Annotated in this window: 43 protein-coding genes; 10 read left to right on the top strand and 33 right to left on the bottom strand. The window is 61.1% G+C overall.

Going from position 1 to position 42690, the window contains the following annotated elements; genetic code table 11:
- Positions 1 to 46: 46 nt before the first annotated feature.
- The 18 genes from ATN37_RS02010 to ATN37_RS01925 all read right to left on the bottom strand — a co-directional run bounded on the left by ATN37_RS02010 (position 47) and on the right by ATN37_RS01925 (position 14980).
- Positions 47 to 598, bottom strand: a complete 552-nt coding sequence (locus ATN37_RS02010; protein ID WP_218694656.1) for a hypothetical protein — start codon at positions 596 to 598, stop codon at positions 47 to 49.
- A gap of 267 nt (positions 599 to 865) precedes the next feature.
- Complete coding sequence (locus tag ATN37_RS02005) at positions 866 to 1717, bottom strand: hypothetical protein (protein WP_256933101.1); 852 nt, start codon at positions 1715 to 1717, stop codon at positions 866 to 868.
- Positions 1718 to 1756: 39 nt separating this feature from the next.
- Positions 1757 to 2107 (bottom strand): hypothetical protein, encoded by a 351-nt coding sequence (locus ATN37_RS02000; protein ID WP_064445003.1) that lies wholly within the window; start codon positions 2105 to 2107, stop codon positions 1757 to 1759.
- Positions 2108 to 2196: 89 nt separating this feature from the next.
- A complete protein-coding gene (locus ATN37_RS01995) occupies positions 2197 to 2997 on the bottom strand; it encodes a hypothetical protein (RefSeq protein WP_241199268.1) in 801 nt (266 codons plus the stop codon).
- A 149-nt stretch (positions 2998 to 3146) separates the two neighbouring features.
- Positions 3147 to 3773 (bottom strand): hypothetical protein, encoded by a 627-nt coding sequence (locus ATN37_RS01990; protein WP_064445002.1) that lies wholly within the window; start codon positions 3771 to 3773, stop codon positions 3147 to 3149.
- An 11-nt stretch (positions 3774 to 3784) separates the two neighbouring features.
- On the bottom strand, positions 3785 to 4351 hold the full coding sequence (locus tag ATN37_RS01985; protein WP_064445001.1) for a hypothetical protein: 567 nt from the start codon (positions 4349 to 4351) through the stop codon (positions 3785 to 3787).
- Positions 4348 to 7539 carry a LysM peptidoglycan-binding domain-containing protein gene (locus tag ATN37_RS01980; protein ID WP_125053246.1) on the bottom strand — a complete coding sequence of 1064 codons (3192 nt, stop codon included), beginning with the start codon at positions 7537 to 7539 and terminating at the stop codon, positions 4348 to 4350. Before ATN37_RS01980 ends, ATN37_RS01985 begins: the two co-directional genes overlap by 4 nt.
- Positions 7536 to 7991 (bottom strand): TadE/TadG family type IV pilus assembly protein, encoded by a 456-nt coding sequence (locus ATN37_RS01975; protein ID WP_125053248.1) that lies wholly within the window; start codon positions 7989 to 7991, stop codon positions 7536 to 7538. Before ATN37_RS01975 ends, ATN37_RS01980 begins: the two co-directional genes overlap by 4 nt.
- Positions 7988 to 8389, bottom strand: coding sequence for a pilus assembly protein TadG-related protein (locus ATN37_RS01970; protein WP_241199219.1), 402 nt, complete (start codon positions 8387 to 8389; stop codon positions 7988 to 7990). Before ATN37_RS01970 ends, ATN37_RS01975 begins: the two co-directional genes overlap by 4 nt.
- Before the next feature lie 47 nt (positions 8390 to 8436).
- The gene (locus tag ATN37_RS01965) at positions 8437 to 8850 is read right to left on the bottom strand and encodes a hypothetical protein (protein ID WP_125053252.1); all 414 of its coding nucleotides are present in this window, start codon (positions 8848 to 8850) and stop codon (positions 8437 to 8439) included.
- A gap of 39 nt (positions 8851 to 8889) precedes the next feature.
- Positions 8890 to 9204: a hypothetical protein gene (locus ATN37_RS01960; protein WP_125053254.1), complete on the bottom strand. Its 315-nt coding sequence runs from the start codon at positions 9202 to 9204 to the stop codon at positions 8890 to 8892.
- Between the two features lie 67 nt (positions 9205 to 9271).
- Complete coding sequence (locus ATN37_RS01955) at positions 9272 to 9529, bottom strand: hypothetical protein (protein WP_241199220.1); 258 nt, start codon at positions 9527 to 9529, stop codon at positions 9272 to 9274.
- 154 nt (positions 9530 to 9683) lie between these two features.
- Positions 9684 to 9938 (bottom strand): hypothetical protein, encoded by a 255-nt coding sequence (locus ATN37_RS01950; protein WP_125053257.1) that lies wholly within the window; start codon positions 9936 to 9938, stop codon positions 9684 to 9686.
- A gap of 116 nt (positions 9939 to 10054) precedes the next feature.
- Positions 10055 to 10954, bottom strand: a complete 900-nt coding sequence (locus ATN37_RS01945) for a type II secretion system F family protein (RefSeq protein WP_218694655.1) — start codon at positions 10952 to 10954, stop codon at positions 10055 to 10057.
- Positions 10951 to 11832, bottom strand: a complete 882-nt coding sequence (locus ATN37_RS01940) for a type II secretion system F family protein (protein WP_225320446.1) — start codon at positions 11830 to 11832, stop codon at positions 10951 to 10953. Before ATN37_RS01940 ends, ATN37_RS01945 begins: the two co-directional genes overlap by 4 nt.
- Positions 11829 to 13475, bottom strand: a complete 1647-nt coding sequence (locus ATN37_RS01935) for an ATPase, T2SS/T4P/T4SS family (RefSeq protein WP_125053261.1) — start codon at positions 13473 to 13475, stop codon at positions 11829 to 11831. The genes ATN37_RS01940 and ATN37_RS01935 overlap by 4 nt, the downstream gene beginning before the upstream one ends.
- Complete coding sequence (locus ATN37_RS01930; RefSeq protein ID WP_011331693.1) at positions 13472 to 14269, bottom strand: hypothetical protein; 798 nt, start codon at positions 14267 to 14269, stop codon at positions 13472 to 13474. The genes ATN37_RS01935 and ATN37_RS01930 overlap by 4 nt, the downstream gene beginning before the upstream one ends.
- A 6-nt stretch (positions 14270 to 14275) precedes the next feature.
- Positions 14276 to 14980, bottom strand: coding sequence for an SAF domain-containing protein (locus ATN37_RS01925; protein ID WP_125053263.1), 705 nt, complete (start codon positions 14978 to 14980; stop codon positions 14276 to 14278).
- A gap of 206 nt (positions 14981 to 15186) precedes the next feature.
- Between ATN37_RS01925 and ATN37_RS01920 the strand changes: the two genes are divergently transcribed.
- Both ATN37_RS01920 and ATN37_RS32315 read left to right on the top strand, forming a co-directional pair.
- A complete protein-coding gene (locus ATN37_RS01920) occupies positions 15187 to 15663 on the top strand; it encodes a helix-turn-helix transcriptional regulator (protein WP_125053265.1) in 477 nt (158 codons plus the stop codon).
- 587 nt (positions 15664 to 16250) lie between these two features.
- On the top strand, positions 16251 to 16712 hold the full coding sequence (locus tag ATN37_RS32315) for a hypothetical protein (protein WP_256933099.1): 462 nt from the start codon (positions 16251 to 16253) through the stop codon (positions 16710 to 16712).
- 12 nt (positions 16713 to 16724) lie between these two features.
- Here the strand turns inward: ATN37_RS32315 and ATN37_RS01910 are convergent, their stop codons facing one another.
- From ATN37_RS01910 to ATN37_RS01895, 4 genes are all read right to left on the bottom strand, one after another.
- The gene (locus ATN37_RS01910) at positions 16725 to 17528 is read right to left on the bottom strand and encodes an alpha/beta fold hydrolase (protein WP_125053269.1); all 804 of its coding nucleotides are present in this window, start codon (positions 17526 to 17528) and stop codon (positions 16725 to 16727) included.
- Between the two features lie 139 nt (positions 17529 to 17667).
- Positions 17668 to 18336 carry a TetR/AcrR family transcriptional regulator gene (locus ATN37_RS01905; protein WP_256933098.1) on the bottom strand — a complete coding sequence of 223 codons (669 nt, stop codon included), beginning with the start codon at positions 18334 to 18336 and terminating at the stop codon, positions 17668 to 17670.
- Positions 18329 to 18967: a hypothetical protein gene (locus tag ATN37_RS01900; protein WP_182262187.1), complete on the bottom strand. Its 639-nt coding sequence runs from the start codon at positions 18965 to 18967 to the stop codon at positions 18329 to 18331. The genes ATN37_RS01905 and ATN37_RS01900 overlap by 8 nt, the downstream gene beginning before the upstream one ends.
- 131 nt (positions 18968 to 19098) lie before the next feature.
- Complete coding sequence (locus ATN37_RS01895) at positions 19099 to 20640, bottom strand: hypothetical protein (RefSeq protein WP_182262166.1); 1542 nt, start codon at positions 20638 to 20640, stop codon at positions 19099 to 19101.
- A gap of 200 nt (positions 20641 to 20840) precedes the next feature.
- Between ATN37_RS01895 and ATN37_RS01890 the strand changes: the two genes are divergently transcribed.
- A complete protein-coding gene (locus tag ATN37_RS01890) occupies positions 20841 to 21293 on the top strand; it encodes a helix-turn-helix transcriptional regulator (RefSeq protein ID WP_041814230.1) in 453 nt (150 codons plus the stop codon).
- Positions 21294 to 21319: 26 nt separating this feature from the next.
- Here ATN37_RS01890 and ATN37_RS01885 read toward each other — a convergent pair whose 3' ends face one another.
- Positions 21320 to 21685: a hypothetical protein gene (locus tag ATN37_RS01885; protein WP_218694654.1), complete on the bottom strand. Its 366-nt coding sequence runs from the start codon at positions 21683 to 21685 to the stop codon at positions 21320 to 21322.
- Positions 21686 to 21907: 222 nt separating this feature from the next.
- Between ATN37_RS01885 and ATN37_RS01880 the strand changes: the two genes are divergently transcribed.
- Both ATN37_RS01880 and ATN37_RS01875 read left to right on the top strand, forming a co-directional pair.
- Entirely contained in the window at positions 21908 to 22705 is a 798-nt protein-coding gene (locus ATN37_RS01880) for a type IV toxin-antitoxin system AbiEi family antitoxin domain-containing protein (RefSeq protein WP_125053277.1), read from the top strand.
- On the top strand, positions 22705 to 23619 hold the full coding sequence (locus ATN37_RS01875; RefSeq protein WP_182262168.1) for a nucleotidyl transferase AbiEii/AbiGii toxin family protein: 915 nt from the start codon (positions 22705 to 22707) through the stop codon (positions 23617 to 23619). The genes ATN37_RS01880 and ATN37_RS01875 overlap by 1 nt, the downstream gene beginning before the upstream one ends.
- A 2-nt stretch (positions 23620 to 23621) precedes the next feature.
- Here ATN37_RS01875 and ATN37_RS01870 read toward each other — a convergent pair whose 3' ends face one another.
- Entirely contained in the window at positions 23622 to 25979 is a 2358-nt protein-coding gene (locus ATN37_RS01870; protein ID WP_225320448.1) for an FtsK/SpoIIIE domain-containing protein, read from the bottom strand.
- Positions 25980 to 26769: 790 nt separating this feature from the next.
- Positions 26770 to 27228 carry a hypothetical protein gene (locus tag ATN37_RS01865; protein ID WP_182262170.1) on the bottom strand — a complete coding sequence of 153 codons (459 nt, stop codon included), beginning with the start codon at positions 27226 to 27228 and terminating at the stop codon, positions 26770 to 26772.
- Positions 27229 to 27715: 487 nt separating this feature from the next.
- On the opposite strand from ATN37_RS01865, the gene ATN37_RS01860 reads away from it, so the two are divergent.
- Positions 27716 to 28135 (top strand): SMI1/KNR4 family protein, encoded by a 420-nt coding sequence (locus ATN37_RS01860; RefSeq protein ID WP_218694653.1) that lies wholly within the window; start codon positions 27716 to 27718, stop codon positions 28133 to 28135.
- 176 nt (positions 28136 to 28311) lie between these two features.
- On the opposite strand, the gene ATN37_RS01855 is transcribed toward ATN37_RS01860, so the two are convergent.
- From ATN37_RS01855 to ATN37_RS01820, 8 genes are all read right to left on the bottom strand, one after another.
- Positions 28312 to 28992, bottom strand: coding sequence for a hypothetical protein (locus tag ATN37_RS01855; protein ID WP_182262172.1), 681 nt, complete (start codon positions 28990 to 28992; stop codon positions 28312 to 28314).
- Positions 28993 to 29003: 11 nt separating this feature from the next.
- Positions 29004 to 30722 (bottom strand): peptidoglycan DD-metalloendopeptidase family protein, encoded by a 1719-nt coding sequence (locus ATN37_RS01850; protein ID WP_182262173.1) that lies wholly within the window; start codon positions 30720 to 30722, stop codon positions 29004 to 29006.
- On the bottom strand, positions 30722 to 33070 hold the full coding sequence (locus tag ATN37_RS01845; RefSeq protein ID WP_218694652.1) for a hypothetical protein: 2349 nt from the start codon (positions 33068 to 33070) through the stop codon (positions 30722 to 30724). Before ATN37_RS01845 ends, ATN37_RS01850 begins: the two co-directional genes overlap by 1 nt.
- On the bottom strand, positions 33067 to 35562 hold the full coding sequence (locus ATN37_RS01840; RefSeq protein ID WP_256933097.1) for an ATP-binding protein: 2496 nt from the start codon (positions 35560 to 35562) through the stop codon (positions 33067 to 33069). The genes ATN37_RS01845 and ATN37_RS01840 overlap by 4 nt, the downstream gene beginning before the upstream one ends.
- Before the next feature lie 37 nt (positions 35563 to 35599).
- Entirely contained in the window at positions 35600 to 36205 is a 606-nt protein-coding gene (locus ATN37_RS01835) for a hypothetical protein (protein WP_182262176.1), read from the bottom strand.
- Between the two features lie 139 nt (positions 36206 to 36344).
- Entirely contained in the window at positions 36345 to 36665 is a 321-nt protein-coding gene (locus ATN37_RS01830; RefSeq protein WP_011331713.1) for a hypothetical protein, read from the bottom strand.
- 26 nt (positions 36666 to 36691) lie between these two features.
- On the bottom strand, positions 36692 to 37885 hold the full coding sequence (locus ATN37_RS01825) for a conjugal transfer protein (RefSeq protein WP_182262177.1): 1194 nt from the start codon (positions 37883 to 37885) through the stop codon (positions 36692 to 36694).
- The gene (locus ATN37_RS01820) at positions 37882 to 38136 is read right to left on the bottom strand and encodes a hypothetical protein (protein ID WP_182262178.1); all 255 of its coding nucleotides are present in this window, start codon (positions 38134 to 38136) and stop codon (positions 37882 to 37884) included. The genes ATN37_RS01825 and ATN37_RS01820 overlap by 4 nt, the downstream gene beginning before the upstream one ends.
- 340 nt (positions 38137 to 38476) lie before the next feature.
- Here ATN37_RS01820 and ATN37_RS01815 point away from each other — a divergent pair, with 340 nt between their 5' ends.
- From ATN37_RS01815 to ATN37_RS01800, 4 genes are all read left to right on the top strand, one after another.
- A complete protein-coding gene (locus ATN37_RS01815) occupies positions 38477 to 39316 on the top strand; it encodes a sigma-70 family RNA polymerase sigma factor (RefSeq protein WP_182262179.1) in 840 nt (279 codons plus the stop codon).
- Entirely contained in the window at positions 39316 to 39573 is a 258-nt protein-coding gene (locus ATN37_RS01810; protein ID WP_182262180.1) for a hypothetical protein, read from the top strand. The genes ATN37_RS01815 and ATN37_RS01810 overlap by 1 nt, the downstream gene beginning before the upstream one ends.
- Positions 39574 to 39596: 23 nt before the next feature.
- The gene (locus ATN37_RS01805; protein ID WP_209922987.1) at positions 39597 to 41597 is read left to right on the top strand and encodes a cutinase family protein; all 2001 of its coding nucleotides are present in this window, start codon (positions 39597 to 39599) and stop codon (positions 41595 to 41597) included.
- A gap of 143 nt (positions 41598 to 41740) precedes the next feature.
- Entirely contained in the window at positions 41741 to 42406 is a 666-nt protein-coding gene (locus ATN37_RS01800; protein WP_182262182.1) for a hypothetical protein, read from the top strand.
- The last annotated feature ends 284 nt before the right edge of the window (positions 42407 to 42690 follow it).

Below are 42690 nucleotides of genomic sequence, written 5' to 3'. Positions count from 1 at the left end.
ATGGTCACTGCGGCGACATCCCGCCAGCAGAGTACGAGAAGACGTTCTACGCTACTGAGCAGGGTGAGCAGGCCTTGGTTGAAATCAAATAGCCAGAGCCTCCATCAGACCCAGGGCGATTCAAAATGCCGATCACCACGATGAGGTTGATCCGGAATCGCAGACCTACCAATGCCGCTAGCCCGGCAAAGAAGACCTCTTCCATCAACCCCGCCAGCAGGACCGGCTTCACGACGTCCCAGGAGAACCAACCACCCTCGACCGAGGGACTGCCAGTTGAGCCCTCACCGACAAATGCCCGAAACGCAATTGCCAGAGCCTGACCGACCGCCCAAATTCCTGCAGCTCCGAGGAACCGCCGACGACGGCCCACACCTGCGAGCCACGGCGCAGATCGATCGACCGGGCCCCAGAATCTGCGAACTACCAAGAACGTGAACCACCCGCACGCCACCGCCACGCTAGTAGCGATAACGTCCTCCGCAATCCCAGGATCGGGCGAAACATCCACTGCCGCCCCGGAAGTCGGATTGAGATACTGGTCGATCGACGTCCAAATTACGTTGGACCAGAACAACAGCAGGATTGGCGGGGACACCGATCAGCAGAACCAAATGCATCCGCTCGCTCCACCACGCCCACCAACGGCCCGTCCCCCCATCTGAAGCGCTCTCCTCCTGAATCGAAGTCGGCAGCTGCCTCATCCAAACTCCCCCACCCGCTCGAATTTCACAATATTGACACCCACAACTCAACCAGACTGACGCTCCACAGTTCTACACCGCCACAAGGTAATCCAACACGCAACACAAGCACGCAACTGCAAGCAACGCGAGACTGCGATGGCCGCCCGGGAGAAGACCAATCAGGGCGGACTGTAGTCAACTACCCAAGCGCCCTCGGTCCGGCGGAGAGGCACCAGCCATCGGTGGCGATGATCTCGCACGACCACCTCAGCCCCCAAGAACCCCAACACCAGCGAAGTCGAAAATACAGCCGACAACGGAACCAACTCAGCCAACAAAATCCCCTCACCGTCCCTCGCGAAATCCGAAGCAACATCGAGGTCGGTCGTAAACGACGACAGAGGCTGCGCGCTGTAATCATGAGGTACCCGGCGCGCCGCCAGTTCAGGCCAAACCTCAGGCCGCGGGCTTACCCCGAACTTCCCCAGCCCCCGCCACAACAAAACATAGCGACCCCGAACACCGATCTCGGCGAATTCGCTACGCACCACCATCGGGATCGCAACTGCCAAAGCTGCAGCCAATCGCGTCTCTCCACGATCGACCCCCGACAGGCTGTCCAAGGCCAGATACCTGCTTGTGCTGTCAACGGCCTGGTGCATCAACATCGGCCACGGAAGGTCGACTCTCGCATTCCAGTGCACGGCCAGTTGGTTAATCTCAGCACCAACCGAATCCCCGAATTCAGATCTGAGTGCATCCTCAAAGGGGTTGGGGTCGGGAGATTCTGCGTATGGGTTCAACGTCGCCGACAAGTCCGAAATCAGCTCCGGATCAACCGCATTCACACAGGCTCGCAATGCCGAGACGCGGACAGCAACATCAGTCGCCTGCCTGTAGTCCTCAACCCTAGCTGCATTGCGGGATGCCTCACGAATATGAACCGACCACGCACCCAGATACGAGAGCTTTTGTCTCGCAGTCAGAAATGACGATTGCACTATGGCCCTCCGGATTTCACCCAATGACAACGATGTTTCCTCGCTCGGATCCCCGGTCAGCACGTGTAGTTACATCCCCTCGACAATGATGTTCGGACAAGCGGCGTCTGCTTTGCCTGGCGAGCTGGCCGGTACCAGGTGAGGAAGTTCAGGTTCGTCATCAAGGGACACCGGGCCGTCCCACGGAGCTACCAGTGACGAGTCGTATTCCCAACCGTCACAGGACAGGTCGTCCACCCAGATCACCGTCAGGGAACAGTCGAAATACTTCTCCGCGAATGCCATGATGGCCGGGAGCCGATTCTGATCAAACCAACCTCCCCTACCGACCTTGATGTCGCATCCGAATGCGCTCGGCCTTATCCTGGCGACGTATTCGCCTGGCGCCGAGCGTAGGACCACGTGATGATAGGTGCCCACCTATGATTCCCTTCTCGTTCTGCCGACAAAGATGCCCGCGTCACTCGAACTGGACAGTTCAAAATGACGCGGGCATCCATTGGCTGAATTCAGTTCGGTGTGACCAAGACCTGCAATTCGCCTACCCGCCGGTCGTACATCGACGTCAACGGAGTGGGGGCTACACCGCCCATCGTGCCGCCTGGCCAAGTGGCAGTCCACGTGACCACCCAGTTGCTGGTGGCGCTGACCTTGAAGACGTCTTGCGGCTGTCCAATGGACGATTTTGCGAGACGATGTCCGCATGTGGGCGATGGAGTTCCGCTGGCGGGCGAAAGAGGGCTGGCGTCAACAGCATCGGTATACGGAGTGAACGGCAGCAATGCACCCGGGCACAATTGCACGTCTCCATCGCCGTGATTGATGAGGACACCGGTGTTGATGGCGTTCGCGGTGACGGTTACCACACCCGAGGTGGCTGCTCGGTTGACCGGGCCTGTCGTGGATTCGCGAACGTCGTTGGGGCACATGAAAGCCCAGCTCTCCTTACCCACGAGACCGGTACGTTGACCTCCACCTGAGTTCGCAGGTTCAGGTGTCCAGCACATCGGAGGCTTTTCGAGCTGCATAGCGGTGATCGCCATAGACACCGTATTCATGATCTCCGCCATTGAGGGCGGCGTCGGCGGGATCTCGATACCGGGTGCCGCAGGCGGTGCGGGGCATCCCCCCGGTGTGCCGAGACATGCGCCTTGCAGGATCGCGTTGAGGGTCCCGGACGGAGGTGCAGCAGCGGGGCCGGCGCCGCCAGTACCCGCACCGCCTCCGCCGCCTCCTGCGTTGCCAGCCGCGGCCCCCGCGCCGCCTCCCGCGGCCCCCGCGCCGGCGCCTGAGCCCGCGGGCGCACTCACGTAGCCGCCACCCACTGTCACATTCGCACCACCGGGCGAGGACGATACGTCAACTCCACCTCCACCTACGCCTGGCTGCGCCAACGCTGATTGACTCCCCGTGACCAGAACGCCGCAAACCAGTGTCGCAGTGGCGAAAATTCTCATTGCTAGTCGCATGATTGCACCTTCTCAACTGTTTGACTTGTGACGCGCCAGCCATTCGAATCAGGCCACGCGGGGTTCCGAACGGTGATGTTGGTGGACTCGAACTGGCCGCGGTCGGGCTTCATCGCACTTGATCCGTCCGGAAATACGGCATTCCAGCCGGAGATATCAGTGCAGGCCTGAACGTGAACCCACGCGGCTTCCGCGCGGGGTTTTCCCTGATCATCTACCGGTGCGCTCAGATCCGTCACCGAGGATTTGATGACGGAAATGGCTCCGGTACTGGTGATGCCTTGCGACCGTCGAAGCATGATGTCCCCGACTCGGTCGTTCAAGACTGGGTCCCCAGCCACACCGCCGATCGCATCCACAGAAGCTGTTGGGTCAGCTTCAATGCTTCCGAGGGCAGCATAAAACTCGTTGACCTTGGCGATCGCTTGGCTCCGCGCTTGCTCGTCGGGCGTCTTCGCCTCGGTCTTGCCGTCTGGACCATCGAAAGCGGGGTTTCCGGTTGCAGTGAGAGTGACGTTCGGCTCGTCGGAATTGCTGGAACAAGCTGCGACGCCGGCTAGTAGGGCAACAGCTGCGACTGCTGCTGCTGTGGTTCGTCGAATTCTGTTGTGGGCCATGTTGTTGTCTCCTAGAAGCTTCCGGCGCTGCAGGGTGTTCCGGGTTGTGTGTAGTCGGCTGTGACTCTCCATCCTGCTGGGTCGGGCCATGACGGGTTCGTCAGGATCGGTTTTCCGAGTTCGAGTTTGTCCACAGGCTTGCTGATGCAGACGTCCATTTGGAGCGTGGCAGTTCCCGCTGTCGGTGCGCCGGTCTCGTCGATGGGGATGTCGTGTTTGGTAATCACGTTCTTGAGTACTTTGAGATCGCTTGGTGGCGTCGGGTTTCCGTTGCGACTGGTTGTGATCTCTTTCTTGGTCCTGTCGAGGAAACGGCCGGCCGCGACGGCATCGAGGTCAGAGAGCGGGGCAGCGGGGTCGGAATTCAATCGTGCGAGCACGGTGTAGTACTCGCTGATCTTGGCGAGGGCACCTTCTCCTGCTTGCTGTTCAGGTGATTTTCCCGATCCAGGGGGGCCGGTAAAGGTCGGGCCGCTGCTGGTGTCGAGGGTGCCGGGCTCCGGGCTGAGGATGCTGCAGCTTGCGGTCAGGCAGGCCGCCGCAGTGAGGGTGAGCATGGCTGCGAGGCGGCGGTTCATGATGCGGCTCCGATGCGGTAGTCGGTGGTGGTGTCGAGCTGTCTGAGAAGTTCGTTGGTCTCCGGGTGTGCGTCGACTTGCAGTTCGTCGAGTTCGCTTTTGAGGGTGTCGATGAGGGTTTGGGTAGTTTCGATGTCCCCGGAGAAGTGGGTGGCGATGATGGCTGCTCGCCAGCAGCCTTCGTGAGCACTGTCGACCGTGAGGCCGGCCCGGGCTGCCTTTCCTGCGGCATCGAGGTCCTGGGTGACCTGTTCGCCGCGGATGTAGCGGCCGGCGAGCTCTTCTGCGACGTCGGTGATCGCGGAGATCATTTCCTGCTTTATGTGATCTGCCCACCGGTAGGCAATCGGGTCGTCGCTGGTGAAGGGCTGACCGGTCACCAGCGCGAGAGCGGATTCAAGGCGTTCGGTTGTCGTCGTCGCAGGGTGAGCGTCGACGAGCTGGTTCCAGTAGTCCCAGTCTGTGGTCACTGAAGGGTGGAGGCGAAGTGGCGTTCGGCCGGTTCGGTCTCCGGACTTGATGAGCGCTGCGTCCCCGGTGTCGGTATCTCCCATCCAGCTGCGCAGTCGTGTGACGGCTTGGTTGCGGCGGCTACGGAGCCGCGCGTTTGCCGTCTTCGCTTCTTCGGCAGTGCTGGCCGCATTGACGAGTTCAACGTCGTGCGGCCACATCTTTGCGGTGAGCTCAGTTGCGGGCACTCCGCCGTCGCTGAATGCCAGTAGAGCTGCGATTTCGGTGAGGCTTCGCGAGTTCTCGCGGTCCGTTGAGCCCGGAGTAAGTGGCGCGAGGGTGGGCTCTCCGAGGACGCGAATCCAAATGTGTGGAGCCGCGGGAAGCTCGGGATGGGACGCAACAATCTCGGTTTCGGTCTCAGCCGCAGAGTCGGTGTCGATGTCGATGTCACCGACTGTCTCGGAGTTGATTTCCTCAAATACGTTGTCGTCGTTCCGAACTACCGTGAAAGCCGCAGGGTCGGTACTGGTGATGAGATTCTCGGTCGTGATCTCGCAGTCGAGACGTGCCCCCTCCCAACCGAAGTCCGAGGCCTCCGGTTCGACAGCTGGGGAAGAATCATGGGCGGTAGTGGCATACAGACTGACAATGCTCTCGTAGCCGGCTTCGTCGAGTGTTGTGACAGTGAGCTGTGCTGATGCGATACCAGGGCGGACCAGTGTTGCGGTGCCGTCGTCGGCGACATCCAATGTCCAGTCGGAGCGAGTGTTCGAGTTCTGCGTTGTGACTGCAGCGAACGCGATCCGCGGGGCGCTATGGGCGATCGAGGTCAGGATTTCTGTTTGTTCAGCTGTCAACGGGTCGGAGATGAGGACGATTTCCGGAGCAGTCAGCTCACTGGTCTCGTACACGCTCCGTGCCTGTGCGATGGATGCAACCTCGTTCTCGTCGAGGATGCCGGCGTCGCGTTCGAGATGGCGAGCCAAGCGCGCCAACACCTCGTCGGTGTTGTCGGAGTGCGTGATACGGCCAGTGTTCACTGCGCCTGCGAGGTCGCCGCAGTATCCGACGACGTTGAGGTGAAGGGAATCTGCCAGCGGCGATACGGCAAGCTCGACGGCCATCGCGCGAAGCACATTTGCGGTGGCGGTAGGTGTGCCGGTGATGGAGAGATGCCCTATTTCCTCCAAATTGAGCATGAGCTCTCGTCCATCGTCGCTCGTTCCCATCGCGGTCAGGGCTGGGTATGGGCTGACGTCGATGTCCGGGACCGAACGAGGGAACGCCCGTGGGTCGACCATCCACGTGTCGTCGTCTGATTGCATCCATGGCTGGGGCAGCGAGATCTCCTCGAGCAATCCGAGTTCGATCGTGTCGTCACCGATGAAAACCGCAAGGAGACTGGGGATGGAGATCTCGTTCGCTCGGCAGTACTGCGCGAGGTTCCGCAATGCAGTGTCGACATGAGCGGTGGTCAACGGATCGACAGCGGCCGTCAAGGCCTGTTCGGCAAGGATTGCTTCCTTGGCGGGCAGGGCGATGCGCTCGCCGCGGCGGCGGCGATGCTGCTGTTGCCGACGGCACAGCGCGAGATGGCCGGTCAGGCCGGCGGCGGCGAGCGCGGAGATACCGAGGGCGATGTAGACGACGCCGGACGAGCTGGAGGAGTCGTCTTCCGCGTCGGCGGTGATCACGGATGCTTCGGCATCAGGGGCCATATTCGCAGGCATCTGGGGCTCGATGGGGTCGAGTTGCCAGTTCGGTGTCGCTGCAACTTCTGGGAGGGGGTCCGGTGCCGCGTCGGGCACCTGCGCCTGGGGGGCTGGCACCGGCGCCTCAACCGGCGCAGGTACGGCCGCCGGCTGGGGGGCTGCCTCCGCTGCCGGCACGGGTGTTTGGGCGGACGCGGACGGAATGATCAATTGCTGTCCGACTGTGATCAGGTCTCCGGCTGGCGACCCGTCCGCAGTGGTGATCTCAGAAAAACGCAAAGGATCGCCGAGCTCTCGATCGGCGATGTCCCAGAGTGTGTCTCCAGCTTGGACGGTGTAGGCCCCTTGTACGACGTCCTGCACTGCCGCAGGGAGTTGCAGCGTCATTCCCTCTGCGAGGAATCCCGCTTCGGGCACAACGTCTTTGTTCAGTTCGAGCAGTTCGGTGAACAGCCTCCCGTCGCCGAGGTGAGTTTGGGCGAGTCCCCACAGGGTGTCTCCGCGGACGGTGGTCACGGTCGGGCCGGCGGGTTTAACCGCGGGCCGTGCAGCGCGCGGGTCCACCTGAGTGTGGGCGGGGCCGCTCGGGTCTTGCTGTGCGGCGATCGGTGCGTAGGGCGCAGGTGATGCACTGTCTACTGGTTGCGAGAGTGCAGGTGTCGCGGTTGCGGTGCCGGCTGTCAGCAGAAGCAGTGCACCACTGACGAGGAAAGTCGCCGTTTTCTGTTGCGACCCGAGAAGCCGGATCTTCGGTGCCTTGACGCCCCGGAGTGTGGCTGCGAGCTCGACAAGGATCGGGAGGGTAAATGTCGCCCACGCGACCCAGCCGACGAGCGGCAGAAGTGCGACGAGGAGGCTGCCGTCGTCGGGGCTAGAGAGCAGACTCTCGAAATCCGAAAAGGGGATGTCGAGAGGATTACCGCGCAATGCCCACAGTGCTGCGGGGATCCCTGCCACGAGCAGAAGCAGGATCAGGAGGTACCCGAGTCCTGCGAGGCGGGATCGGACTGTGCGAGCACTCATGGCCGGTACACCTCCCCCGCGTTGGTGCGGTTGAGGTTCACCGTTGCACTACCCGTGATCACTTTCGAACCAAGGGGCAAAAGCTTGTTGTCGTACACGATGCGGGTGGTGATCAGCAGTGTGCGAGGCCCTGTGGGGATGACCTCGCCCTCGACCCCGGCGTCGGCGAGGTAGCGTTTCGCGGCCGCCACTGCGCGTACGGGGTCGACAACCGTATCGATCCCTCGCGCACTGAGCGATCCGACGATCTGCTGTCCGGACGCGCGGGCGGCGTCTTCGGCGACGTTGTCCGCGCGTTGAGCTGCGGTGTGCATTCCACCGCCGTCGACGATGAGTCCCCACACGAAGAATATGAGGATGGGAGCGAGTATCACGGTCAGCAGCGTCACGGCGCCCTTATCGCGTTCCTCGGGGAGCCTGGAGGTGAGTCGCTTACGCAGGGTGGTGATCATCTGGTGCGCTCCCGGAAAGTGTCGATGGGTGAGATTGCAGTGACCTCGATAGTTCGTCCTCCGCTGACGCCGGGCCATCCGAGGGCGTCGTAGGAAACTTCACAACTGACGGTGACTTCGACGGTTGCGGATACTCCTGGGCGAGTACGGAATCCGGAGGTGTCAGCGCTGACGTTCATGGTCGTGCATTTGAGTCCTTGACCATCCATGGAGTCCAGGGCCGCTTGGTATGCGAGAGGGTTGGCTTGAGTGGCGGTACGTGAGAGTGATGCTGCCCGGGCGGCTTCTCCCGCGGCGTGCTCGACCTTTTGATGCGCCTGACGGTTGATGCCGTATGCGTACATCCAACCGAGTAGGACGAGGAGGACGATGATCGCGAGGCACAACTCGATGGTCACATCTCCTCGATCGTTTGAGCGGGCGCGAGCGATCCACTGGCTCAGCTTCATCCGACACCTCCGGGATTGGTCACGCGCTCAGTGGGTTTGGTGTGGTCGACGGTGATGGCGAATTCCAACCCCGGTACGAGGGACGGGGACTTTCCGGTGATCGTGACCGTGGTCTCGCGGAGTGTCTTGTTCACCGACACGACCGGCGATTGAAGGTCACCCGATCCGGATTTCGCGATGCACGCGTTCGCTGCGGCGAGGCCGAGCGCCTGGTTCCCTTGCTGAGAACGCGTGGCTTGCAATGCTTTTTCGGCGCAGGTGTTTGCGACGTCTCGTCCATGGAAGAACAGGGCGGTTTGCAGCATCACGGAGAACATCATCAGGAAAGCGACCATCGCGATGACGGTGACGAGCGTCGTGGGGCCCCGGTCGTCGTGGCGCCACCGGTCGATCAGCTGTTCCAGTGTCATGACTGTCCGTTTCTCTGCGGTCCGGTTGGCGAGGGTGGGCTAGGTGGCGAGCCCTTTTTGGGCTGCGGTACTGCGCTTGGTGTCGACGCGATTGCGCGCGAACATGGCAGTCCACATCGCGGCAACGACGAGGGCTATGGAGAGAGAAAATGCGGCCGCAAGTATGCCGAGCTGGGCTATGCCCGAGGTCTTCTCGTCCGTGATTACATTGAAACTCCCGAGCGTCAACGTGGGGACGGCGAGCGCCGCAACCATGGGCGGCAAATAGAACTTCAACCCGTCATCCGAGATGTAGAAGGCCCCGAACACCAGGAGATAGCTCGTCACTGCCAATACGATGATCGTGATAATCATTGGCCTTCTCCTTCACCCCTCAGGGCTTGTAGGTCTGTGAATTCTGTTCGTATGACGCAGATCCAAATCACTCGTTCGGCAACGAACGATCACGACGGAAGGTGGCGTAGCGATAAACGTAGGAAGCGCCCCCCGCGAGTGCGACGACACCGACTGCGGCCACGGCTCCCCAAAACAGGCCCAATACGCAGAAAGAAAGTGCCAGCACCATAACTGACCACCCCGCCCACAAAATCACTTCCTCCAGCGGTGACCCATCTAGAAGGATGATGAGGAGCAGCATTCCGAACAGCAAGAGAACCGCTACCGCTGTCAAAATCGTCATCACAGCATTTCCTCCTGTCCCATGCGGTTACTGCCGCCTGAGGTCGTGCATCGATAGCGCCGAGCACTGGAGAGCGACGTTGCACTCCATGTCCTCAGCGCTACCGATAGGCCCATGGTTTTGTTCTCCAGCATCCGAACTGCGCTCGGCAGTTTCAGTCGGGGATGGAGTCCGCGCGGGACTGGATCTTCTGGACGACTACAGCGCCGGCAGCGATGGCCGCGACGGCGAAGATTCCGGCGAGGATGACGTACTCGAGGGTGGACGGACCACGGTCCGAATTTTTACCGCCTGCACGCTGCAGAAGGCTGCCTGCGAGTGCGGCGACGAACATCATCGTGAGTGCGAGGTACGAGGTGATGGCAGCGCGGGTTGCGCGTCGGGTGGTGGTGATGGCCTTGGTGGTCATGGCGTGCTCCTTATTGGTGTGCTGGATGTGTAGCAGTTGTCCTGGACTGGATGAGTCCGGTCGATGGGTCCTTCTTTGTTTTGCCTGTTCAGAGGGCATTCCTTTCTTGTTGTTGGTTAGCCGCTGATGACGGTCACGGCCGGGATCAGGAGTAGTGCCATGAACAGGCCGGCGAGGCCGGCGAGGGGCATGGCGAGCTTCTCTGTTGCCTCGACGGCGGCGGACTGTTCAGCGGAGGTTTGTGCGGAACGCAGGCTGGCGGCTTTGGCTCGCAGTGAGGTGTAGACGCTGGCGCCTTTGTCGCCTGTCATCGTCATGATGTCTGCGAGGTCGCCGAGTTCTGCGAGTCCGAGCTGCTGAGAGACGCGAGTGAGGGCACTCCAGGGCGCTTCGCCGGAGCGGCCGGCTTCGTACAGTTCCTCGTCCAGTCGTAGGAACACCCAGCTGTCTCCGACTTGGGCGGCGATCTCGAGGGATTGCGTGGATCCGATTCCGCCTCGTCGGCATAGCGCGACCAGGTCGATGTAGGAGCTGAGGGCTTGTGCGAATTCGGCGCGAGCCGCAGCTGCGCGGCGCCGAATGTCGATGTCGGGAATCACGAAGAGGAAGACGGCGGTCGCGAGTGAGAGGATCGCCGGCATCGACCATGCCAATCCCAATCCGAACGCGGTCAGAACCAGATTCAGTATCGGGAAGATCAACAGACCGAAGAATGCCGCGACAAGTTTTTCGCCGAGTACGTGCGCCGGATCTTTGTGCAGCAGTGAGAGGTCCGATGTGGGGAGGGTGAGGAATCGGCTGTCTTGTAGGTAGGGATGTACGCGCAGGCCGAGCTTGTTGGCGAGCCCGTCGACGAGTGATGTCCCTGCTGTACTTGCCTTCTCCGGCGCGGGTCCGGACATCCTGGACATCACGTCGGTGAGGGCAGGTTGGGTTCGCAGGAAGTACAGGGCGACGAGATAGATGCCGATTGTGCCGACGCTGGTATAGACGATGATCGTCATGGTGATACTCATCGCTGCGCTCCTACAAGGTCAGTGCGTTCGACGCGGTCATTGGTTCCGATGAACCGCGGGTAGGTCGGCGGCTTGGTGGCTTGTTTCATCCAGTACAGATCTGCAGCGAAGAGCGTCAGCAGGATCAGTAGGACGATCTGCATGCCGCCTGAACGGTATGGCTCCATGAAATTCGTGAAGGCGAAAGCTGCAGCAAGGACGGCGATGGTGATGATGGTGACCCATTTGGCTTGTGTTCGAGTCGATTTGCGGTCCGCTTCGATGCGCCGGCGGCGGGCGACGGTATCGCCCACGTCTTCGGCGAGGCCTTCGAGAACATTGGCCAGACCGACACCACGCAGTTGCATGGCAAGGAGGAGGGCGCCGCAGATCTTATCTCCGACGCTGTCGTTGAGGTCGGATGCAAATCGTGTGACCGCTTCGGCCGGTGGGACATTGTTGCGGAGCCTGTTGATGAAGGCAGTGATCTCGTCTTTGAGCGTTTCCGGGATAGGAGTCGAGATGATGGTGTGTTCGATTCCGGAGCCAGCTCGCATGCTGCTCGACAAGTTGCGCGTCCATTCGTCCATCGCGGACAGACGGCGGATCTGGTGTTCCGCTTCCGGTCGGCTCAGGAGGTAGGGCAGACCCACGAGAAGGGCCGGGACGAGGAAGAGCGTGAAGAGCCATCCACTCAGGTAGTAGACGCTGGCACCTGCCACGATCCCTACCGCCAGGAGCATTTGGGTGGTCCCGGATATCTTTACTCTTTCGCCCTTACGTGGACGCTGCCGAGTGGGGGCTGTGGGATCGCGGCGGTCCCTCCACCCCAGGACAAGGCAGCCGACTCCCGCGCACAGAAGCAGGACGAGGAAAACGCCGATTTGCTGGTACATCATGCAGCTCCTTCGTCGTCGAAGAGTTCACGTTCTTCGTCGAAACTCCGAAGAGTGTCGGAGGGGAGGTTCAGTCTCTTGAATCCGCCGGCGAGAAGCTTGCGTAGCAGCGGCTGTGGGATGGTGCCGAATACCCCTGTGCCGTCGGAGTATCCGCGGTAGATGGTGGAAAAGCTGGGTAGCTTGTCGTCGCCAGGTTCGACGTAGACGACTTCGGAGACATACCGGACTGCGGTTGTGGTGCCTTCGCGGTTGACCCTGACCTTCGTCGCCAACTGAACGATCACATCGACGTGTTCTGCCAGCTGCCGTTCGATGTATTCCGCGGTGGCGTTCATCGGGGGCTCTTGGGCGAGGTTGGCGAGTCGGTCGATGACGCCGCGGGCGGTGTAGGCGTGGGTAGTGAAAAGGCCACCATTGGCTGTTTGGAGCGCCTTGACCAGGGCGAGGATCTCGTGGCCGGCGATTTCGCCGACTACGAGGTAGTCGAGTCCCTGGCGGACGAACTCATAGAGAATTGCGCTCAGGCTGAAGCCGCCGGCGAGCTGTCCGTCTGGACCGCGTTCGCCACCGCCCATGATCATTTCGGCGTCGACGACGAAGTCTCGCCGGCCGGGCAGTTCGTCGAGGAAGAGTTCTCGTTCGGTTTCGGCCACTCCGATTCGTGTGTGAACGGGGAGTGCGTTGGCGAGAGCGCGGGCGAATGTCGTTTTGCCGAAACCCATTCCGCCGCCGACGCCGGTCGACGCTCCGCCTCGCATGGCGCATCCGAGGATGTGCGCAAGTTCCGGAGGCATCATGTGGTGATCGAGCGATAGCTGCTCGAGGGTGATGTTGGTCAGGCGGTGGATGCGGATCGCGACGGAGGGCCGGATGGTGGTGTACCCCAGGACCGAAAGTCGATGGTTGCCTTGCATGTTGAGTCGAAGCGAGGGATTGATTCTGGAGAAGGGCCTGCCACCGTTATCGGCCCTGGATGCGAGCAGGCTCATCCACTCGAGAAGTTCGTCGCCGCTGTCGACGACGGAAGCTCGGTATTCGTAGTGTCCGTCGGGGTATTTGACGTATACGGCGTCACCGTTGAGGTAGATGTCGGTGATGTCGGGTTCTTCGACGAGATCTTGGAGGGGCCCGAGGCGGAACTGGGCGTCGAAGATCGCCTTGATGAGGGCATGTTCTTGGTCGAGGTTGAAGGCTTCGCCGCCGGAGCGGATCGTCTGTTGGACGTGGTTTTTCACCAATCCGGTGATTGTTTCTCGGCCGTATTCGCGTTCTTCGTCTTCGGTGAACGGCACGACGAGTTTGGTGTTCTTCGGATCGTTGAGCTCTCGGTCACGCTTGGTGCGGTGTTCGCGCAGTAGCTCGGCCGCTTCTCGCTGCAGGGCGCGGACGAGTTGTCGGTCGACCGCGATTTTCGGGGGCGTACTCCGCCGCGACCGCACGGCCTCGTCCGGAGGACTATGCCGTGGTGCTGGAGGTAGGTCGTGAAGGTGGTTGGTGCGGAAGAAATCAGCGGTCTCTGCCGACACCGGGGTTACTGGTTCGGGGGAAGCCGAGTGCTGATCGACGGAAGGAAGCGTCGCGGAGAAGAACGGGAGATCGGTGATGTTCTTGTGCGTACTCTGTGCTGTCTCGTCAGTTGTCATCGTCGGTCTCCTGTCACGGCGAGGCTGGACTTCCAGTCGGCCTGGTGGGTGGCCGCGAACTTTTCGATCTTGGGCCACGTGGTTCGGTGCAGCGCATGGAGATACAGCGATCGGCGGCGGCGCCACTTGGTCAGCACCTCGCCGTCGGAGAAGACCTTCGCGTCCTTCGAATCCGGGATGACGGCGATGACATCGAGTCCCGTGACCTTGGCTACTTCGTCGGCGTTGTACGGAGATTCACCGATGAGGATGAGTCCGAGGCTTGCCGTGGACTGTGTCGCTGACAGTTGTTGACGCAATCCGTTGATCGAAGCGCGCAGCGCCGCCAGTGCCGGACGGGTCGTGCGGGTAACGATGGCAATGGTCGTGGCGCTGACGATCATTTCGACAGGTGAGCCGTGTTGTCCGATCCGGCCGGCGTCGACGATGACGTTGGCATCGTCGACGGCAAGTCCTGCGAGATGGATTCCGAGTGGACTCCAGACGCCGCGCATTGCATCGACTTGAGCGGAATGTAGAAGGCCAGGGAGGACAGAGACCGTGGTGTCGGGGAAGGTGATCACCTCGGAGGCCAGCGCTGATTTGAGGCGTCCGTGGCGGTTGGCGTCGACGAGGTTGATCAATGATTTGTCGTGGTAGCGGCCGCCGAGGAGGTATCCGGCCAGCACGGGCGAGGATCCGATTGGATCAGCTTCGACCAAGAGCGTGTTCTTACTTGGTGAATTCAAGGCCAGAGCGAGTGCTGTCGTGGAGACTCCTGGTGCCCCGGATGCAGAGATGAGTGCGAGGTACATGGGAAATCACCGCACTCGGTTGTCGAGGACGATGGACACGCGCTTGGTCGCAGCCCGCGCGGCGACCCAGTTTGCTTCGGCTTCCGGGACCAGGAGGTTGAGAGTGGTTTCGCCCGCTTCCGCGATCGTGGTCGTCGAGTAGACCTGCGCCTTTGTGTTGATAGGTCCCGTAACCGGCGGGTCATCGCCTTCTCGGGGGGTGTCTACGACGCGAATCATGTCTCCGGGAAGAATTGCTTCCGACGGTAGGTGTGGGTATCCCACGGTGATGCCGACCATCGTCAAGCCTTCTCCGGGCACCACCTGGTCGGTGACGGCCGCGGGCATCAGCACTGTTCCTGCCGGCAATCGAGTGCCGGCACTCATTCCGATGACACGACCTCGTTCACCCGCCGAGAGGGCACCCAGGTCGGCGTCGACGTTGACGGTTTTCACCGCGAGGTCCTTCGATTCGATGATTTGGCCCTGTTGGACGTCGCGCGCGAGGACGAGAACGTCGGTCGTGGCGCGCATCGCGCTGACTGCGGCGAGCATGCCGATGACGGCGACGACGACAAGGGCGACGCCGATTGCAAGGTAGATCGGGCGTCTGCGCACTCGCGCGCGGGTAGTCAGGTCGGGTGGGCTATCCGGGTCTGCGCCGTTATGTGCTGGTTGTTTGTCACCGGACGAGCGGATGGAATCGATCTTTTTGGTCAGTAGGGATGCCATGTGTGGTGGTCCTTCACAGTGGACGAGTGGACAGGGTGGGCAGGTCGTACGGGGACAGTAGGTCGGGACCTGGACTGGCTGGCGCCAACTGCGCTGCAGAACGGTTTGCCTCGGCTTTTCGGTGGCGGTACGTTCGCCGCAATCCCTGTCAATCTTGGTGACAAATCTAAAAGCCAATCTGGATGGCATATTAGAAGGGTTGCGGCATGGTGTCTAGCGATGGACGGACCAATCCGATGAGCCGCAACGTCCTGCGCGGCTTCGATAAAGACGCATTCGCAGCTGCCCGAAAGGCAGCTCGGATGTCCCGTGGCGATGTCGCCCGCCTGGCGGACACGACCGCCGCGACCATCCGCAACTGGGAGATCGGCGCCGTGTCTCCTCAGATAGATTTCCTGGCCAGAGCCGCGAATGCGTTGAACATCCAAGTCGGCGACGTCGTCGTCACGGATCCAGAGGAGCGCTTTCTCAGTGACTATCGATGCTTGGTCGGACTTACCCAACCCCAGCTCGGCAAAGTGTGCGGGTTGACGACTACGACGATCACGCGCATCGAACGCGGTGAGATCGCCCTCACCGACAAGATCCAGACTGCTTTGGCGGAGGCGTTGGGGATTTCTGGGGAACAGGTGAATCGGGCGTACATGAAGGCCAAGCGGCGACCTCCTGGAACGCCTGCTTGAGCCTCGCCGTAAACGTGGCATGGCTATCCCCCTCTGGAGCAACTCCGAGGGTCTCCCCACCCCGGTGTTGACTCGCCTCCCTGCTGGTTTCACTCTCCTGCCTGCCACGCAGCTGTGAGTCTTTCGCGAAACAGCACAGCAGGTTTGTGTTACCGGCGCGAGTCTGGTCGGTACCACTAAAGAGTGTTACCTGCGAGTATTGACTTTTCGCCGTAGGTCAGCTTTTGGGTGTTTGTCTCGTTACAGATACTCACGAAAGGTCATGCATGGATACCGTCCGACCGCCCAACCTGGGCGATTACCTGCGCGCGTTGCGCACCAGATCCACACCGCAGCACCCGGACGGTCTGACGAGGAGCGAATTCGCGGCGAATATTTTCTGGAGCGTGAGCCATATCACGCAGATCGAACGTAACGAATAGCCGAACCCTTCAGTCAAATTTCTGGAAGCAGCATCACGGGAACTCGGCCTCGATCCGGCCCAGCGCCGACACCTGTACAACCTTGCTCGCCGCACTCAAACGGAACGGGAAACATCGACCACCCCGTGGACGATCGAGCAATACCGATCACTCATCACACCCGAGATGCGCACGGTCATCACAGCGCTCAATCCACATCTGGTGGCTTATCTGGATGAGCGATGGAATGTCATCGAATGCAACGCTGCCTATGATCGCGCCTTTCCAGGCCTTCTCGACGACGGCAATGTTTTGCGCTGGTTCTTCTCCACACCGCAGTCCAAGCAAGTCATGGTGGAGTGGGAAGCCGAGACGACCTTGACGGTGAACTGGTTCCGCGCATTGATGGGACGCTATTACAACCCTGAATGGGCGATCGAAACCCTGGAAGAACTGAGCAAGTTCCCTGCATTTCGGCGCCTGTGGGGCAAAGAGGATGTTCGATTCGGCCGACACCAGCCATTCATGCATCTGCGCGATGCCGACACCGGCGAGGAATACCGCGTTCATGTCCAGGTACACACGGAAATGCGTGGTGACTACCCCGTACAGATGTACCTAGGCGTGCGAATCCCGGGAACCGAATAGCTGCTCAAACTTCTACAGCCAGCCTGTTTCAACCATCGTCACGAAGGCCGCGATGGTCTCGTTCACGGGCTGCGGGTGGGTCCAATTGGCTGCGTGACCTGCGCCAGGAATGGTGAGGACTGGAACTGCGAGCGGTAAATGGTCGTACAACTGTTTTGCTTTGGCCGCAGGCGCGGACATGTCGTGTTCGCCACGGATGATCAACGCCGGCACCTCGATAGCACTCAACCGGTCGACGACATCGTCGCGTTCGATCAAGCACTCTGCGGCCGGTCGAATCGCTCGACGATCGCTTGTCGTCCATTTCTCGATCCACGGCGCCCACGACTCTCGCGAGTCACCGCCGATCAATTGTGGTGCCAGAGCTTCGACAAGCGGTTCGATCGGGGCATCGCTGCACCACTGATCGAACATGGCCTTGTATCCGGCTTTCTCGCCATCGGTGCAGGCAGATGCTTCGGTGTCGAGTAGCAGGAGCGCTTGGACTCTCTCGGGAGCGAGCAAAGCCGTCCGTAGCGCGGTGTAGCCGCCCTGCGACATTCCGCCGACGATTGCTGTCTCGATCTCGAGATCGTCGAGGACCGCCAGGGAGTCTCGAGCCAAATCCCAATACGTGAATGCGGCGCCGTGATCGGTTGTTCGTCCGTGTCTGCGCGAGTCCCAGGCAACCACCCTGACATTGCTGGCGAGGGCATCGATCTGCGGGGCGAACATCGACGAATCCATGAAGAATCCATGCCCGAGCAGCAGGACGGGCCCCTCTCCCCCACTGTCGGTGTAATAGATATCGGCGTCGGGCGTTCTCACGTTCGGCACGAACCCGATACTAGGGGTGACCTTTTCCGACCGGGGATTCGAGTCCGCTCACGTGCATACAACACGGGCGCGGTAGATTTTCAGGCTCCGTGGGAAGATCCAGGGCCTCTGCGGGGCGGCGTAGAAGGCGAGGTTTCGGCTAGTCCGGACCGCCGGTAAGTCCGTCGAACACGTCGACTATCCGTGTTCGCAGATTGGGTGAGCCCACATCAACCGAATGAAGTTGAGCCCCGCCAATGAATGTCGCGCACACCTGATCAGATAGTCGGTAGCTTGCGGGACGGTCGCTTATCTCGCCTGACTCTATGGAGCGGACAACCAATTCATCAATGCTCTTGTGCCACTTCATATATGCAGTTTTCCCGCCCGTAACGGATGGTTCGACAGTGAGAAGTAACCCAGCACGCAGGATGGGATCGGCATCGATACGGTGCGCCATCTCGCTGCAGAACCGCACCAGCTGGCGGTAGGGGGACCTATCACCAGCCTCTCCGAGAGCCACGTACTCGTCATTCACCATATTTGACCATCGTTCGATAACCTGTTGTGCCAGTTCCTCTTTGGAAGAGAAATGGAAATATATTGCACCTTTGGTCAGGTTCCCGTTTTCGATGATGGTGTTGATACTTGCCGCGGCAAATCCACAAGCATCGAACTGACGTGCGGCGGCGTCGACGATTTTCTCGCGAGTAATCCCCGCCCGTTTCTGCCGTCGCCTTCCTTTGACCGCGCCCCCGACGACGGATGGGCTGGGTGAACCGAAATGACCTGGACTCATCGGCTCTGATTGGACGACGGTTTCACGCATTCCCTCTCACTTTCAGCAGTGTCTTCTCGCTACATCCTGCAGAAACAACGGAAGCATTTGCAATCTGCCTATTGTCAGCGTTAGTGCGCGATTGTGCAGATCGGAGGCCTGACTGATCCGATTCTGTCCTCGCGACCCATTCTCCGATTGCAGTCAGAATCCAACTTCTGGACACCTCGCGGTCGACGGCCACCACCGATGTCAGCGCTTCGAATGCCAGCGTGACGGCGACCGAAAAATCAGGATGCGGAGTGTCCATTGCTTCCAGTGCGATGTCGTTGGCTGCGGAGAGCGCGAGGTGCAGGGCGTCTGCTGAGATCACCGCAGGGTCTTCTACCAGCGCTGTTGTGGATTGGTATGCCGATATCCAGACCTGCGGGTCTAGCGGATGCTGTGCTGCGGCGTGGCACATACGGGCAGCTTGCTCCAGTTCGGACATGACCGGCTCGGTCACGATGGGCGCGAGCCTGCCGGTTAACCCCCATTGCGAGTCGAGGAGATCGGCGAACCAGTGCCAGCGCATTGATTCCGGTGCGTCATCGAGAGCAAGCTCGACCGTTCCGGCAGCAAGACACATAACAGCGTCGCCGGGTGTCATGGTGTTGAGCGCGGAGGCGAATGTCGTGTTCATGAGCAGGTCCCGTCTGGGGTCTCGGGTCGAGACCGGAGATGTCTGTATATGAATAGAACGTGATGCGATTTTGTAATCCGCTGTCAAGAAACGCTTTTCAGCGTCCAATGGAGATCTTGCCGAGATGTACTTCAGCCGGTGTCGGCAATGTCGATCGGGCGCAAGTATCCCTGCGGTTGACTGCCACGGTTTACCTCTCGCCGCAGCTGACCATCCACGGGGCCGTATGTGAATGCCCTCCCGCCGGCCCCTGCGAAGAAGAGACCTCGCCGCCGCGAGGCGCGTGCGGGCGCCGATGGCGAGCGCAGCATTGCATCGTCTACATGTTGATTTGGCTTGATGGATCGATCAATCGGATTGGGACGCAGTATGTCTCGGCTGGATGTGTGGCGGGAAATGCCGCCAGGGCCTACACGGGGGCACCGCGTACTCAGAGTGCGCAGCATGTGGCGCGGCGGGCGGAGCGGTGTCGCGCCATTCCTATGTCCCGACCGAGAACCAGACAACTGGACTCGTTCGACCCTCCGGTTGAGCGCGGCGGACGCGCGAGCGCTCGATGTCGCATCTTCCAGCAATTCCTCGTCGAGCGAGATCGGTTCCAGCTCCCGACCCGACAGGGGCTCGACAGGAGACAGTTCGTCGGATTCTTCGCGAACACCAAGGACTTCAGCGGCCGTTTCCTGTGGGCCACTCTCTTCTGTCGATGAATCGCTGTTGGCCGCTGCATCACGTGCAAGTGCGCGCCGGTAGCGGCTCAATTCGGTGACTGCCGAGTCGTATTTGATGGAAAGCCGTGCCGCGAGCTCGGAAGGAGACCAACCTCGTTCGAACGCAATGCGCACGATCTCGCGTCGCTCGCAGAGGCGTAGCGGCAACTGCTCCCCACCGAGCCGGCGGATCACGACTGCCTCGTCAACGGGAACACCTCCCCCACCGTGTCGCGGTTGAACTCGTTCCTGACTCCGCGCCTTGGGGTTGTCGATTTCGTCGTCGTCCCACCCGAGCGGCGGCACGATGCCATCCGCGCGTGATCGGTCACGAATTTCGGCATCCGGGCCCGGGTGCATGGACAGCTCGTCGTAGATACCGGCGATCGCCTTCCATAGCCCACTGGAGATGAGGCTCTTGGTCGGCATGCCAGTGACGACGTCGATGTCGACGCCGAGACGAGCTGCCAGGAGACCGTCTCCATAGCCCATTGCGTTGAGTGCACGCAGACGTCGGTGTGCTCCCACCGCCGGCGTGAGATCGCGGCCGCGGCTGGGGCGGAAGGTGATTGAAAGGACGGCGTCGACGACACGTTGTGGTGCTGACGTCGTGGAAGTCTTGCGCAACGCCCGGATGATTTCGACGGGCAGTGATGCAAGTTGAGCGATCAGCTCGGTTGTCATTCCGGCGCACATCAGAGCGTTGACGTGGTAGCGAACGTCTGCGAGGTCGACTGATGTATCGACGTGACGGGCAGGTGTCCAAGCCTGCCCGTCACGTCCCCCTGAACCCGATTGTCGCGATGTCTGGAACCACCCGTCGTCGCGACTGGGTGTAGTAGACCGGGCGGGGATTCCGGCTGTATTCAGTCTAGCTACCGACGCTTGGCGTGCAGAGGAACGGCAGCCGCGTCGGCTGCTGGAGATTTCGGACGTGCGTTGTGGTGCTGCGGTGCTGGTGGTCATCGGAAGCTCTTTTCCGTTAGCGGCTGGTCAGGCCGCATGTACGTGTGAACAGTTCGTACTCGAGCGCACCGGGTGGTCGAGAACAGCGAATGGTCGCTGGTTGAGGCCGTTCTGGTGTTTATCACTGGAATCTAAACCCGGTATGCAACGATGGTATCTACATCTTCAATAGGATGTCCAGCGATGAACGGACAATCCAGGTGAGACTGCCTTTGAACGGCTTCCAGCCGAAGGCCCTCGAAAAGGCTCGAACCGCGGCCAAGATCAGCCGTGGCGACCTCTCCCGCGCAATCGGCGTGGACCCGACCACCGTTCACAATTGGGAAACCGAACGATCGCAACCGTCGCCTGACCATCTGGCGCGCGCCGCTGAGCAACTCGGCATCCCTCTTGATCAACTGATCGTCGTGCCAGAGAAGAACAGGACGATCGCTGACCTGCGCAATCTCGCGGGAATGACCCAGAAGGATATCGCCGGCCGCACAGGCCTGAGCACCACGACGATCGGCAGGATCGAGCGCGGCGAAGGGACTCTCGCCGATCGCCACGCCACCGCACTGGGCGAGGCTCTGCATGTGGAGATCCAGACGATCCGTGCCGCGTTCATCCGAGCCCGAACCAGACCTCTCCGCCCCCTTCCCAAGACCAGCTAGCGCGCATCCCGGACCTGCGAGTTTCCTCACCCTTGATCACCCACTCGCAGCCGCTGCTGACGACGACGATCAACTGCCTGGCGTGAGCCGCTGACCGCCAGGGCTACCGCTACCGCAAGCACTGCGGCCACGACGATGAGCCGGCGGATATCGAGGCCAGCGCCTTCCGCTCCAGGAAGGGCCAGCAAGGGCGATTCCGCTGCGGCGATGATCATGTTGTGTTCGAGAAGCCAGGCCGTGGCCCTTGCCGACATGGCCGGCATGGCGCCGACGACGATCCCGAAGATCAGTGGGGCTGCCATCAGCAGGGACATCTGATCCGCGTCAGACAGTCCTGCCGCGTTCGCCGTACCCGCGGTGGGCCGCTGGGGTTCTGACTGGCTCTCGAACATGACCGATCTCCTCGTGTCGCCGGAATTGGGCTTCTACGAGTAGGAAGATCCGGTCGAGACGTCCTGTGTGACACGAGTCGGCAAACAAATTTCGGCCCCTGGGCGGCGCACGTGACGGGCAGGTGATTGACACGCTTTCGGTCTGCGTCCGATGCGGGGCAGTATCACTAAAACTCCGTTTTGGGTCGTCGATAATTACACCTAGAGTGATATTATTGGTGCATGAAAGGTGATGATCGATTCCTGGCGCTGGCTGACCTCGCCCAGGACCAGTGGGGTATGTTCACCTCAGCGCAGGCCGCCGAGTCGGGCGTAAGTGCGCAACACCTCAAGCGGTTGGCAGACCGATTCATCCTCACCCGCATCAGACATGGCGTGTACCGGCTGACAGGGACGCCGATTCACCCCACCGATCACGTGCGCGCCCAGTGGCTTGCACTCGACCCGACACGCTCGGCGACAGAGCGCATCGGCAGTGCCGATCCCCGCGGGGTCGCCTCTCATCGAACGGCTGCCGACTTGAGACAACTCGGCGACATCGATGCTGACATTGCAGAGTTCACCGTTCCGCGCCGGCGCAACACACGTAGCGACGGAGTCCGTTTCCACGTCGCCACGCTGGACCCCACACACTGGTCTCTACTCGATGGCCTGCCCGTCACGACGACAGCAAGGACGATCGTCGACCTCGCATCTTCTCGAACAGACGGTGGACACCTCGCTGGCGTGGTGTGGGATGCATTGCGCACCGATCAGGTCTCGCGGGGGCAGTTGGAGTCCGAACTGCGCCCATTTGCGCACCTCTACGGCGCACCCCTCGGTGACGGAGCAGGGTTGATCGCCGCCCTCATCGACGATGTCGCCGCCTCGGACCTGAGGTCCGCACCGACCGATACGAGAGCCTCTCGCCAGGAGGAAGCCGCTGGCGAGGTCGGGCACGGTCCCGGCGTCCTGAATATTCTGCGTGATCCCGCCCTGCCCGCCGCACTTCGCGCGCTGCGTAAACAAGGAATCGTATAGTGGCACAACACTATCCGTCGGCAGCAGCATTTCACCGGGCACTGCTGGCACGCCTGGGAAGCCAGGCAAAGACATCCGGTCGCACGACTGAGGAACTTCAACGCGAGTACTTCACCCAGCGGTTCCTGGCGAGGGTGTTCTCGTCACCTGATTCGCGGTGGATCCTCACCGGAGGCGGTGGAATGCTCGTTCGCATCCCTGGGGCCCGTCACAGCCAAGACGTCGATCTGCTTCATCCCGGAACAGACATCATCGGTGCCGTCGACGAACTACGAGCTCTAAGCGTCCGCCCGGACCTGGACCGGTTCACTTTCGAGATCGAGGCGAAAGGATCACTGACCGGCGTCAGTCGGGGTGCTCAATTGAAAGCAACCGTTTATCTCGGCACTACGCGCGTAGGAAACTTTCCGATCGACATTGCGATCGAACGCACCTTGATCGGACCGGTGGAACGACTACAGCCCCGCCCTGCCGTCGAGATCGCAGACGTCTCGACGCTGCCGGCCTTCACGGTCGTACCTATCGCTGACCAGATCGCTGACAAACTGTGCGCGATGTACGAACTTCACGGGCCTCAGAAGGTCACTCCCTCAACGCGATTCCGTGATCTCGTTGATCTGCTACTCATCATCACCTCATGCACGGTCGACGCCAAAGACACTGTGAACGCACTACGGGCCCAACAAACCCGCCGCGTGCTCACACTCCCCCACACGCTTGCATCTCCCGGGCCGAGCTGGGCCGCCGGCTATCGTGCACTCGCGTCGAAGACATCGTTGAAATCCGAGCTTCATACGCTCGACGACGCACTCGCCGAGCTCAGCCGTGCACTGTCTCCATTGCTGTCGGGGCGGAGATCCACAGGGACATGGGACCCCGCCGCGCGGCAGTGGGTGCCGGCCGAGCTCGACTGAGGTCACACCAGTTCAGGTACCTGAACAGGCTTGCGGATCGAGACGTAGGAACTGTCCGGAATCGCAAGATCGCCCACCTCGTCGGTGTCACTGCGCCAGGTCAACGAGAGCAACGAGTCTTCGATGATGTCGGGCTCGGGTTCGGTGTCGACAACGACCCACTCGTCGGTGTCCTCCATCAACAACAGATCACCCAGTGCCACGTCAGCGGCGCGAACATCCTGGACAGGTCCGTATTGGTCCTCGTGTTCGTCTCCACTGGCGAATGCATAGTCCGATTCCTCGCTTAGAGCCGCATCATCGACCGCCTCCTTGACGACGGTGAGTCTGGTTCGGGTCTGGTCGAGGTTCGACTGTTCTGTTCGGATTGCAGGATCGGCCAGTTTGTCGAGAAACGCCGCCGCAGCTGCGGGATCGTTTTTCGCGAGCGTCGGTCTGCGGTAGGTGTCGAGGTCGACGAAGTCCGCCATCGCTGGTCGCTTCGTCGGAGTTTCGGGCGCCCCCAACAGACCCAACAATGCGGTCGGCGATGCGATTCGGCGATCGGTATCGCGGTTCATCCGTGCTCGCTTGAGTACCGGGTCGAGGTCGGGCCGGTCACTGGCAAGGACCCAGTCAGCGGCGACGTAGTCGAAATAGGTCAAAGGTGCGGGTTCTGACGTTTCGTCGGAGGCGTCGATGTCCGGGAGAGATTCCGGAGGAACGATCAGCAACCGCGGGTGTCTGGTCACCGGTGGCCGGAGCCTGTCGAGGAGATCGGCGTCCGGAGTACCGTCACGGGTCTTTCGTGGATCCGGCACGCGGTAGCACTGGATTTCGAGCGGCTGATAGTTGTCGGTGACAGTGGTGCCTCGCCCGCGGCACTTGCGCGGAACGCTCGTGCCGATCGTCGGAGACTGCCACATCATGGTGGCCGCTTGAGGTGAGAGCCGTCCCATGGAGATGCGCATCGCGAAGTTGTCGCGCATGTCGCCGAGGAAGTAGATCGCGTCGGGACGCTGAGTACCGAAGACCAGATGCACTCGCGAGGTACGCGCTTTGCGTGCCATCGACGCCAGCATGGCGAGCACCGGTGGTTGTCTCGGGCCGCCTTTCGGTTTGACCGAGGTGTACCAGTCTTCGACATTGCCGCGGAATTCCGCCCACTCGTCGAGGAACACCAGCACCGGTTCGAAATCCGCTTCCGTTGCCTCGCCGGTGACGATCTTCTGGTAGCGGTACTCCATCAAGTCGCGTGCACGATGCACCATCGCAACTTGCTGCTCGATGGTCGTGGCGACCACTTGGACGTTGGGCCAGTCCTGGAAGCCGAGGAATTCGACATATTTTCCATCGAGCACCCAGATCGGCCATCCGCGGCGCGAGAAGTTGACCAACAGGTTGTGTGCCGTCACTGTCTTGCCGCTACCGGGAGGTCCGATCAGCATCAGATTCGGATCGATCGCGGGGCGCCACACCACCTCGTTGCCGTCTTCGTCGACCCCGTAGGGGATCTCCACTGAGTCGTAGCTGGCCAACAAATCGACATCCGGGTCGATGTCCGGGGCGGGCAGCCAAACGCTGTCGGGGAACGCAGCACGTTGCTCGAACGTCACCTCGTCCGTGTGATGGTTCCACTTTGCACGCCAGCGTCCGGGGAACATCGCATTGATCGCGCGTTCGACACGAGTGCGATAGCCATCAGACACGAGCTTCGATCCGATTTCGTGCCGCACCATCATGGAGGTGACTTCACCTGTCTTGGTATCGACATCAATCGCAGTCACTGTTGCGGTCGGTCCCAGCAGTTGCCCGACATAGCGTTTTGCACGCGCCACCGCTTCACTGTCAGAGGGCTCTCGTTCCGGCTCCGCTGCGGGCGTGAAGATCAACCGCCGACGGTTGGGATCGTGCTCGGCGAGTGCAAAGAACCCCCACCCCTGGTCTTCGAAAACCTCGCAAATGTCGTCGAACCATGTGTCGTCGTTCAGCGGCTGCGCCGACGTGTAATACACGGTGAGTTTTCCCGGCACGCCCGGAGTCCCTCCGCTCCACTTCGATACCGACAACACCGCCCGCGTCGCTTCCGGGATTCCCATGACTGGGCAGAGTCGTTCGATTACTTCGTCGACCTCGACATCGCGCAGTTGTTTTTTCTTCCCCGCGACTCCGGCGTACACCGCGCCTATCGACAGTCCTGCGGCCGCCGGAACTGACAAGGCGGCATACCCGAACAGCGGCGCCCCGGCGCCGACACCCACTGCCGCGCTTCCGAGGCAGAAGCTGTCGCGAACCCAAGTCCGCGACCGCGCCGGCAGTGAACTTATGCGAGGGGTACGAGCGAATCTGGCGGGAGCCTTTTCCTGCGCAGGACTCGTCATCGCCGACCCCCGATCACCCGACGGCGATCGAATCCGGTCTGCATCTGCATGGCGCTCCTCCTGTGGTCGGCCAACCGCGCGCACGCGCAGTTGCCTCGAATGGTTCTTCTACTCGCAGGAAGATCCCGCCAACCCGAGCTGAGTGACATCGCGGCCGAAGAAATCTCTCTCCACTTTCACTCAAGCCGGAACAGCTACGTGTAAATCCGACACCGCCCCGCATCAGATGCACCACGAGTGAGATGTTCATGGGAGGCATCCCATGGCACTCCCACGGCAACTCCCCTTCGCGGAACTCGTAGAACAACTCGCGCTCACATCAATAGCGAAATGACACCGTCACCCCTTGACACGTGGGTTACGCTCCGAACAGCGCAACGAAGTGAGCATGGATCGGAGCGACCCCCCCGCGTAGGGGATAAATTCTCTCCCCGGCAACTACACCGATTCGCGCTGCTCAGCAGGTTGCGGGGCTCCGGAACGAGGATCCGAGCCGTCCATCTATCCCACGCCTCAGCCAACAGACAATCTGAAAAGAACCTTCTCCCGTGGGCGTCCCAAGCCCGTCCCCTTAGCCAATCAACGGCCACGCACCTGTTGTTCAACAGCCTGCGATGTGTCCGGTCGCGAGCTGTTTCGCGCGAGTCTCACCCACACAAGTTCGAGCAGATTCCCGCATCGCAAGTTTCGGCACACAAGTTGGGGAACGTCCTCGCCGGTCCTGCAGATGCCTTTCGACCCTGACCCAGGCGACGGGTCGCGCCTAGGGGTCCCGGGCAATGGCTTCAGTTCAGGTCCGCTTGCGGCTCGCGATCTCGTCGGAGAGCCGCTGCACATGGGCGGCGCCCGCGTCCCTGGCAAGGGCGACGTAGTGGTCCATGACGGCCGGCCGGTAGCGCACGGGCAACGTCTGTCCCGGGGCGAGTCGTGTCAGCTCGGTGATCGTGAGGTCTTCGTCTGCGATACCGCGAAACAAGATGCCGTCGGAGGTCTCCACGTCGAACATCAGGACCACGCGTGGATTGCTGTTGACCTCCCGCCAGTCGACGAGAACGCCGAGCGCAAGCACCCCCGTCCGCAGTTCCGCATTGCGCTTGCGTGCATCACTGCTCATGAGCGGGTTCGGGGCGACGCCCGGAAAGTCGGGCCCGACGCCGAGCGATTCCCGACTCAGGTCAGGCCTGAGCTTCGACATCACATCGTCGAGCGTCATCTTCGAATCGTTGCGCTTCTTCTTCCAACCGAACATCCTGACCCCTCCCTCACAGCGGCGCCGGAATCTCGGCCTGGAGCTTCGCGCTCGGTGCGATCGTAACGGCCGGCATTGCCCGAATCAGACAGATGACCGACGCAAAAACATGCCGATGCCGACTCGTTGGATCCAGCGCGGCGATCTGCGGTGGTCTCCGGGTGGCGGGGTTCGACGCTGATGTTCGGATCCGAGCACTGGCCGTTATTGCCAACGATCATTCGAGCTGGTCAACGTACATTGCTGGCGAGATCCTGCAATCCGAAAGTCGTCATGAGCCCGACCTCGCGGAGATCGCGTGGTCGAGCTGTGGCAACAACACCGGGGCGAACAGATCGAGCAGTTATTTCCTCTCCGGATCGCAGCCAGAGCGTTAGTGCGGGAGGGGAGCCAGCATTACCCGCGCGGATTTGAAGCGATGCAGCAGCTGCGCCGTCAGTTTGAGATGTCGGGGCCTAGTGTCCTGCGCCGGTAGTAAGTTTCCGATATGGCTCTCGGAAACGGGTTGGTCGCTCGCATCGAGCGGACCGTGGACTTCTACGGTCCCGGTCGTCCGATTCCGGCAGACGAGCTTCACGCGCGATTGCATGCACTCGACATCGTCCCGGACAAAGACTTCACCGAGTTCGTGGGACGTTGGGGCGGATGCTTCGTGGGCGTGTCAGTGCACGCATGGGACAACGCCGAACTTATCGGTCGTGAGACATGCATCGAGCTGACCATTGGGGCACGTGACGCATACGGCGCCCTCATCGACGGGGTGGTGTTCGCTGACGACGGGTCGGGGAATCCGATCTGGATCGCTGCGGACGGAAGCGTGCGCTTGGTCGACCATGACAACGCGAACACAGTTATTCGACTGGCTGCCAGTTTCCGCACGCTGTTGGAGGAGAACGTCGACGACTGACTCACGAAGGCATCCGCGCGATGCCGGCTGCCTCTTGTCGCCCTCGCGGGCTGCATGTCCGCGGTGGTCGCCCCAACGACCGGACCTGTCACCGAGATGATCGAAGGCGTTGCGGGCGTCGTGGCTGGGGCCGGCCTACGGATACACGCATGTCGCCCCCTCGACGGGGCACTAGTTCATCGGACGGCTACTGCGCTTACACGCCAGACGCCGATTTTGACGGCACTCATGTAGACGGCGAAGGTGTTTTTGCTCAGTTCTTTTCCATCAGGTCCGGTGGCAGTTTGTGTCACTGCGAGCACACGGGAAACTTTGGCTGGTTGATCAGCAGGGTGTTCGTCGCCGGCAATGCTCGCTGTGGCAATGACGATCGCGTGGTCGTCTGCCCAGTTCTGCCATTGCTTACCGGTGATCGGTGCAAGCGCAATGAATGAGTCGGCATTCGCGGCGTAGTACCTCTCGTCGAGGAGTGGCGCCGCCCGTTGAGCTGCCGCGGATTGGTTTACGTCCTTGCCTGGGGCGTAAGAGAGCATGGTGCGAGCGGCGGCGAGCATGACCGATTCTGCATCGTTCTCGTTGGCTCCGGCCAGTGTGTCGGGGAGCGCTGGAGGCGGAGTGGTGGTCAGGGCTGGAGGGGCGGTCGGCGGCGACGGAACTGTCGTCGGCGCCGAGCCGGATTGGCTACTTTCAGCGAGGACGTCTGTCGATGGGAGTGGCGGTACCGTCCACGAGCTGTCGGATTCGGCGCTCGTTTCCACCGGATGATCTTCGGGTTCGTCGCTTCCTCCGCACGCTGTCAGTACCAACGCGGCAGATGTGAGAGCAGCAAGAGCAATCGAGCGTTTGCGAGTAATCATTATGAAGGTTCCTATCCGAATCGTTTGACGTACATCTCTTCGCCGGCCCAGCCGGAGAGCGGCATGATCGAGACGCTTTTCCCCGATTCCGGGGCGTTGAGCAACATGTCCTGTCCGTTTTCGGTGCCGTAGAAAATGCCGACGTGATGGGTGTCGCCGCCTGCGCCGAAGTAGATCAGGTCACCTGGGCGCTTCTGGTCGAACGGAATGTCTTGGCCGCGGGAGTCGTACAGCTGGCCGGGGTTGGAGTGACTTCCGGTGAAGTGAGGGAGCAAAATTTGGCCACCGGAGGCTTGGTAAACCGCGTACAACGTCAAGCCTGAGCAGTCGAAGCCGACCTTGTTCAAATCGCCGTTCGCATCTCCTGCCCCGCCACCATCACTGATGCCTTTCGTTGGACCGTTCTGATCTCCGCCTCCCCACGCGTACGTTGTTCCGATCCATTGGGAGGCCGCAGCGATCACGTTCGCTCCGAACGGCCCACCCGGCTTGAACTGAGGTCCACCGGGGTTCGAGGTCCCAGGCGCGCAGGCGCCGCCGTCGATGATCGTTGTTGCGGCGCCACCCTTGACGATGTCTGCCAGCTCCTGCGGCGTCAGGTCTTTGCCTGAACCTTTGAACTGCGAAGCTAGTTGCCGAGCGAGCGTTTCGTCGTCGGCGTATGCCTCCGGGTGAGCCGATCCCTGCACGGTTTGGGCGGCGACGGTGACTGGCATGGATTGCCAGCCCGAAACTTTGAGCAACGCGTCAAAGAATTTGACGTTCGCCGTTACGGGGTTCATCAGCTCTTCCGCGGTGCCCCAGATGCCGACTTGTTGTTGGTATTGATTGACCGAGAGGTGGTCGCTTCCGACGCCGTCGTGGGGATATTGCAGCGACTCGGGCACGTTGGAGCTGGCGAGCATTCGGTAGGTCGATTCCTGGCTCATGGTGGCCAAGGCAACTACGATTCCTTGATCAGGAACGCCCATGGACTCGCCTATGGCGACAGCTTGTTTCGCCAGCGCCGTTTGGCTTGCGTTGAGACCACCCGTGCCGGCGGGGGTGGATTTCGCCACCAACTCTGCATCGGGCTGAGTTGGGGCGGAGGCTGCTGCAGGGGAGGCGGTTCCTTGTTGCTTGAGCCAGGGAACCGGGTCGACTCCACCGCCCATCGACCATTGTCCTGGGTAGATACCAAAGTGCAGGTGCGGGCCGCTGGATTGTCCTTCGCTGCCGACTTTGCCGATGAGTTGGCCTGCGGTGACCTTGTCGCCGGCTTTGACGAGCACTCCTGCTGCGGTCATGTGCCCGTAGAGAGATTCGACGGTCTGCCCGTCGATGGTGTGCCGGATGCGGATCCAGTGTCCGTAGCCCGAGGCCGGTCCAGCGACGACGACTTCACCGTCTCCTGCAGCGTAGAAGGGGGTATCCAGCGGGGCCGCGTAATCTTGTCCGTCATGCATTCCGCCTTCTCGCATGCCGAACGGCGAGCTGATCGTGTACGTACCTTCGGCCATCGGAACTGCCAGAGATCCGGGTTTCAGACCTACCAACGATCCGTCTGCACGAATGTCGGTACCGGTCGGCTGACCGCAGGTGGTGTCCTCACCGGTGAGGGACAAGATGACGAGAATCGGCGCCATCAGCACGACCATGCACACGATCGGCACGGAGATGAGGATCCACCACCACCACTTCTTCGACGAACTTTCCGAATCGGGGGATGGTGGTGCGGCGAGGAGCGTCATCAGCGAGGCCGCCGGGTCAGCGAGCTCGGCTGCGGGGTCCTCGCGTTACCCGCTCCTGCTTGAGCTGCCGCCGCCATCAGTCCGGCAGTTCTGGAGCCGGATCCGGTGGGAATGTTGACGGCGGGAACAACTGGAGCGGCGGGCGGACGTGCCGGCGCGGCGGTTGGCTTCGGCGCCTTCGGGGCGCGGGTGGGAGTGGTGGGCAACAGCAGCGGCGCACCGGAATCGGTGGTGAATTCGCGGAAGGCCCGACCGTCTGGTGCAACGGTTTTCGATGCTGAACTGCGAACTTGTCCACGCTCCGGAGCAAGACCCGACGGCGCCGTGCCAATCGACTTCTTGATGCCCGGTTTGTCTGCGACAGCCGATTTCGAAAGTCGACTGCGCACCGCGGCCGCCGCGCTATCCGCACCGGTTCCACGGCTCGGTGAGCTCGTAGAGGACCGTGAACCCGAGGACTGTGAACGGGCCATCGTGGCCGGGTCGGAGAGATTGTCGATCGACTTCTTGGCCTTCTTCGCTCCGGAGACTGCTTTCGTGCCCGCCCAGACTGCGGCAGCGACGCCTCCCGTTACCGCAGTCGACGTCGCTGTGCCAGCTACTGAGCCAACGGCCTTGGTCGATGTGGTCGCTTTCTTCGCGATCTTGCCTGCGCCCTGGACCGCGGCCTTGCCGCCACGGTAGATCTGCCGGCCCTGCGCAGCCATCAACGCGATATCTCGACCCGACGTAGGGGTAGATCTGGTGATGGATGTCGGTGCGGCATCGGGTCGCTTCGCCAAAATCGACGCCAGACTGTCCGACATCCGTTGCAGACCCTTGATCGCGCGACGGAAGAGGAGGAGTGCGACGATCAGGAAGATGTCGACGAAGAAGACGGTGCGGATGAGATTCGATTCGTCTGAAGCGAAAAGGTCTTGGACGACGAGCACGTATCCGACCAGGAAAACTATGGAAAACATCATCTGCAGCAGCGACATCGCGACGTTGGCGATCGTGCGCCAAAACTGTCCACGCATCGACGGTGCGATGGCAACGACGATGCCAGGGATGGATTTGATGGCGTTGCCGATCGAAACGCCTACAGCGAGAACCAACCTGCCCGCCAGGTAGATCGCGAAGAGCATCAGCAGAGTGCCGGCGAAGATCAAGAAGAGCAGACCCATCGCTTGACCAGGGCCAGGATTGTCGGCGTATTGCTTCATCGGACCGTCATCGCCATCACACGCCGCGATCGCGTCTTTGATGCGATCTTCAGGCTTGTCATCCGGATTGAGCAGATCCAGGGCCGCCCCCGCGCCGGGAAGAATGTCACCAACCTTCTCTTGCACCTTGTCCATGACCCCGGGCCCGTCCGGGGTCGCGGCGTAAGCCTCGTCGAATTCCTTGACGCACTTGCCGTTGTTGTCCGGCGCATCAAGCACGACCCCGAAGTTGATCAGCTGAGTGGGCTGGCGCAGGAAGGTATCTACGAGGGTCGATTTGATGGTGTCGATCTCCTGATCGGCGTTGCCGCTGGTATTTCCACCGTTCGCCAGTCCCGACGCGACTTCGAGTCCGGCATCGCGTGCAGCGAAGACCAGGCCGTCGTTACCGACGACCCGGTCGAGGGGGTTGGCGAGAAATCCGACGGCCGCGGCCGCGATGACACACGACATGAGCAGTTCGTAGATGCCCGTGGAGAAGCGCCCGCGTACGAACCACACGGCCACGCTGAATCCGGCGATGGTCAACATCAGTGGGGTGAGCGCGAATTGGTCGGTGATCGAGGTGACGGAGTCTGCGATGGTGCGGACCGGCGTGAGAATCATTTCGATCCAGTCGAAGGACAACGCGTAAGTGATGAACCAGATCGCCGTCGCCATCATGAATCGGAAGACCTCGTATTCGAGGGTGATGATGTACGCCCAGATCATTCTCCAGCCGCCGCCCATTGAGGCGTTGCCCTTGTCGATCGAGAGGAAGTAGCTCCAGGCGTCGATTCCGTGCGTGTCCTTGAGCGCCATCCATGCGAAGAACGGTGATGCACCTCCTCCTCCGCTGGGGTCCGCAGCCGCGGGCGTAGCGAAAATCAGCAAAAGTGCACCAAGAGCGTGCCATCCCGCGGCCACCCGAATGAGCAGGCGGCTCCACCAGCGTGACCACAGCCAGCGAGAGATCGGTTTGCTCACGTACATGATGACGACCAACCAGGATTCGGGAATCCACGCTTGGGCGATCCGGCTGGCGGAGTGCAGGAGCCAACGCAGTGAGTGTGTGACCGCGGCGCGGACGCTGAAGTACTCGCGGGCTTCGGGACTGCCCTCGACAGCGTCCTGGTCGAGGGGGTGCGCCGCGGTCGAGGTCATGCCTTCACCAGCTTCTTGTTGTCTTTCGGGGTAGTCAGCGCGGCTTCACGGCGCGATTCGGTGGCGGGGAGAAGAGTTTTGATGCGGCCGACGTTTCCGCTGCCGTCTCGCATGTAGCCCTCGCCTCGGCGGTGCGGCTCGACGTAGCCGTCTTTTCCCGTGACCGGCGCTGTCTGCTCCGTGAGCTCTTTGACTAGGTCTTGGTTCTCTGGGTCCAGGCCCAGCCACTCGATCGCGCGCTTGGCGAGGCCTTCGTCGGTGTGGCGATGAACAAATCGGGTTTTGATGAGGCCGCGAAGTTTCGGCGTCCCGAACGCGCAGTCCTGATCACCTAATCCCACTGCTGCAGAGGACTTTCGGCCTTGAAGTACGAAATCTTCGACGATGTCGATACCGTCGTCGGCGTTGAGAAGGTGATGAGCTTCGTCGACGAGGAACAGCGCCATCTGGTCGGCGTCGGCGAAGCACTGACCGCGGGCGATCTTCGCGATGAGTGTGTAGACGGCGTGACCGAATCGCTTCTCGAGCGGCAAATTGTCGTACAGGTGCTGCTTCTCTGTCTGCAGCTGGGTGGGGAGCTCCACGCGGTGGGTGCGGAAGATAATCGCCGGCGCGGTGATCGGCAATGCCGGAAGGTCTTTCGCGAAGAGCGCTGCGGCATAGGTCAACCGGGCGTAGACGTTCATCTCCTCGCCGAGGTCGTAGGCACCGTCGATCAGGCAGTCGGCGGAGAGGAGGTGCTCGGTGAGCTCGCCAAGCCCTGCGTAGGGGTGCTTCGCGCGATAGGACGGTTCGAGCACCTTGGCCAGCGCCTTGCCGTGCGTTGATGTCGGCTGGATTCGCAGCAACGCCAGCATCACCGATTGCGTCATCTCCGCCGCGATGTTGGGCGGGAAGATCCGCAGTGGGTCGGTGCTGTAATCGGGCTCGACCAGATCGACGATGACCGCATCCGTGACCGCCCGAGCCCAGTTGGCGTATTCACCGAGGTCACTTTGATCGATACCGATGACCTGGCCGCCGCAGTCGACGACGTGACCGGCAATCACCTTCATGGTGACGGACTTTCCGGATCCGAGCTCCCCGGTGACAGCCCACGAAGAGGACTGGTCGCGGAGGGACTTACCGAGTATGTCGTTGTGTACCGCACCGATCCGGGCTGCCGTGATGTTCAGTGCGAGCAGAGGTCCGGAACTGTCGCCCAGATCGTTGCGAGTGAACGGCATGTAGGCAGCAAAATGTGTCGAGGTGGTGATGTGCCCGAATTCGCGCACGATCTTCGACGAGGGAACGCCGGGAATCATCGCCCACCACAAGTCCTCTTGAAATCCGAGCGGCGCGACCAGCTTGTAGTCCTGATGTTCAAAGGACTTCTTCACTGTTTGGGCTTCAGCGAGGGCCTGCTCTTCGGTGGGCGCGCCTACGGCAAAAAGCGCTGTCCAGGCGACTTCGACCTCGTCACGGTTGGTTTCGAGAAGCGAGCTGTACTCGGTCAGTGCAGAGGCTGCGATATCGAGGGCGCCCTGTCCGCCTGCCAGCTCGCCTTCCCGCTGCTCGTACTGTTCTTTGAGGTTTTCCAGCGCACGCTTGTTCGCACGCATCACGTCAGCGCCTGCTGTCACCTTGAGTCGAGCAACGAAATCGACGTCGATGTCTCCGAAGTCATCCGCCAGGGAAAAGAATTCCGAGCCGGGAAAGAGGACACCACCGGAGGGCATATCCGCTAGCGCGAGAATCACCTGGTACGACGCCGGCCGATCATCGATGTCGTAGGGCTGGTCGACCTTGAGAACTCGACTGAATATGGGAACCTTCGGACGCCACCAAGTCGTGGGCGCATCGCGATCTGATTGCGCGCCTTCGTCGAGTCGTGCTGGGGCGAGCGCCGCTCCCGATTTCGGGGAAGGCGTGGACGCGGCGCCAGGCATGTCTCGATCGACATGGAGGCCGCGGGTCATGGAGTGCTGCCAGAGCCAAACCATCTGTGCTGGTGTTGCCGGTCGAGCTTCGAAGACTGCGGGGATATCGGCGACGATGAGATCCGCTTGGCGAATACGCGCCCGGACCTCGTCTTCGGGGACGGAGGTTCGAGGGAGTCCGATGAAGTCCGACAGCGACGTCCATGCCGCGTGCGTGGCGGCTTTTGCCTGTCCTGCGAGTCCGGTCGTTGTCAGGGGGATGCTCAGATAGAACACTCGTTGGCCGGGGCGATAGAGCTCGATGGAGTCGAGGGTCGCTTCGCATTCGATCGCCCAGTCTGCGTGGACGTCGAGATCAACCCCTTCGGTCATCCTCGCCACGACCGCTTCCGCACTCAGCGACGACGCGATGCCCATCAACATCGATTCGCCGGGCAGTGCGCGCACGAGCATCGTGTGCAGAGTCCGGGCGGTGCGCTTGTCGACGTTGGGTCGGTAGCCGTAGTCCATTCCGCTCAGTACGTAGTCGGCCCACACGACACCGGATTTCGTCCACCGGATATTTGCTGCCATCGACAGAGTTGGCTGTTCCATTGCGGCGGATCGCTTTCTACTCGGGGTTTCCGGCGTTGGCCAGTGCAAGGAGTTCCTTGACGCTTGATCGGCCGGGGCGCGGGGCGGGGTCGTTTGGTGAGAGGGTGGGCAGTTCATGAGGTCGCGACCGAGTGCCGACAGCGTTGTGTGCGACCGGTACAGATTCAGAAGGGGATTCGGGTTCCACAGCAGCGACGAGTTGGTCCTCGATGCGCGGATCGGCAGTGATGTAGCCGCCGGCGTGAACGAGGTGCGGTGCTCGGATATTCACGCGTTTGCCGTTGATCTTCAGCTTGGCCTCAGGCGGCGCGAAGACGGCCTTTTTGACCCCTTGAGCGACAGATGCTGGGCTTCGGCCGGCCAATCGGAGCTTGCCGACGACGAACACCGTGCCGCCGCAGCATGCGACGAAAAATCCGACGTTCCACGTGATGTTGTCGCCGAGCCACAACGGATGCAGGAGCCACAGGATTGCTCCGACAGCGGCGCCACTGACTGCTTGCGGGACTGTGTAGGGGCCGAAAGGGAGCTTCTTACCGTCGGGTGTGCGGCCGATCAGCTGAGGGATTTTCCGAGCTGTTGTGAAGTCTTTGATGACTTCGACGTTGTTGTCGTCGTTCATGCGGGCACCGACTCGCGTGAGGAGTTCTGTCGGTGTGCTCGTGTGGTCGCGTCCGTTGCCGCGGTGGTTACCTCGGACATCTGCAGTCCTCCTTGTCAGGGTCGGTGAAGGGCGATTCGAGTGGGCGCGCGGTCGCCGTTTACACCGGCAGATCCAGACTCGGGTCCGGCGCTTCTACGACCTGCACGACAGAGATGGCCAGGTCCTCTCCGGTTCGGTCCTTGAGGGAGTCCATGTTGAAGACAACCCAGAGCGCTGCAGCACCGATGAGGGCGGAGACGACCAGCCGGGCGATCGTGAAGGACTGCATCAAGTTCCGGAGAAGGAAGTACAGGACCAGGCAGCTGGCTGCAGATTGGAGGGCGACCTTTCCGTTGTTGGTCAGCTCTCCGATCTTTTCGAAGACACCGGCGGCGACGATCGCGGTGTTGGGGTCAGCGGCGGCTAGTGCGAGGGACATGATGGGTCACCTTTCGGTTCGAGGGGTCAATTTCCTGAAGGGGAAAACAGTGGGACTTCGCCGACAGCTGGAAGCGACGATCCGGGTGTTTGGCTTGGCGCGGGAGCCTGAGCCGGCGCTACGGATGTCGGTGCGGAAGTCGACGGAGCGTTCTTCGGAGTCGACGGGGACGGGGCGCTCGTGGTCGACGAATTGACTCCGCTGCGAGGAGCAGTAGCGGCAAAGAGCGGCGTTGAGTCGATGGCGCTGACTTCCCAGCGACCGCCGCGGGAAGTCATCGTCAGCGCGTACTGACCGTTGACAGATTCGGCGTCGGTGATCTTCAAAGATGCAGTGATCAACAAGCGCACGACGTCGCCATCTGAACGCGGTGCAGCCGAGTTCGACGCACTGAGATCGACCGAGGAGAGCACATCGGTGAGTGCGATGCTGCGGTACGGCGCCGGGACGATCGGTGCGATGGAGACCCCCGGCGTCAGGTAGCGAGCAACCTCGCCGTTGCCTGTCAGAAGTGCGGCGAGGAACTGGTTGGCCGAGGTTCCGATCGGGTGATTCGCGACTCGGAACTTATATCCGAGTTGAAGGTCTACAGCTGTCGACGGCTGCGCAACTTCGGAAGGAAGTGTGGCGGCGCGCGCACCGGATTCGGTCACAACAACAGGAACTTGGAAGTAGCGCCGAACGATTGTTGCGGAGGCATCGTTGGCGGGGCGTACCGAGACCGATACCGTCACGGCGTAGGTTCGTGCGTCGCGATCGAAGACAATTGATGCGATGGCGGGGTCCGTCGCAACGTAGAGCGCAGATGCCGGAATATTCGGTGGCGTGGCAACGAACCGTTCGATCTCACGCTCGTTTCCTCGGCTGCCTTGAAGCCACGTCACGACCAGTTGACGGGCTACATCTTCGGCTTGGGCTTGTGCTGCGGTGTCAATGCTTTGCGCTTCGTTGTCAGTTGCTTTGACGACTGCCGGAGTTGACGACGAGCCGAATACGACGAGCAGCAGTGAGACAATTCCTGCGACGAGAGCGGCGATGATCGCACCGCGAATTGCGCGTGTAGTCCACTGCTGACGAAGGCCCCACTGGACTCGCTCTGCGCGCACACGCTCCTCTACTTCATCGACGATCGTCTCGGTGGAATCGGCGGTTGCGGAACCATCCTGCTTCGGTTTCGGAGTGCGCCCGAAGTTGTTGATCTTCTTCCAATCAATGTTCATCGGATACCTGCCTCGGACGGCTGCTCTGACGAGTCGAGTTCTGATTCGCCATCCGGGATGTCGGCGCTCATTGCCCGCGCAAGCGCTGCACGAGCGGCCGGCACCTCTGCGAATACCAACAACGAGAGCGCGGCGCTGGCATCTTCGTCGAATGGGTTTCGTGTGAGAGCCGCAGCGACTCGACGGATCTCCTCAGCAATGGCATGGGCGTAGCCGAGATCGTGCAGTAGCGCTTGCATCGAGTCGTGCATCCGGTCCTCCTGGCGACTGGCGAGTGTGAAAGCCGCACCGATTTTGTGGGCTTCTACTTGTAGGAAGATCCGGGCGCGAAGACCTGAGTGACAGAGCTCGCCAAACTTTTTTCAAAGTTTTTTCCGAGCGCGGCCAGTTGCTTGTTGCCAGAGGTTCAAACGTGCACGTCGATGCCTTCGATGCACGCGCATCTACTCACGGCAAAGCTCGCGGCAACAACATCTCCGGCAACAACAAACACTCCCCTGGCAACAACAAACGTGCAGGTCAGAGGCAATATAGGGCTGCTCTACTGGGCGCGAGACCAACCTCGCACGCGCACAGAGGAGACCCGTGGAAATGTCCACCCACGCAGCAACCGCCCCCAGCCATTCGTCGTCCGCCTTGCCGTCCCATATCGCGGCTCGAGGCGACCTTTACAGCCGTCTGAACACCGAATGGATGCAGCTGTGCGCACGACCCTCAGCAGCGGCAGAGGTGCTCACATGGTCGGTCAATCAGCCGGCCTTGAATCAGGTTCAGGAACTCAACGACTTGGCCGGCGCCCATCGTCTCGATCGCGACGCCGTACTGCTGGCACTGTTGACCCTCCACCAGGAGGGCAGCGTTCTCGCGGGGCGAGCGCTGTTGCAGCTGATGCTCGGGAAGTTGATCTCGTTGACCCGTCACGCGCGGGTGGCCGGCTTCGATTCCTACCACGCTTACGACGAGCGTGCGGCCACCACAATCGCCACTTTCATGTCATTGATAGCCGAGTATCGCCCGTCCGGCGAGAACATTTATGCAGCTCTCTTTTTGCGGACTTTGAAGAAGATCGCACACGAGAACACCTTTGCCGGTGAGATCCCCGCGTCGGATCTGATGGATCGTTCCGATGCTCCTGAGGCGGAAACCGAGAACCCATTTCTCGCCCAGGACTTGCTCGCTTGGGCTGTTCGGAACGGAGTCATCACCGGCACCGACCGAGCTTTGATTCAGCGCGCATATCTCGACCAGACCGACACCGATCTGACATCGATCGCGGCTGAGATCGGCATGACCTCGGCCGCACTTCGTCAGCGGCTCTATCGCGCTGTGTCGAAGATTCGGAACAGCGTAGGAACTTCGAATCAGACGTCGGATCATGCGCGCTTCGCCCGTGCATCGCGCAGCGCCCGGCCGATCGAACAGGCTTTGTGATGACTCGAACTCTCGACGCAGTTTCGTTGCTGGTGTGCTTCCTGATCGCTGGCTTCGTGATGAAGGAATCGTCCCTTCTTTTCGAGACTGCTGGAAGTTTCGACGCAGCGCTACGTATCCCTTCCGTGAGTCATCCCGAACTTTTGGGACAGCTGATGTCGCTCGCTCACCGCGCCGTCTTCACGGTCGTCGACCTTCTGCCGAACACCGTGACCGCACATTCGGGCAGCGGTCTTTCCACTTTGCCCTCGCTGTAATCGATGACGAAAAGAGATCTGTCATGACGACCATCGCTTCCCCATCTACCGACTACCGACGCGCCCGTTCGGTAGGTTCGGCGGCCCTTCTTACAGCAGCCGTGGCGTCAACTCTGCTCACGATCTCAACGCCGGGGACCGCTCATGCCGCACCGGCTTCTGCAGGCTGCCCCACTGCGGAGGTGGTCATGATGACGGGGACGTTCGAGACAGATTCGGGAGCAGATTCTTCGGTGGCGACGGGCCTTCTCAAGCAAGTGACTGATCCGCTTGTTCAGCAGTTCGGAAGCTCCATCAAAGTCACTTACCCTGCCTACGAAGCATCCGCGTTCAACAAGGGCAAGACTTACGGAACGAGTAAGGCCACCGGAATAGAGGCTGCCGCGAAAGTCATGCAGACCCGGGCAACGGAGTGCCCTAGTACTGTTTTCGCTCTCGGTGGTTACAGCCAAGGGGCGGATGTCGCGGGCGATCTGACGTGGCTGATCGGGCACGACAAGGGTCCGATTCCCGCGGAGAAGCTGATCGCGGTCGGCTTGGTTGCCGATCCCCGACAGAGTCCGAGCGAGGACAACACTCTCGTCGGTCCAGCTGTCGACGGAGTCGGTATTGCGGGGGCGCGGCCAGGCGGATTCGGAAAGACAGCCTCGGTAACGCGGTCGTACTGCGCACCTGACGACCTCTACTGCTCGACGAACAGCAACAAGGACGGGTTACTTGCCGGTCTCGGCCGAGTACTTTCACAGCCCCCTACTGCATCCGGTCCACAGCAGAGTGATGGCTCTCAGCCCAACACAGCGACCCTGCAGAACGCCCTGGTTTCGGACTACTCGAAGGTTGATCTCCCGGGCCTTGCCGGCAACGTCGACACTCTGCAGAAGCAGCTCCAGTCTGGTTCTCCCGACCTCGCCAGCGTGAGCGCAGCGGCATCCGACATTGCAAACACTCTGGTCCCTGTAGCGGATACGACCAAGTGGGTGACTCAGAATCCCGCCGTCGAACAATCACTCAAGTCAGCGGACGCATCGACGCCCGAGTTCACGGCCGGCAAGATCGTCGAGACGGTCAAGGGTATCGATGTGGCCGGCGCATTGAAGGCCGCCGATTCGATAACGAAGGCAGTCCAGGGAGCCACAGGCGCGGCGCAGGTGCCGCAGTTGCAGGCTTCCGTCGATGCTCTCGCCAATCAGGTTTCACCTTTGACGTCCACCCCGGCGGATGGGCTCTCCGTTGCCGCGAACGCGCTCTCGATCATCAAGCCGAGTGTCCTGATCGATCAGGTCACCCACATCGGGACGAATGCCTTCGCATTGGCCAACAACATTCCAGCTGTCGCCGACATCTTCACGACTCGGATCCCGCAGATCGTTCTCGATCCCGCGCTCGATCCCATGGCGAAGGTCAAGGCGGTGCACGCCGAGTTCGACCGAATCAATGTTCTCTTCGAACCACTCGTCAAGCTCGCTGCAGGACTGGACTACAAGACCGCAGCATCACTCATCGCGATGATCCCCGACCCGTCCGGTACCGCTCAGATCGTGTCGATGATCGTCGGACTCGTCGGCAACCTCGATATCATCGGTTTGGCCAACTCCGCCGGCGAACTGCAGAAGCAGCTCTGGCACGCGATCGAAACCGGCGATGTCATCGGAGCCGGTCTGGGTGCACTCCCCCACATCCTCGACTTCGCGAAGATCGCGGTAGGCACGCTCGGGGGTGGACAGAAGACTGATCCGGCCAAACTCGGAGCAGCGTCCGCATCGTCGGCGACCGGCCAGCAGCTAACTCAGCAGTCCCAGACAGGGGACCTTGGTGGGCTCGCTTCGAATCTCACCGCGCTGGCAGGTTCTGACGGCGCCGATGCACTGGCACAGATCGGGACTGAAGGACTGAAGTTCGCTTCGTTCATCGGTTCCGGAGCTCACCAGAGCTACGGAGAAATGGTCATCGACTCCGCTGGAACGACCGCCCTCCAGGATCTGACCAACCACTTCCGCGACGCGATTGCGAAAGTGACCGCCTGACTCCCCTGACCTCAACTCTGCACAAGGTCAGCAGTCAAACAATGAACCGCACGGCCAGGGAAGGGTCTCACCGTCCAAAGGTGGGGCCCTTTTCGCTTTCCCATTTTCTACATATCCACTCGTCACGTGCGAGAGAATTAGGGATGAGCAGACCGAGTGACGACGTTCGCCTGTTGACGATCTCAAACACTGTTTCGGATCGCCTCAAGTCACTCCCCGCAGACTATGAGGCCGCTTCAGCACTGATTGCCTCAGCTGCCTTTCAAGTGGGGTTCACTCGCATAGCTGCGGGACTGGCGCAAGAGATGGCTGGCCCCAAGGGTGACACGTACATCCATGAACGCTTCGCACCCGAGCAATTCGATGTCCTACAACTAGCCCCGATCGATTTTGCCTCGCGCACGGCCCTGACTTGCCTCGATCTTTGCGCAGCTGCTGCGTATCGACTGCGACGAGCAGGGCGGTTCGATCCCCATGGCGAGTCTGACCTGGAACACCTGAGGGAGGCGATCAGGAAGAACGGTGTGCAGCTCCACGAAGGCCAGGAACGGTGGCGCCAGGCCTTAATGGGCGATAACAAGTTCAGACTCCTCAAACTGGTGCGGGACCAGGTCACTCATCGAGCGCTGGAGAGACACACCACTATTGGCGAGGGCCCGCCGAAAACAACAATCACGATCGAGGGCAAGCCATACGACGGGACGGTCGCTACTCTTTTCGCCGACTTCGCGGAGTCCCAGTATCAGGCGTTCACCACCGCAGTCCTCGCCGATTATCCTGATCGTCGGTCCCCTACACAGAACAACTGATTTCGACACTTCAGATCGACAATGCCGCATCGGCAAGGATCGCAATCCAGTCCATGCTGGCAGCTACCCTCCACGCCATGGCAACTCCTTCACCGTTCGGCAACAGCGGTCGCGATCTGTTTGTTGTTCACGTCAATACCGCAGCGACCGACAACGGCGAGTGTCAATGGCCACGAAGTTCTCCCCGTAGGCGGCCAGTAGTTCTCCCCGCTGGTGGCCACGGGTTCTCCCCGGTGGCGGCCAGTTGTTTTTCCCCACCCGCTTTCTGATTTGGGTTAGCTGAA

The organism is Rhodococcus sp. MH15 (assembly GCF_019266045.1).
In the GTDB taxonomy this organism is placed as follows: Bacteria; Actinomycetota; Actinomycetes; order Mycobacteriales; family Mycobacteriaceae; genus Rhodococcus_F; species Rhodococcus_F qingshengii.
The sequence above is the reverse complement of the archived record's forward strand: the minus strand, read 5'-3'. Positions and strand labels throughout refer to the sequence as shown.

Bases quoted from the DNA above. Each gene is read 5' to 3' on its own strand.
- ATN37_RS01990 (WP_064445002.1), bottom strand. From the start codon at position 3,773: ATGGCCCACAACAGAATTCGACGAACCACAGCAGCAGCAGTCGCAGCT.
- ATN37_RS01985 (WP_064445001.1), bottom strand. From the start codon at position 4,351: ATGAACCGCCGCCTCGCAGCCATGCTCACCCTCACTGCGGCGGCCTGC.
- ATN37_RS01980 (WP_125053246.1), bottom strand. From the start codon at position 7,539: ATGAGTGCTCGCACAGTCCGATCCCGCCTCGCAGGACTCGGGTACCTC.
- ATN37_RS01975 (WP_125053248.1), bottom strand. From the start codon at position 7,991: ATGATCACCACCCTGCGTAAGCGACTCACCTCCAGGCTCCCCGAGGAA.
- ATN37_RS01965 (WP_125053252.1), bottom strand. From the start codon at position 8,850: ATGACACTGGAACAGCTGATCGACCGGTGGCGCCACGACGACCGGGGC.
- ATN37_RS01960 (WP_125053254.1), bottom strand. From the start codon at position 9,204: ATGATTATCACGATCATCGTATTGGCAGTGACGAGCTATCTCCTGGTG.
- ATN37_RS01955 (WP_241199220.1), bottom strand. From the start codon at position 9,529: ATGACGATTTTGACAGCGGTAGCGGTTCTCTTGCTGTTCGGAATGCTG.
- ATN37_RS01950 (WP_125053257.1), bottom strand. From the start codon at position 9,938: ATGACCACCAAGGCCATCACCACCACCCGACGCGCAACCCGCGCTGCC.
- ATN37_RS01945 (WP_218694655.1), bottom strand. From the start codon at position 10,954: ATGAGTATCACCATGACGATCATCGTCTATACCAGCGTCGGCACAATC.
- ATN37_RS01940 (WP_225320446.1), bottom strand. From the start codon at position 11,832: ATGATGTACCAGCAAATCGGCGTTTTCCTCGTCCTGCTTCTGTGCGCG.
- ATN37_RS01935 (WP_125053261.1), bottom strand. From the start codon at position 13,475: ATGACAACTGACGAGACAGCACAGAGTACGCACAAGAACATCACCGAT.
- ATN37_RS01930 (WP_011331693.1), bottom strand. From the start codon at position 14,269: ATGTACCTCGCACTCATCTCTGCATCCGGGGCACCAGGAGTCTCCACG.
- ATN37_RS01925 (WP_125053263.1), bottom strand. From the start codon at position 14,980: ATGGCATCCCTACTGACCAAAAAGATCGATTCCATCCGCTCGTCCGGT.
- ATN37_RS01920 (WP_125053265.1), top strand. From the start codon at position 15,187: ATGGTGTCTAGCGATGGACGGACCAATCCGATGAGCCGCAACGTCCTG.
- ATN37_RS32315 (WP_256933099.1), top strand. From the start codon at position 16,251: ATGCGCACGGTCATCACAGCGCTCAATCCACATCTGGTGGCTTATCTG.
- ATN37_RS01905 (WP_256933098.1), bottom strand. From the start codon at position 18,336: ATGCGTGAAACCGTCGTCCAATCAGAGCCGATGAGTCCAGGTCATTTC.
- ATN37_RS01900 (WP_182262187.1), bottom strand. From the start codon at position 18,967: ATGAACACGACATTCGCCTCCGCGCTCAACACCATGACACCCGGCGAC.
- ATN37_RS01895 (WP_182262166.1), bottom strand. From the start codon at position 20,640: ATGACCACCAGCACCGCAGCACCACAACGCACGTCCGAAATCTCCAGC.
- ATN37_RS01885 (WP_218694654.1), bottom strand. From the start codon at position 21,685: ATGTTCGAGAGCCAGTCAGAACCCCAGCGGCCCACCGCGGGTACGGCG.
- ATN37_RS01880 (WP_125053277.1), top strand. From the start codon at position 21,908: ATGAAAGGTGATGATCGATTCCTGGCGCTGGCTGACCTCGCCCAGGAC.
- ATN37_RS01870 (WP_225320448.1), bottom strand. From the start codon at position 25,979: ATGACGAGTCCTGCGCAGGAAAAGGCTCCCGCCAGATTCGCTCGTACC.
- ATN37_RS01865 (WP_182262170.1), bottom strand. From the start codon at position 27,228: ATGTTCGGTTGGAAGAAGAAGCGCAACGATTCGAAGATGACGCTCGAC.
- ATN37_RS01860 (WP_218694653.1), top strand. From the start codon at position 27,716: ATGGCTCTCGGAAACGGGTTGGTCGCTCGCATCGAGCGGACCGTGGAC.
- ATN37_RS01855 (WP_182262172.1), bottom strand. From the start codon at position 28,992: ATGATTACTCGCAAACGCTCGATTGCTCTTGCTGCTCTCACATCTGCC.
- ATN37_RS01850 (WP_182262173.1), bottom strand. From the start codon at position 30,722: ATGACGCTCCTCGCCGCACCACCATCCCCCGATTCGGAAAGTTCGTCG.
- ATN37_RS01845 (WP_218694652.1), bottom strand. From the start codon at position 33,070: ATGACCTCGACCGCGGCGCACCCCCTCGACCAGGACGCTGTCGAGGGC.
- ATN37_RS01840 (WP_256933097.1), bottom strand. From the start codon at position 35,562: ATGGCAGCAAATATCCGGTGGACGAAATCCGGTGTCGTGTGGGCCGAC.
- ATN37_RS01835 (WP_182262176.1), bottom strand. From the start codon at position 36,205: ATGAACGACGACAACAACGTCGAAGTCATCAAAGACTTCACAACAGCT.
- ATN37_RS01830 (WP_011331713.1), bottom strand. From the start codon at position 36,665: ATGTCCCTCGCACTAGCCGCCGCTGACCCCAACACCGCGATCGTCGCC.
- ATN37_RS01825 (WP_182262177.1), bottom strand. From the start codon at position 37,885: ATGAACATTGATTGGAAGAAGATCAACAACTTCGGGCGCACTCCGAAA.
- ATN37_RS01820 (WP_182262178.1), bottom strand. From the start codon at position 38,136: ATGCACGACTCGATGCAAGCGCTACTGCACGATCTCGGCTACGCCCAT.
- ATN37_RS01815 (WP_182262179.1), top strand. From the start codon at position 38,477: ATGTCCACCCACGCAGCAACCGCCCCCAGCCATTCGTCGTCCGCCTTG.
- ATN37_RS01810 (WP_182262180.1), top strand. From the start codon at position 39,316: ATGACTCGAACTCTCGACGCAGTTTCGTTGCTGGTGTGCTTCCTGATC.
- ATN37_RS01805 (WP_209922987.1), top strand. From the start codon at position 39,597: ATGACGACCATCGCTTCCCCATCTACCGACTACCGACGCGCCCGTTCG.
- ATN37_RS01800 (WP_182262182.1), top strand. From the start codon at position 41,741: ATGAGCAGACCGAGTGACGACGTTCGCCTGTTGACGATCTCAAACACT.